The sequence below is a fragment of the Niastella populi genome (assembly GCF_002078015.1).
Lineage (GTDB): Bacteria > Bacteroidota > Bacteroidia > Chitinophagales > Chitinophagaceae > Niastella > Niastella populi.
In genome coordinates this window covers 1-57,671 of the sequence record NZ_LWBP01000100.1, presented here as the reverse complement: position 1 = coordinate 57,671, position 57,671 = coordinate 1, and the positions used below count along the sequence as shown (strand labels likewise).

44 protein-coding genes and 1 pseudogene (1 of these 45 running past the window's edge) are annotated in these 57,671 nt (G+C 45.9%); 36 read left to right on the top strand and 9 right to left on the bottom strand.

Features of this window, described 5'->3' with window-relative positions:
• From A4R26_RS10265 to A4R26_RS10250, 4 genes are all read left to right on the top strand, one after another.
• Positions 1-587, top strand: partial view of a glycoside hydrolase family 88/105 protein gene (locus A4R26_RS10265; protein ID WP_081163693.1) — the 3' portion only. 760 nt of this gene lie to the left of the window's left edge; the window shows 587 of its 1,347 coding nt (coding positions 761-1,347); the start codon falls outside the window, past its left edge; it ends in the stop codon at positions 585-587.
• Between the two features lie 162 nt (positions 588-749).
• Complete coding sequence (locus A4R26_RS10260; protein WP_081163692.1) at positions 750-2,081, top strand: rhamnogalacturonan acetylesterase; 1,332 nt, start codon at positions 750-752, stop codon at positions 2,079-2,081.
• Between the two features lie 463 nt (positions 2,082-2,544).
• Positions 2,545-5,337, top strand: a complete 2,793-nt coding sequence (locus A4R26_RS10255; protein WP_081163691.1) for a family 78 glycoside hydrolase catalytic domain — start codon at positions 2,545-2,547, stop codon at positions 5,335-5,337.
• Positions 5,338-5,549: 212 nt separating this feature from the next.
• Positions 5,550-6,119: a toxin-antitoxin system YwqK family antitoxin gene (locus tag A4R26_RS10250; protein WP_133054617.1), complete on the top strand. Its 570-nt coding sequence runs from the start codon at positions 5,550-5,552 to the stop codon at positions 6,117-6,119.
• 52 nt (positions 6,120-6,171) lie between these two features.
• Here A4R26_RS10250 and A4R26_RS10245 read toward each other — a convergent pair whose 3' ends face one another.
• Positions 6,172-6,837 carry a metal-dependent transcriptional regulator gene (locus A4R26_RS10245; protein ID WP_081163689.1) on the bottom strand — a complete coding sequence of 222 codons (666 nt, stop codon included), beginning with the start codon at positions 6,835-6,837 and terminating at the stop codon, positions 6,172-6,174.
• A gap of 127 nt (positions 6,838-6,964) precedes the next feature.
• Between A4R26_RS10245 and A4R26_RS10240 the strand changes: the two genes are divergently transcribed.
• The 11 genes and pseudogenes from A4R26_RS10240 (at position 6,965) to A4R26_RS10190 (ending at position 21,712) form a co-directional block, all read left to right on the top strand.
• Entirely contained in the window at positions 6,965-9,265 is a 2,301-nt protein-coding gene (locus A4R26_RS10240; RefSeq protein WP_278248415.1) for a TonB-dependent receptor, read from the top strand.
• A gap of 5 nt (positions 9,266-9,270) precedes the next feature.
• Positions 9,271-10,281, top strand: a complete 1,011-nt coding sequence (gene yiaK, locus A4R26_RS10235; RefSeq protein ID WP_081163687.1) for a 3-dehydro-L-gulonate 2-dehydrogenase — start codon at positions 9,271-9,273, stop codon at positions 10,279-10,281.
• 15 nt (positions 10,282-10,296) lie between these two features.
• Positions 10,297-10,575, top strand: a complete 279-nt coding sequence (locus A4R26_RS10230; RefSeq protein ID WP_081163686.1) for a hypothetical protein — start codon at positions 10,297-10,299, stop codon at positions 10,573-10,575.
• Between the two features lie 280 nt (positions 10,576-10,855).
• A complete protein-coding gene (locus A4R26_RS10225) occupies positions 10,856-11,302 on the top strand; it encodes a hypothetical protein (RefSeq protein ID WP_081163685.1) in 447 nt (148 codons plus the stop codon).
• Between the two features lie 44 nt (positions 11,303-11,346).
• The gene (locus A4R26_RS10220; protein WP_081163684.1) at positions 11,347-11,652 is read left to right on the top strand and encodes a hypothetical protein; all 306 of its coding nucleotides are present in this window, start codon (positions 11,347-11,349) and stop codon (positions 11,650-11,652) included.
• 174 nt (positions 11,653-11,826) lie between these two features.
• Positions 11,827-12,759 (top strand): glycoside hydrolase family 43 protein, encoded by a 933-nt coding sequence (locus A4R26_RS10215; RefSeq protein ID WP_081163683.1) that lies wholly within the window; start codon positions 11,827-11,829, stop codon positions 12,757-12,759.
• A 170-nt stretch (positions 12,760-12,929) separates the two neighbouring features.
• Positions 12,930-14,642, top strand: a pseudogene (locus A4R26_RS10210) (GH39 family glycosyl hydrolase).
• A gap of 115 nt (positions 14,643-14,757) precedes the next feature.
• On the top strand, positions 14,758-16,659 hold the full coding sequence (locus tag A4R26_RS10205; RefSeq protein ID WP_081163682.1) for a rhamnogalacturonan lyase: 1,902 nt from the start codon (positions 14,758-14,760) through the stop codon (positions 16,657-16,659).
• Between the two features lies 1 nt (position 16,660).
• Complete coding sequence (locus A4R26_RS10200; RefSeq protein WP_242674877.1) at positions 16,661-17,458, top strand: rhamnogalacturonan acetylesterase; 798 nt, start codon at positions 16,661-16,663, stop codon at positions 17,456-17,458.
• Complete coding sequence (locus tag A4R26_RS10195; RefSeq protein ID WP_242674876.1) at positions 17,458-20,427, top strand: exo-beta-1,4-galactosidase; 2,970 nt, start codon at positions 17,458-17,460, stop codon at positions 20,425-20,427. Before A4R26_RS10200 ends, A4R26_RS10195 begins: the two co-directional genes overlap by 1 nt.
• 169 nt (positions 20,428-20,596) lie before the next feature.
• Positions 20,597-21,712 carry a glycoside hydrolase family 88/105 protein gene (locus A4R26_RS10190; protein WP_242674875.1) on the top strand — a complete coding sequence of 372 codons (1,116 nt, stop codon included), beginning with the start codon at positions 20,597-20,599 and terminating at the stop codon, positions 21,710-21,712.
• Between the two features lie 113 nt (positions 21,713-21,825).
• Here A4R26_RS10190 and A4R26_RS10185 read toward each other — a convergent pair whose 3' ends face one another.
• The 4 genes from A4R26_RS10185 to A4R26_RS10170 form a co-directional block, all read right to left on the bottom strand.
• Entirely contained in the window at positions 21,826-23,574 is a 1,749-nt protein-coding gene (locus A4R26_RS10185; protein ID WP_081163679.1) for a sodium:solute symporter family transporter, read from the bottom strand.
• Positions 23,575-23,722: 148 nt separating this feature from the next.
• Positions 23,723-25,222, bottom strand: coding sequence for an L-arabinose isomerase (gene araA, locus A4R26_RS10180; protein ID WP_081163678.1), 1,500 nt, complete (start codon positions 25,220-25,222; stop codon positions 23,723-23,725).
• A 117-nt stretch (positions 25,223-25,339) separates the two neighbouring features.
• Positions 25,340-26,038 (bottom strand): L-ribulose-5-phosphate 4-epimerase, encoded by a 699-nt coding sequence (locus tag A4R26_RS10175; RefSeq protein ID WP_081163677.1) that lies wholly within the window; start codon positions 26,036-26,038, stop codon positions 25,340-25,342.
• A gap of 65 nt (positions 26,039-26,103) precedes the next feature.
• Positions 26,104-27,807, bottom strand: a complete 1,704-nt coding sequence (locus A4R26_RS10170; protein WP_081163676.1) for a ribulokinase — start codon at positions 27,805-27,807, stop codon at positions 26,104-26,106.
• A 637-nt stretch (positions 27,808-28,444) separates the two neighbouring features.
• Between A4R26_RS10170 and A4R26_RS10165 the strand changes: the two genes are divergently transcribed.
• From A4R26_RS10165 to A4R26_RS10155, 3 genes are all read left to right on the top strand, one after another.
• Positions 28,445-29,446 carry a sensor histidine kinase gene (locus A4R26_RS10165; RefSeq protein WP_081163675.1) on the top strand — a complete coding sequence of 334 codons (1,002 nt, stop codon included), beginning with the start codon at positions 28,445-28,447 and terminating at the stop codon, positions 29,444-29,446.
• On the top strand, positions 29,439-30,155 hold the full coding sequence (locus A4R26_RS10160; RefSeq protein ID WP_081163674.1) for a LytR/AlgR family response regulator transcription factor: 717 nt from the start codon (positions 29,439-29,441) through the stop codon (positions 30,153-30,155). The genes A4R26_RS10165 and A4R26_RS10160 overlap by 8 nt, the downstream gene beginning before the upstream one ends.
• 135 nt (positions 30,156-30,290) lie before the next feature.
• Positions 30,291-32,699: a TonB-dependent receptor gene (locus A4R26_RS10155; protein ID WP_081163673.1), complete on the top strand. Its 2,409-nt coding sequence runs from the start codon at positions 30,291-30,293 to the stop codon at positions 32,697-32,699.
• A 418-nt stretch (positions 32,700-33,117) separates the two neighbouring features.
• On the opposite strand, the gene A4R26_RS10150 is transcribed toward A4R26_RS10155, so the two are convergent.
• The 4 genes from A4R26_RS10150 to A4R26_RS34865 all read right to left on the bottom strand — a co-directional run bounded on the left by A4R26_RS10150 (position 33,118) and on the right by A4R26_RS34865 (position 36,152).
• Positions 33,118-34,425: a sugar MFS transporter gene (locus A4R26_RS10150; protein ID WP_081163672.1), complete on the bottom strand. Its 1,308-nt coding sequence runs from the start codon at positions 34,423-34,425 to the stop codon at positions 33,118-33,120.
• A 2-nt stretch (positions 34,426-34,427) separates the two neighbouring features.
• Positions 34,428-35,486: a phosphotransferase enzyme family protein gene (locus A4R26_RS10145; protein WP_081163671.1), complete on the bottom strand. Its 1,059-nt coding sequence runs from the start codon at positions 35,484-35,486 to the stop codon at positions 34,428-34,430.
• Positions 35,487-35,712: 226 nt separating this feature from the next.
• Complete coding sequence (locus tag A4R26_RS10140; protein WP_081163670.1) at positions 35,713-36,000, bottom strand: hypothetical protein; 288 nt, start codon at positions 35,998-36,000, stop codon at positions 35,713-35,715.
• Positions 35,982-36,152 carry a hypothetical protein gene (locus A4R26_RS34865; protein WP_165760221.1) on the bottom strand — a complete coding sequence of 57 codons (171 nt, stop codon included), beginning with the start codon at positions 36,150-36,152 and terminating at the stop codon, positions 35,982-35,984. Before A4R26_RS34865 ends, A4R26_RS10140 begins: the two co-directional genes overlap by 19 nt.
• Before the next feature lie 683 nt (positions 36,153-36,835).
• Between A4R26_RS34865 and A4R26_RS10135 the strand changes: the two genes are divergently transcribed.
• The 18 genes from A4R26_RS10135 (at position 36,836) to A4R26_RS10045 (ending at position 56,657) form a co-directional block, all read left to right on the top strand.
• Positions 36,836-37,279: a MaoC family dehydratase gene (locus A4R26_RS10135; protein WP_081163669.1), complete on the top strand. Its 444-nt coding sequence runs from the start codon at positions 36,836-36,838 to the stop codon at positions 37,277-37,279.
• Between the two features lie 6 nt (positions 37,280-37,285).
• Positions 37,286-38,452 carry an ABC transporter substrate-binding protein gene (locus A4R26_RS10130; protein WP_081163668.1) on the top strand — a complete coding sequence of 389 codons (1,167 nt, stop codon included), beginning with the start codon at positions 37,286-37,288 and terminating at the stop codon, positions 38,450-38,452.
• Entirely contained in the window at positions 38,449-39,597 is a 1,149-nt protein-coding gene (locus A4R26_RS10125) for a CaiB/BaiF CoA transferase family protein (protein ID WP_081163667.1), read from the top strand. Before A4R26_RS10130 ends, A4R26_RS10125 begins: the two co-directional genes overlap by 4 nt.
• A gap of 168 nt (positions 39,598-39,765) precedes the next feature.
• Positions 39,766-40,938, top strand: coding sequence for a CaiB/BaiF CoA transferase family protein (locus A4R26_RS10120; RefSeq protein WP_081163666.1), 1,173 nt, complete (start codon positions 39,766-39,768; stop codon positions 40,936-40,938).
• A gap of 155 nt (positions 40,939-41,093) precedes the next feature.
• Positions 41,094-41,939 (top strand): amidohydrolase family protein, encoded by an 846-nt coding sequence (locus A4R26_RS10115; RefSeq protein ID WP_081163665.1) that lies wholly within the window; start codon positions 41,094-41,096, stop codon positions 41,937-41,939.
• A 154-nt stretch (positions 41,940-42,093) separates the two neighbouring features.
• Positions 42,094-43,131 carry an L-rhamnose/proton symporter RhaT gene (locus A4R26_RS10110; RefSeq protein WP_081163664.1) on the top strand — a complete coding sequence of 346 codons (1,038 nt, stop codon included), beginning with the start codon at positions 42,094-42,096 and terminating at the stop codon, positions 43,129-43,131.
• A 133-nt stretch (positions 43,132-43,264) separates the two neighbouring features.
• Positions 43,265-44,326, top strand: coding sequence for a Gfo/Idh/MocA family protein (locus A4R26_RS10105; RefSeq protein WP_081163663.1), 1,062 nt, complete (start codon positions 43,265-43,267; stop codon positions 44,324-44,326).
• Between the two features lie 86 nt (positions 44,327-44,412).
• Positions 44,413-47,163, top strand: coding sequence for an alpha-d-galacturonidase (locus A4R26_RS10100; RefSeq protein WP_081163662.1), 2,751 nt, complete (start codon positions 44,413-44,415; stop codon positions 47,161-47,163).
• Between the two features lie 412 nt (positions 47,164-47,575).
• Complete coding sequence (locus A4R26_RS10095; protein WP_165760220.1) at positions 47,576-50,596, top strand: SusC/RagA family TonB-linked outer membrane protein; 3,021 nt, start codon at positions 47,576-47,578, stop codon at positions 50,594-50,596.
• A 32-nt stretch (positions 50,597-50,628) separates the two neighbouring features.
• Positions 50,629-52,419, top strand: a complete 1,791-nt coding sequence (locus A4R26_RS10090) for a RagB/SusD family nutrient uptake outer membrane protein (protein WP_081163660.1) — start codon at positions 50,629-50,631, stop codon at positions 52,417-52,419.
• A gap of 293 nt (positions 52,420-52,712) precedes the next feature.
• Positions 52,713-53,084: a hypothetical protein gene (locus A4R26_RS10080; protein ID WP_081163658.1), complete on the top strand. Its 372-nt coding sequence runs from the start codon at positions 52,713-52,715 to the stop codon at positions 53,082-53,084.
• Entirely contained in the window at positions 53,048-53,470 is a 423-nt protein-coding gene (locus A4R26_RS10075) for an RHS repeat-associated core domain-containing protein (RefSeq protein ID WP_081163657.1), read from the top strand. Before A4R26_RS10080 ends, A4R26_RS10075 begins: the two co-directional genes overlap by 37 nt.
• The gene (locus A4R26_RS10070; RefSeq protein WP_165760219.1) at positions 53,448-54,065 is read left to right on the top strand and encodes a M35 family metallo-endopeptidase; all 618 of its coding nucleotides are present in this window, start codon (positions 53,448-53,450) and stop codon (positions 54,063-54,065) included. The genes A4R26_RS10075 and A4R26_RS10070 overlap by 23 nt, the downstream gene beginning before the upstream one ends.
• Before the next feature lie 40 nt (positions 54,066-54,105).
• A complete protein-coding gene (locus A4R26_RS10065) occupies positions 54,106-54,759 on the top strand; it encodes a hypothetical protein (RefSeq protein ID WP_081163655.1) in 654 nt (217 codons plus the stop codon).
• A 15-nt stretch (positions 54,760-54,774) separates the two neighbouring features.
• Positions 54,775-55,209, top strand: coding sequence for a hypothetical protein (locus tag A4R26_RS10060; RefSeq protein WP_081163654.1), 435 nt, complete (start codon positions 54,775-54,777; stop codon positions 55,207-55,209).
• Positions 55,194-55,646 (top strand): DUF6263 family protein, encoded by a 453-nt coding sequence (locus A4R26_RS10055; RefSeq protein ID WP_081163653.1) that lies wholly within the window; start codon positions 55,194-55,196, stop codon positions 55,644-55,646. Before A4R26_RS10060 ends, A4R26_RS10055 begins: the two co-directional genes overlap by 16 nt.
• A gap of 224 nt (positions 55,647-55,870) precedes the next feature.
• Positions 55,871-56,170, top strand: a complete 300-nt coding sequence (locus tag A4R26_RS10050; protein ID WP_081163652.1) for a hypothetical protein — start codon at positions 55,871-55,873, stop codon at positions 56,168-56,170.
• Positions 56,171-56,180: 10 nt separating this feature from the next.
• Positions 56,181-56,657: a hypothetical protein gene (locus A4R26_RS10045; protein WP_081163651.1), complete on the top strand. Its 477-nt coding sequence runs from the start codon at positions 56,181-56,183 to the stop codon at positions 56,655-56,657.
• Positions 56,658-57,671: the final 1,014 nt, after the last annotated feature.

The window sequence follows — 57,671 nt, the reverse complement described above, 5'->3', positions numbered from 1 at the left end:
TTTCGCAACGCATGTTCGATAAAGAAAAAGGATTGTACATGCATGGCTGGGTACAGGATATGGATCCGCATCCTATGTTTTACTGGGGCCGCGCCAATGGCTGGGCGCTTATGGCCATGGTAGAATTGCTGGATGTGTTACCGGAGAACCATGCCGGCCGGGCATTTGTGTTACAGCAGTTGCAGGCGCATGCAAAGGGGCTGGCAGCGCATCAGTCGGGCACCGGTTTCTGGCATCAGTTGCTGAACCGCACCGATAGCTACCTCGAAACCTCGGCTACCGCTATTTATGCCTATTGCCTTGCGCATGCCTGTAACAAAGGCTGGCTCGATGCAAAAGCATATGCACCGATGGCCATGCTGGCCTGGAATGCAGTAACAACAAAAATAAATGCCACAGGGCAGGTAGAAGGGGTTTGTGTGGGAACCGGGATGGCATTCGATCCGGCGTTCTATTATTATCGCCCGGTTAACGTTTATGCCGCCCATGGGTATGGACCGGTTTTGCTGGCAGGGGCCGAAATGTTGCGTCTTGTCAAAAACGATCCCTTTAAGATAAATGACAGTTCATTACAGTATTACAAATAATGAGTTATTCAGTTCATGAGTTATTGAGTTCTGAAATTTATGAACTCACAATAAATAACGAGTTTGAACAACTGAACAACTGAACAACTGAACAACTGAATAACTGAATAACTGAATAACTGAACAACTGACTGAATAACTGAACAACTAACAAGGTCGCCAATGAAATTACGCACTCTCACTGCTTTGTTAAGTATAGTCATATTCACAAGCCAGGCACAACAAACTTCGTGGAAATTCGACTTCGGTACCCAGGCAGTCGCCAAAGGTTATACGGTAGTTACACCCGCCACAAAATTCAGTTATGAAACCGGTTATGGTTTCGATTTTGGGGCCGACGTACAGGCAATTGACAGAGGTGGTAATGAACCATCCGGCGATTTTATTACCGGCAAAAAGCCTTTTTATTTTTCGGTAAAACTGCCCGATGGGAATTATGATGTAAAAATATTGCTGGGCGATCCCAAAGGTACCTCTGCAACAACCGTACGTGCCGAATGCCGGCGCCTGATGCTGGAAAATATTATTACCAGAAACGGCCTGCAGGTTACCAAATCCTTTACTGTACATGTGAAAGACAGTATGATCAGGGATGCGCAACAAAACACCATCAGCCGGGTGAAATTGAAACCGCGTGAAGCGGAATACCTGCATTGGGATAACCTGCTTACACTGGAGTTCAACGATTCATTACCTAAGGTTTGTGCGGTAGAAATAACGCCGAATATAAAAGCGCCCACCATTTTTTTAGCGGGTAACTCAACGGTGGTTGATCAAAGCCGTGAGCCCTGGGCCGCGTGGGGACAAATGATCCCGCGTTTTTTTCAGCCGGGCGTTGTAGCTGTTGCCAATTATGCCGAATCGGGCGAAACCATGAAGGCGTTTAAAGGCGAGCGCCGGTTGGAAAAAATATGGAGCCTCGCAAAACCCGGTGATTATTTGTTTATAGAATTTACGCATAATGATCAGAAGCCCGGCGGCAATCATCTCGATCCGTTCACGACCTATAAACAAACGATAAAAGAATGGATAGAAGAGGCCCGTAAAAAAGGCATGACGCCGGTGCTGGTAACCTCCATGCATCGCCGCAATTTCGATTCAACCGGTCATATCATCAATACACTGGCCGAATATCCTGAAGCCATGCGCCAGACCGCCGCCGAAGAGAAAGTGGCGTTGATCGATCTCAATACCATGAGCAAAGCATTATATGAAGCGTGGGGGCCGGAAAGATCGCTCAAAGCATTTGTGCATTACCCGGCCAATACATTTCCGGGGCAGGACAAAGCCCTGGCCGATAACACACATTTTAGTCCGTATGGCGCTTATCAACTGGCAAAATGTGTGGCCAGGGGCATTGTGAATACAGGGCTGCCGCTTGCATATGCATTGTACAGGAATATTTCCTTCGATCCGGGCAGACCCGATCCGGTGGAAAGATTCTATTGGCCGCAGAGCGGGTTTGTGGGAACGTTGAAACCGGATGGAAACTAGAAATGAAATACAGGATGTTGAACATCGGATATCCAATGTAAAATGTAGAAGTGGAATACAGGGAAATGAGAAACGAAAAATTAAGAATTAGGAATGAAAAAGAGAAAAGCGTAAATGTAGAATGTTGAAGGAATTGTATCTAATTCGTCGTTGGGCGTTCTGCGGTTCGATCTTCGATATTTTCCGCTTTGTTGCCTCGATGCCTTGTTGCCTCGATGCCTTGTTGCCTTTTTGCCCATTTGCCGTTTCCCGATTTTATTACTATTTTGGCCCGCCCGGTGTTGATGACAGTCGGCACTATCACATTCCTTTGATATTATTACTATGTCTGTATTCGTATTTTTACGTTTACTGTTTTTGTTACAATATAATAATGGATAACTATTGACGTTTTCCAACTGGATATTTTGTTCAGGAGATCAGTCCGTTAAAATAAAACCCGTTCAATATCTTATAAGGCAATATGAAAAAACGTACACTCATCGCCTCCTTCCTGGTACTGACTGGCATTGTTCCCGTTTTCGCACAAACACCACGACCCGTTGTGGTTAATCCCCGTGTTGAAAACTTAACCAATCCGGCCGGTATTGAAACAATGCAGCCGCGCTTAAGCTGGCAGATAACAAGCACGGGCCGTGCTGTTATGCAAACCAAATATCGCATCCTGGTAGCCGACGATCTGTCGAAGCTTAACCTCGCTACCGGTAATATTTGGGATACCAAGGAAGTGGCCAGCGAACAATCGCTTTGGATCCCTTATGCCGGAAAACCCCTGCAGGCCGGGCAAACCTATTACTGGAAAGTACAGGTTTGGGACAACCAGGGCCAAATGTCTGAATGGAGCAGCGACACCGCTAAATTTACAATTGGTTTAATGCAACCTGCCGACTGGAGCAATGCGCAGTGGATCGGTTATGATGAACTGGACGCAGCCAAACGTATTGTGCCCGGTATTCATGCGCCCGGCAGCAGCAAAGAGCATAAAAACACAGTAAGCGGAAATCACGTATTGCCTTTACTGCGGAAAAACTTCGCCATCAGCAAACCGGTTAAAAGAGCAACCGCCTTTATTACCGGTTTGGGTCAGTATGAACTGCATATCAATGGTACTAAGGTGGGCGATCAGTTTATGGCGCCCGGCTGGACCAACTACGATAAACGTGTTTTGTACAACGTGCTCGATGTTACCAGTCAGCTTACCAACGGCAACAACGCCATTGGCGTAATGCTGGGAAATGGTTTCTATAACGTTCCCAACGAGCGTTATCGCAAAACCCTGCTGGCATACGGCAATCCTAAAATGATCATGAAACTGTTGGTTGAATATACCGATGGTACTAAATCGGAAGTGATCACCGATAACAGCTGGAAAACGGCGCCCGGCCCCATTACCTTTTCGAGCATCTATGCCGGTGAAGAATACAACGCTACCCTTGAACAGGATGGCTGGGATAAAGCATCTTTCAACGACGGTGCCTGGAAAACGGCTGTTGTTGTGAAAGCGCCCGGCGGTAAACTGGTTGCCGAAACCGGTACACCCGTGAAAGTGATGGCTACCTTCGCTGCACAAAAAACCGAGAAGAACAGTGATACTACGGTACTTGTCGATTTTGGCCAGAACGCAAGCGGTATCATCAGAATAACCTTACGTGGTGAAAAAGGACAGGTGGTAAGAATATTCCCTGGCGAATTGCTGAACGAGGAAAAACGCGTTAACCAGAAAAACAGCGGCAAACCTTACCTCTACTCTTATACGCTGAAAGGTACCGGTGAGGAAGTATGGGAACCCCGCTTCTCTTATTATGGTTTCCGGTATGCTGAAGTTTCGAACGCCGCGCCCGATACCATTAAAGGGAAAAAACTAAAGGCGGTTATCACCGATATCAAAATGTTGCATACCCGCAATTCGGCACAACAAATAGGTAAGTTCGAAAGCAGGGAAGACCTGATGAACGAAACCTATGCGCTGATCGACTGGGCCATTCGCAGCAATATGCAAAGTGTTTTAACCGATTGTCCGCACCGCGAAAAACTGGGCTGGCTCGAGCAAACCTATCTGATGGGTGAGTCGATCCATTTCAACTACGATATTTACAGCCTTTACAAAAAGATAGTGGCCGATATGATGGCCGATCAAACGGCTAATGGCCTGGTGCCTACTATCGCTCCGGAATATGTTTTATTCGATGAATTGTTCCGCGACTCACCGGAGTGGGGTAGCGCTGCCGTAATTCTCCCCTGGCTCATGTACCAGTGGTATGGCGACAAAACCATTATGCAGGACGCATGGCCGATGATGACGAAATATGTTAGCTACCTGAAGTCAAAAGCCAACGGACATATTCTGTCGCATGGCCTGGGCGACTGGTACGATCTGGGACCTAACCCGCCCGGCGTTGCTCAATTGACACCAAAAGAACTTACCGCCACAGCCATTTATTATTACGATCTCGACCTGTTATCGAAAATGGCGAAACTGATGGGCAAAACTGCTGAAGTAAGCCAGTACGCAACATGGGCTGCCGATGTAAAGAAAGCCTTCAACGCTAAGTTCTACGATGCAGCAACAAAAAAATATGCAACCGGCAGCCAGACCGCTATGGCAATGCCGCTGGCAGTGGGGCTGGTTGAAGAAGCCAACAAGGCAGGCGTGCTCGACCAGTTAAAAACCGATATCATTACCAACGAAAGCGCACTTACAGCCGGTGATATAGGTTTCCACTTCCTGGTTGATGGGTTAACGAAGAACGGGGCGGCCCAAATGGTATACGATATGAACAGCGACGACAAGGTGCCCGGTTATGGTTACCAACTGAAAAAAGGCGCAACGGCTTTGACCGAATCATGGCAGGCGCTGGATACAAAATCGAACAACCACCTGATGTTGGGTCACCTGATGCAATGGTTCTTCGATGGCGTAGGTGGGTTAAAACAGGAAGATTCTTCTGTAGCCTATAAGAACCTGATCCTGGCTCCGGAGCCGGTTCTGGGCCTCGATAAAGGAAACGTATCCTTCAATTCACCATACGGAAGGGTGTATTGTGAGTGGGACCACCAGTATTCATTCCGCGTATTTACCTTCCATATTCCGGTAAATACAACTGCAACGGTTTATCTGCCAACTCCGCCGAATAAAACCATTATGGAAAGCAATTCATTGCTTGCAATGCGCAGGGAGATAAAATCGCTGGGCTATCAGAATGGCCGGCAGGTATTTAAACTCGGTTCGGGTAAATATAAATTCATTATACGCTAAACGCCAAAACGCTTAAGGCTTAACGCGGAACGATAAACTCCGGATTTCAGGTTTTTCGAAATTTATCGGTCAGCACGAATTTCGGGGTTAGTGTTCAGCGTTCTGCAAAAAAAACATCCCGGCAAAGCCGGGATGTTTTTTTTTTACGTTTATTTCATATATACATAAAAGATGTGCAATATTTTCGCGTTATTGTTAATTGAACGTACGCCATGAAACCAGATAGATTGAAAATAACCACCAGAAGTTTGCTTTTACTGTTTACCCTTTTTCAAAGTTATGTGCACGGCCAGGCCCAGGAACTGCAGTATACCTGCCACAAAAAGTCTGTTTGTAAAGAGCGGCTCGTACAGGTAAAAAGGTTTTCATTATCCAATTCAGATACTACCTTCAGGTCGAATGACAATGGTATTTGTTACGTTACCAAACTGGGGACCTATTTTCTACTTTCCTCCGAAATAGATACAGGGGTTGAACCGCCAAAAGTTGAATTCAAATCCTTTGCCGATTACCGGGATACGGTTCAGTCATGGGCTATGTTTCCCGTGCTGATAACCGGGTATGGCGATGATCTGGAACCTGGTGACTGGTTGTATTGTGATAACCGGTGTGAAGGCAATAAAGCGGATTATTACAAGAACGGCCAAAAACGGGTAGAAGGAACTTTTAAAAAGGGAAAACCGGTAGGTCATGTAAAATGGTACGATATGAACGGTAAGGTAATAAACGTAGAGCAGTACGATAAAAACGGTAAAAAGATAAGGAGTGTACGGCTGAATTAATTTATTTTGTAATAATTTATTAGTACATGTTGATGGCCTTCGGCAACTACCCTCAGGCCGGCCTTACCAGCAGTTTGTCACACACCTTGTTGCTCAGCATTTCTGCTTTTCTGCCCCCATAACTTACGGTCATACTGTCGTCGAACGGCTCAATGGATCTTACCTTTATTTTGGAGCCAAGCGATAACTCGCGGCTGTTAAGGAATTTCAGCAGGTCATCTGAAGAATGGCTCACAGCCATAAACGTCACCGTATCACCCTCCCTGCAGTCGCTTAATTTAATATACCTGATATACTGTTCTGCTTCAATTTTCCCGGTTTTATCGGGAATGGGGGAGCCATGCGGGTCAACCTTGGGGAAGCCCAGCAGTTCATCCATTTTCTCAAAAAATGCGGGCGATTGTATATGTTCTATCTGCTCGGCAATGTCATGAACTTCTTCCCAGCCAAACCCCATTTTCTCAACCAGGTACATTTCGGTTAACCGGTGTTTCCTGATGATCAGGGCCGCCTGTTTTTTCCCCTTATCGGTGAGTTTGAGCGGTTTATAACTTTCATAAATAACCAGCCCTTTTTCGGCCAGCCTTTTCATCATGCTGTTCACAGTAGGCATTTTGATTTCGAGCTGTTTACTTAGCTCGTTCACACTGGCTTCCCCCTTATTGCTGATTATATTCCAAAGCGCTTTCAGGTAGTTTTCCTCTGTCTGTGAGATCATAAGGCAAATTAAATGAATTTATTAGTCAACAATGGCAATCGCATTGACGAAATAATTTTGTTAGACCAATCTAACATATTACTTTTGTAATGCCGAATCATAGTTTTAGCCTTATAAAATGAAATTAATGTCAAGATCTACTATAGTCTTTTTACCTGTTTTTTTAATACTTACCTGTTTCTCGGTTTCAGCCCAAACCGGGGCTATAACCGGGTCGATCTCCGGTTCAAATGGCGGTCATTTAGGGGCTGCTACCATTACCATTCCCAAATTACAAAAAGGAGCCGCCTCTGACAGCACCGGCAAATTCAGGCTGGAGCAGGTGCCATACGGCAACTGGGAAATGGAGGTAAGTTTTCTTGGTTACCGGCCTTATAAAAAAAATGTCATTGTCGATAAAAATGAAATTATACACGATGTTGTATTGACCCGGGCTATTGACAATTCACTGAATGAAGTGGTGGTTTCAGGAACGATGAAAGAAATGTCGAAGCTCGAAAGCCCTGTTCCGGTAGAAGTATATACTGCGCGCTTTTTTAAATCCAACCCCGTTCCTTCGTTTTTCGATGCCTTACAAACGGTTAACGGTGTACGCCCGCAACTGAACTGTAATATCTGTAATACCGGCGATATTCATATAAACGGCCTGGAAGGCCCGTACACCATGGTACTTATTGATGGTATGCCCATTGTAAGCGGGTTATCATCGGTGTACGGTTTGAGCGGAATTCCGCAGGCGCTGGTTGAGCGGATTGAAATTGTAAAAGGGCCTGCATCAACCTTATATGGCAGCGAAGCCGTTGGCGGGTTGATCAATATCATTACCAAAAAACCGGGCAGCGCTCCGCTTGTTTCTGCAGATGTGTTTGGTACTACCTGGGGTGAAGTAAATGCCGATCTGGCTATAAAAACAAATGTAGGCAACAAGGCGCTCGCATTATGGGGCGTCAATTATTTCAATTATCAGAACAGGGTCGATAACAATAACGATAATTTTACTGACGTAACCTTACAGAACCGGGTGTCGGTTTTTAATAAATGGAATTTTGAAAGAAAGGAGAACCGGGAGTTCTCGCTGGCGGGCCGTTATATTTATGAAGACCGCTGGGGCGGGGAAATGAACTGGGCGAGAAAATACCGCGGCGGCGATGAAGTGTATGGCGAAAGCATTTATACAAACCGGTGGGAACTGTTTGGTACCTACCAGTTACCAGTAAAGGAAAAGATCATGTTCCAGTTAAGCGCCAATGGGCATGATCAGAATAGCGTTTATGGCAATACGTCGTATATGGCCGATCAGTATATTGGTTTTGGCCAGCTCACCTGGTTTAAAACCGCGGGCCGTCATGACCTGTTGACCGGTTTAACCTATCGCTACACTTACTATGATGACAACACGCCGGCTACGGCAGATGCCGTCGATATCGATAAGAACAAACCTGCCAATACCAATTTGCCGGGCTTATTCGTACAGGACGAAATCGCATTGAATGCACAGAATAAATTGTTGCTGGGATTGCGTTACGATCACAGCTCCATTCATGGCAGCATTGTAACGCCCCGTATAAACTATAAATGGAATTCAGCCAACAAGAACAATATTCTGCGGGTAAGCGCGGGTAACGGTTACCGGGTGGCCAATGTATTTACCGAAGACCATGCGGCATTGACCGGGGCAAGAGAGGTTGTTTTTATAAATGACCTGAAACCCGAAACCTCCTGGAATGGCAACATCAACTTCGTAAAGAAATTATATGCAGGCAACACGTTTATCGGGCTCGATGCAACGGCTTTCTATACGTATTTCACGAACAAGATCATTGCCAACTACGATACCGATCCCAACAAGATCATCTATGACAACCTGAACGGGCATGCGGTATCACAGGGCATTTCCCTGAACATAGATGTTTTATTTCCGGCAGGGTTGAAGATCCTGGCCGGCGCTACCGCCATGGATGTGTACCGGAAAGAAGGCGGCCGGAAAATACAACAGTTGTTTACCGAGAAATTCACCGGTGTTTGGAATATCGGTTATACGTTCAGGAGCATTGGCCTCACGATCGATTATACCGGCAACCTGTATGGCCCTATGCGCCTGCCATTGCTGAGCGAAGCAGATCCGCGTAAAGACTGGTCGCCCTGGTGGAGCCTGCAGAACATACAGGTAACGAAAAAGCTGGGCCATGGTTTTGAAGTGTATGCGGGAATCAAGAACCTGCTGAACTGGACGCCAAACAAGGGCAACCCCTTCATTATTGCAAGAGCCAACGACCCGTTCGACAAAAATGTACAGTTTGATGCCAGCGGACAGGCAATGGTAACGCCCGGTAACCCATATGGTCTTACCTTTGACCCTTCTTATGTTTACGGTCCCAACCAGGGCATAAGAGGTTTTATCGGAGCGCGTTATCAACTATTCAAATAATGTGAATGACGAACCCAACCATTACTGTACCTGCAGCCGATATGCTGCAACGCTTCAATACTATTTTACTAAAGCAGGGATTTACACCCGAAAAGGCCATGCAATGCGCCGAAGTGTTCACTAACAACAGCGTCGATGGCGTTTATACGCATGGGGTGAACCGGTTTCCACGTTTTATTGAATATATACAGCAAGGGCACATAAATGTACAGGCAGAACCTGTATTAAAACATCACTGGGGTGGGGTGCAGCAATGGAACGGCAACCTCGGGCCCGGCCCGCTCAATGCCATACACGCCACCAACAGCGCCATGCAACTGGCGCAACAACATGGCATCGGCTGCGTGGCCATGTCGAACACCAATCACTGGATGCGTGGCGGTACGTATGGCTGGCAGGCTGCCAAAGCGGGGTTTGTATTTATTGGGTTTACGAACACCACCGGCCTGATGCCCACCTGGGGCGCAGTTGATAATAAGCTGGGGAATAACCCGCTTGTAATTGCGCTGCCATATGAACAGGAAGCCATTGTGCTCGATATGGCCATGTCGCAATATTCGTTTGGCGCGCTTGAGCTGGCGGCAATGAAGAACGAGCAGCTGCCGGTTTATGGTGGTTTTGACGGTAATGGCCAACTCACAACCGATCCATCTGCCATTCGCAAATCGCGGCGGCCATTGCCCATTGGTTACTGGAAAGGAGCAGGCTTATCGTTGTTGCTCGATATTCTCGCTGCCGTATTATCGGGCGGTTTATCGGTACACGAAATATCAAAACAACCAACCGAAATGGCGGTATCGCAGGTGTTCATTGCCATTGATGTAAAAAAGCTGGGCAATCATTCAGCGGTGGCGCAAGTGGTGAATAATATCATTTCCGATTATCATCAGTCGAAACCCGATAAAGGGAAATCAATTACCTATCCCGGCGAAAGGGTAATGAAAACCCGCCAGCGCAATCTCGCCAATGGTATTCCCGTTGTAAAGGAGGTTTGGGAAAAAGTTCTTGGTTTATAATATAGAACAATTATTATGACAAAACATTGGCTTTATTATATTTCTCCCTGTATACTGGCCTCAGTTATTTGTTTGCTGGGCATAATCGTTGGCTTAGCCGGTTTGCACAGCTCAGGCGGTTGGAGCTTCATCGCAGTGCTCATGTTTGCTCCGGCATTACCGGTACTGTTGATCGCTGATTGGCTGGTTAAAACATTTACAAAAGGCAGGGTCCTTTACATCTGGATCATAGAATTGATCCTGATCGTCATTGGTATGTTTTTCTTCCCCCAGTATCGCGCCGGAGTATGCTAACCGCGCCAGCTTTATGGCGTTTTTGACGTTTCGTGTTTCGCTTGCTGCGTTCTGCGTTAAACCTGTCTAAGAAATGCGTTCTCACTTGAATAACTCCAGATAGTTCGAAATTCGGGAGTTAGCTTTCAGCGTTCTGCGTTAAGCCTTCAGCCTGATGCCTTCAGCTTTCTGCCATCAGCGTTCAAACAAGTTTTCCCCATTCTTATGATCAGGAACAATATTTGGTTTTAGATAAAACGAAGGATGGTGTGATATTATTCTAAAACCTAATTTGTTAGCTATGAAACCTTACCAGTTTCTACCGTTGCTATTAAGCGTTTTGTTTGCCTGCAACAGGAGTGATAAAAAAAAGTCGCCCCTGCCAATACAAGCCCCGCCAACCATCGCAAGCCTTAACAATATTCCCGGTGCAGAATCATTCGACAGCTTCAATTCCCAATTTCATTCCGACTCCGGCTTTCAGCTTTCAAGAATACCCTTCCCCATAGATGGACAATGTGTGAACGATCTCGAAAACACCCGCTGGTCAAAAAAGAACTGGGAATTTTTAAAGACACCTGTCGCGCTCGATCCCGATACATCGGAATGTAAACACAGTCTTACCATGACCGATTCCATGGTCACCGAAAAGTTCTGGATCGATCAAAGCGGTTTTAAAGTAGAGCGCCGCTTCAAACTGAAAGATGGCAAGTGGTTCCTGGTATATTACGACGACATCAACATGTAGACCTTAGTTAACCATTATTATAAACCATTCACACAACCTTTCCCATGAAAAAAAACTGGCCTTATTTTGTAGTAGCGTCATTACTCAACACCTTACTGGTTACCGGGGCAATTATTGAATTCAAATTACGCGGTATTGCCGCACCCGGGTGGCCTGTAGGTAATGGGCTGCCAGCCTGGAACGAAATAAACCCGTTTCAGCTGGCAGGCGCTATGTTCGTTCTTAGCTTCCTGTTGATCGTAACTATTGCCGGTATTAAAAACCTGGTTGGCGGCATTGCAGCAAAACTGCATTTGTTCAATGAAGGCCTGGCAGGTAATCAATTGGCAATTGGCCCGCCCGAAGCGTAAATCCAGGCGGGAACAACAGGCTATAGACAAAAGCGGCCCCGGGAACTACAAACTATGACCTATGAACTGTGAACTGTGAACTGGAACTGGAACTGGAACTGTGAACCGGTTACTGTATAATTGACACTTGATATTCGTCATTTGTGTTATATTGCGGCTAAACGATGTTCCATAATGAAAGCAGCAACCTGGTTACTTCTCCTCCTGGCCCACATCTCCATCGCCGTCGCACAAAAGAACAAACCTGTTTACCTCTTTTCTTACTTTAAAGGCAATGGTGAAGATGGCCTGCACCTGGCTTACAGTACCGATGGATTTAAATGGCAGGCATTGAAAAATGACAGTTCTTTTTTAACGCCTACAGCCGGTAAAGACAAGCTGATGCGCGACCCGTGTATCATTCGCGGAGCCGATGGCCGGTTTCATATGGTATGGACGGTAAGCTGGAACGAGCGCACCATTGGGTATGCTTCTTCAAAAGACCTCATCAACTGGAGTGAACAACAGGCTATACCTGTAATGGAACATGAACCCGCATCACTCAATTGCTGGGCGCCGGAGATCTTTTATGATGCCGGCACAAAACAATACATGATCTATTGGGCCACCACCATTCCCGGCCGCTTTCCCCAAGGCGATTCCGCCGGCGACAACAAGTACAACCACCGCATGTACTATGTAACCACCAAAGATTTTAAAACATTCAGCAAGGCCGCTATTTTATACGATCAGGGTTTTAACGTGATCGATGCCACCATTCAGAAGAACGGGAAGGATTTTGTGATGTTCCTGAAAGATGAAACCCGCTATCCGCCGCAAAAGAACCTGCGCATTGCAACCAGCAAAAATTGTACGAACGGCTATTCTGCGCCCTCTGCGCCTATTACCGGTAACTATTGGGCCGAAGGGCCAACCGTTTTAAAACAGGGCAGTCAATGGATCGTATATTTCGATAAGTACACCCGGCACCAGTATGGGGCCATTACCTCTACCGACCTGGTTAACTGGACAGACGTATCTGAAAAACTCGAAATGCCAAAGGGAATCAGGCATGGGACGGTTGTTGAAATAACAGGCAAAGAGTTGAAGAAGCTGCTAAGTAATTAGGAAAGGCGAAAGGTGAAAGATTTTGAGCCGCCCCAAGTTCCTATATTATGCTGTATTATCGCGAGCCATTGACCATTGACCATTGACCATTCACCATTCACGGCGCAGGACACAACAGGACAGTAGCCTTTTACTTTCCCCTTATTTTACAAGCCTTAACGATTGCGTAGATGATCAAACGGTTGAATTTATTGAAATTTGCCATACCTGCCTGTATCGCCTGTAATGCATTTTCTGCTGCCAACAGCCAGTCATTGGCCGAAACTCAGGATAAAGCGCTTGTTCAGGTAAACTACGAAAAAGAAACCGGTGACATGAAACCCGTATGGGCCTGGTTCGGTTATGATGAACCGAATTATACCTATATGAAAGACGGGAAGAAATTATTGTCCGAGCTGGCAGCATTGAGCCCGGTACCGGTTTACGTACGCGTACATAATTTGTTGACTTCCGGCGATGCCACGGCCGCCCTGAAATGGGGTTCTACCAATGCCTATACCGAAGACGCCGGCGGCAACCCAATTTATAACTGGACGATCACCGACAGCATCTTTGATACCTACATACAAAGAGGCATGAAACCAATGGCACAAATTGGTTTTATGCCCGAAACATTATCAACCAATCCCAAACCATACAAACACGATTGGCAGCCGGGGCAACCTTACAGCAGGATCTTTACCGGCTGGTCGTATCCGCCTGCTGATCATAAAAAATGGGCGACGCTTATTTACGAATGGGTAAAACATTGCGTAAGCCGGTATGGACAAAAAGAAGTAGAAAGCTGGTATTGGGAATTATGGAATGAACCAAACAGCAGCTATTTTCATGGGAATGTAAAAGCGTATTGTAAACTGTACGATTTTACCGCTGATGCCGTAAAACGCGCTTTGCCCAATGCGCGTATCGGCGGACCGCATGTTACCGGCCCTTCCGGTAAAGGCGCTGCAGAATTCCTGAAAACATTTTTGAAACATTGCATCAGCGATACCAATGCCGTGAGCGGCACCATCGGTGCGCCGCTTGATTTTATTGCTTTTCATGCCAAAGGAGCGCCGCGGGTTGTGAACGGGCATGTGCGTATGGGCATCAGCAACCAACTGCGTGATATCTCAAGCGGTTTCGAGATCGTGGCTTCGTTCAATGAATTACGTCATTTACCCATTGTGATCGGCGAGTCGGACCCTGAAGGGTGTGCCGCCTGCGGCATGGCTACCAATCCCGAGAATGCTATCGCAACGGTACCATGTATTCTTCCTATACCGCCGCTTCTTTTGCCCGCAAATATTTACTGGCCGACCATTTCAATGTAAACCTGCTGGGCGCTGGTTTCCTGGTCGTTCGAATTCGAGAACCAGCCCTGGTTCTATGGTTTTCGCGATCTGGCCACCAATGGCGTTGATAAACCCGTATTGAACGTGTTCAGGATGTTTGGAATGATGAGCGGAAAAAGAGTGGCCGTAAAAAGCGATCGCATGTACCCTTTATTCACCATCCGCGATTCGGGCGTTCGTAATTCAACAACTGATATTGGCGCTATTGCAGCCAGGGATACGAACACCGCAACAGTTATGGTATGGAATTATCACGACGACGATACAACCGGTGCGCCGGCCAATGTACAATTACAATGCAGTGGTTTACCCGCGCAGGAGTTGACGATAAAACAGTACCGCATCGATGAAACGCATAGTAACTCATATGAGGCATGGAAGAAAATGGGCTCGCCGCAGCAGCCTTCGGCAGCACAGATAGCGCAACTTGAAAAAGAAGGACAGTTGAAGCAGGTCGATTCTTCTAAAATAAGGCCAAATAGTGGTTTATTGCTGCTGAACATGCAACTCCCACGGCAGGGGATCGTCTTTATAAAGATAGGTTGGTAATATGTTGATCGGGCTGTAAGGGTATTACACTTCTCAATCGTTTTGTATCTGTTACCAGGTATGGGTTTCCGGTTCACGGGCAACTGGTAACCGGGAACAAAAAATAAACTGCCATATGAATTGCTGCCATAAAATTCTTTTGTGCCTCGTTGCGCTGATCCTGCCTGTTACGATGCTTGCACAACGCAAAATGGAATACCTCAACAGGGGGGTAGTTGCCATGCCCGATGGAAAAGGGAACATATTTGTAAGCTGGCGGTTGCTGGCCACTGACCCTGAAAATATTTCCTTTCATGTATACCGCTCCGTCAACGGTGGCAAAGAAAAAAAGCTGGCCGACTTCATCAAAGATGTTACCTCCTGGGTAGATAAAGGCGCCGATCCCACTCACTCACATGCCTACCGCGTAGCGGCTGTAATAAATGGTAAAGAAGTAAAAGAAATTTCACCGCCATACACGGTAAAACCTGCGGCGCCCGGTTATATTTCGATCCCATTGAAAACACCGGCCGGTTATGCTCCCAATGATGCCAGCGTAGGCGATCTGGATGGCGATGGCGCCTATGACATCATCCTGCATCAAACCGGTAAGGGACATGACAATTCACACAGTGGTATAACCGATCCGCCCATCTTTCAGGCCTATACGCTGAACGGTGAATTCTTATGGCAGATCAACCTGGGTAAGAACATTCGGGAAGGCGCGCATTACACGCAGTTTATGGTATATGACCTCGACGGCGATGGCCGGGCAGAGATTGCCATGAAAACAGCCGATGGTACTGTTGACGGCCAGGGTAAAGTAATAGGCGATTCAACAAAGAATTATGTGAACAGTTCAGGCCGTATACTCGAAGGCCCCGAATACCTCACAGTATTCGATGGTAAAACCGGCGCCGCTTTGTATACAACCGATTATGTACCGGCACGCGGCCGGGTCGATGGTTGGGGCGGTTCTGGCGGAAATGGCCGCAACGATAATTATGGCAACCGCGTCGACCGCTTTCTGGCTTGCGTAGCCTATCTCGATGGTGTACATCCCAGCCTCGTAATGTGCCGGGGTTATTATGGGCGCAGTGTACTCGCTGCATGGGATTATAAAGACAAAAAACTTACCCGGCGCTGGGTATTCGATACTGAAAATGGTTATCCTGATTATGCGGGACAGGGCAATCATAATTTAACGGTAGCTGATGTGGATGGCGATGGCAAAGACGAGATCGTATACGGTCAAATGACCGTCGATGACGACGGCAAAGGATTGTATACAACCGGTATCGGCCATGCCGATGCACTGCATGTATCTGACCTCGATCCCGAACGGCCCGGTATGGAAGTATTCGGTACACAGGAACGGTTTGGCGATGCGGGCGCTAATTTCCGCGATGCCAAAACCGGTGAAGTGATCTGGAAAAAGCCATCCATTGCGGCAGGTGACGATGGCGAAGGACCCGGCCGCGCCTGCGCCCTGGATATCGATCCCCGTTATAAAGGCTACGAATGCTGGGTTGGCGGCGCCGGCATAACCGGTCTGTTCGATTGTAAAGGAAATAGAATAGCCGAAAAAACGCCGGCCTGTAACATGGGTATTTACTGGGATGGCGATGTACTGAGCGAGATCCTGAACGGTTCCTTTGTAGGTAAATGGGATTACATAAACAGCGTTACCGCCAAACTCATGGATGCAAAGGATTTTAATTGCGTACATAACAATGGCAGCAAATCAAATCCCTGCCTCTCTGCCGATATCCTTGGCGACTGGCGCGAAGAACTGATCTATCGCACCCGCGATAACCAGGAGCTGCGCATTTTTACAACTACTATTCCAACCACACATAAGTTTTGTACCCTCATGCATGACCCGCAATACCGGCTCAGTATTGCATGGCAGAATGTGGCCTATAACCAGCCGCCGCATACGGGTTTTTATCTGGGCGAAGGAATGAAGAAACCGCCATTGCCGCAGATCAGCATCATTGAACCACCACGTAAAAACGACAATGCAAAAAATAAATAACATGATCCATAACAATAAACGCAGGCTGCTTCAGGTATTGATGGCGATCGGCGCTTTCATACTTGTATCGTCATTTGTACTGATGCAGGCAAACCGGCCCACTTTGTATATCATCGGTGACTCTACAGTAAAGAATGGCAGCGGTAAAGGCGAAGGTCAGATGTGGGGCTGGGGAAGTTTTATGGCCGACCGTTTCGATACCACCCGTATTGCCGTGCAGAATCATGCTATTGGCGGCAGAAGCAGCCGTACATTTATTACAGAAGGCCGTTGGAACCGCATTCTGGAAACGCTGAAGCCCGGCGATTTTGTGATTATGCAGTTTGGGCATAACGATAGCGGCCCGCTCGACGATACGGCCCGCGCAAGAGGAACTATAAGGGGCATAGGAACCGATAGTATCGCTATTTATAACCCCATTCGTAAAGTGAATGAAGTTGTACATACATACGGTTGGTATATGCGTAAATACATCGATGATGCCAAAGCAAAAGGCGCTACTGCTATTGTATGTTCGCCCGTACCCCGTAATATTTTTAAAAATGGCAAAACAGAACGCGCCAATAACAGTTATGGTAAATGGGCCGAAGATGTTGCCAAAGCGGGCAACGCTTTCTTTATTCCATTGAACGACCTCATTGCCGATCAGTACGATGCATTGGGCGCCGATTCAGTAAAACATTTCTTCCCCGGCGATCATACCCATCCCAACAAAAACGGTTCTTCCCTCAATGCCGATATGGTGGTGAAGGGAATAAAAGCACTCAATAAATGCAAGCTTAAAAAATATTTGAAGTAATGCAGATGATTAAAAATACAATGGGTGGTTCGCTTTTTAAGAAGCAGCTCGCCCTGGTCAATGAAAGTGAGCAGCCCTTTGGTGTACGGCCCGCTCTGCTGCTTTCCCTGATCTTATGCTGTGCTTTTACGATCAGTTCCCGCGCCCAGTCTCTCTCTCTGGCCGGCGACTGGCAGTTTCAGATCGATCGCAATGATGCCGGCATACAGGAAAGCTGGTTCAATAAAAAACTGTCAGACAATATCAAACTTCCCGGCTCCATGCTTACCAATGGAAAAGGCGATGAAGTGACAATTAAAACAAAATGGACAGGCAGTATTTATGATAGCAGTTGGTTCTTCAATCCCCGCATGGAAAAGTACCGGCAGCCCGGCAACCTTAAATTCCCTTTCTGGCTTACACCCGGAAAATATTATGTAGGCCCTGCCTGGTATCAGAAAGAAGTGACCATTCCTGCCAGCTTTGCGGGCAAACAGGTTGAATTGTTCCTTGAAAGATGCCATACCGAAACCATGGTTTGGGTAGATGGCAAGGAAGCGGGTATGCAGAACAGCCTGGTAGCGCCGCACGTATACGATCTTACCGCTTCATTGACACCGGGCAAACATGTGATCACTATTCGCATCGATAACCGGATAAAAGCGATCAATGTTGGTCCCGATTCGCATAGCCTTACCGATCATACGCAGGGCAACTGGAATGGTGTTATCGGAAGAATAGCACTGGATGCAAAACCACGGGTGTTTATTCAGAATGTGCAGGTGTACCCCGATGTGGCCAAAAAGCAGGCACTTGTAGTAGTAACTGTAAAGGGAACTGTTGGTGGCGACTGTAAGCTAACGCTTGCTGCCAGCGCTTTTAATAGTAAAACGCCTCACCGGGTGCCTGCGGTCAATGAATCATTTCCATTGGTTGATTCGGTTGCCACGCAGCAGCTCACCCTGCCAATGACCGGTAAGGTACAGTTGTGGGACGAATTCAATCCAACTTTGTATAAATTACTGGTAACACTACAGGCGCCCAATGGCCAGAAACAGCAAAAGGAAGTAACGTTTGGCATGCGGTCGTTCAAAATTGTGGGCACCGGTTTCACTATCAACGACCGCCCGGTTTTTTTACGTGGTACGGTAAATAATTGCGAGTTTCCATTAACCGGTTTTCCGCCCATGGATGAAGCCGGTTGGGAGCAACAGTTCAAAACAGCCAAAGCGCATGGGTTGAACCATATGCGTTTTCACAGCTGGTGCCCGCCCGAAGCGGCATTTAAGGCTGCCGATAAAACCGGGTTCTACCTGCAACCCGAAGGGCCGGGCTGGGTAAACCATGGCACCTCGTTAGGCGATGGCCGGCCGGTTGACAGGTATATGTATGAAGAAACCAACCGCATGGCCGACTGGTATGGGAATTACGCTTCGTTTTGTATGGAAGCGCCCGGTGGCAATGAACCCGCCGGCAGAAACCAGGTCAAATTCCTCACTGAGTTTATTCATTACTGGCAGGCGAAAGATAAACGGCGCGTATATACGGGTGCGTCAGTAGGCAATAGCTGGCCGCTGGTGCCGGAAAATGAGTATATGGTAAAGGCAGGCGCCCGTGGTTTGAGCTGGGTAAATGCAGCGCCTGAAAGCAATTCCGACTACCGCGAAACGGTTCAGAAGTTCAATGTGCCCTATGTGGTGCATGAAATGGGCCAGTGGTGCGTGTTCCCCGATTTTAATGAGATACCACGATTTAATGGTGTATATAAAGAAAAGAATTTCGAATTGTTCCGTGAAGTGTTGGCCGAACATGGCATGGCAGATAAAGAACGATCGTTTTTGATGGCCAGTGGTAAATTGCAGGCCTTGTGTTATAAGAATGAAATAGAAAAAGCCCTGCGTACGCCGGGGCTCGCAGGTTTTCAGCTATTGGGTTTGCAGGATTTTCCCGGGCAGGGCACCGCTCTCGTGGGTATGTTGAATGCCTTATGGCAGAACAAACCTTATGTAACGCCGAAAGAAATAAAACGCTATTGTAATGCCGTGGTGCCACTTACCCGTATGCCCAAATTTGTTTACAGCAATGATGAAAAACTTACGGCGCAGGTTGAGCTGTATAATTACGGTAGCGGTAGCTTAAAGAACGCCGTCATCAACTGGATGATAAAAGACAGCACCGGTAAGGAACTGGCCGGCGGCGCTTTCGATAAAAAAGATTATGGTATAGGCAATTGTTTGCCGGTTGGCTCTGTTGAGTTCGATCTTTCGAAAATAACTGAACCCATGCAACTGAACCTCGATATTTCCGTTGCCGGCACTTCTTATGGAAATGACTGGAATGTATGGGTGTTTCCAAATGTAAGGGCAGACCATGCTTTAAAAAGCGATATATACTTTTGTGATACGCTCGATGAGAAAGCCATTTCGGTATTTAAGAACGGCGGCACGGTGTTTTTGCAGGCAGCCGGTAAGATCGTAAAAGGAAAAGAAGTTGTAAATTACTTTACGCCCGTTTTCTGGAATACCAGTTGGTTTAAGATGCGTCCGCCCCATACCCTCGGCATCTATTGCAATCCCAACCATCCGGCCTTTGCAGCGTTCCCGGCCACTTACCACAGTGATCTGCAGTGGTGGGATGTGGTGAATAAAGCGCAGGTAATGCATCTCGAAGATTTCCCCCGGGGATTTCAGCCGGTTTTACAACCCATCGATACCTGGTTCTTAAATCGTAAGCTTGCTTTGTTGCTGGAAGCCAGAGTAGGGAGGGGTAAATTGTTATTGTGCAGTGTCGACATGAAGAATCTTGAGAACAGGCCGGCTGCATCACAATTACTGTATAGCCTGACGAAGTATGTAAATTCACCGGCATTCAATCCAACTACATCCGTAGATCTGAAAACGGTGCAGGCATTATTCAGTGAGCCTTCCCGCGAAACCTGGGATGGACATACGAAGGACAGCCCGGATGAACTGAAACCGAAATTGAATTAAAGACCTGAAAGGTCCATCATAACGGCTCGACCTGTCAGGCTGATGTATTAAACCCCGCTTAGGCGGGGAGCACGCATGCTTAATATATCTGTAAGTTCAAAAAATGCACCTTACAGGTCTTTGCCTAATAATTTAGTAACCCGCTAATCAGGTAATTATGTTGAATAGAATGAAGTTTTTGCTAGCTGGTGCATTGTTGATGACCGCTTCGCTGCAGGCGCAAAAAGCCCCTGCCAAAAAAAACGTATTGAAGGTAATGCGTTTAACCAACCAGTACTTTATGAACAAGTGGCCCGACCCCGGTAAAAGCATTGTAACGAACCGCGAGCGACCCAGCAATATCTGGACCCGCGCCGTTTACTATGAAGGTTTGATGGCCCTGTATGCTATCGATAAAAAGAAACAGTACCTCAATTATGCCATCGACTGGGGCGCCAAACACAAATGGGGGTTGCGCGACGGTATTCAAACCCGTAATGCCGATAACCAGTGCTGCGGTCAAACCTACATCGACCTGTACCTGATGGATAAAAAAGAGGAACGCATCAAAGACATAAAAGCGTCTATCGACCTCATGAAAGGCACGGAGAAAGTCGACGACTGGAACTGGATAGATGCCCTGCAGATGGCCATGCCCGTGTTTGTGCGTCTCGGAGTGATCTATAACGATACCAGCTATTTCAGCCGCATGTATGAAATGTATGCGTTCACTAAATACAAACATGGCGGTAATGGCTTGTATAATCAGGCCGAAAAGCTGTGGTGGCGCGATAAGGATTTTGTTCCGCCGTATAAAGAACCCAATGGCGCTAACTGTTACTGGAGCCGCGGTAATGGCTGGGTAGTGGCCGCACTGGTGCGCACCCTGCAAATGCTGCCAAAGTCTGATCCCCATTATAATGAATACCTGCAGGACTATAAAGACATGCTGAAGGCCCTGTTGCCGTTGCAACGTGAAGATGGCTTCTGGAATGTAAGCCTTGCCGATCCTACAAATTATGGTGGTAAGGAATTAACCGGTACCGCGCTGTTTGTGTATGGGATGGCCTGGGGCATCAACAACAACATCATCGACAAAGCAACCTACCGGCCCGTTATGCTGAAAGCCTGGGACGCCATGATGAAAGATTGTATTCACCCCGATGGCATGCTGGGTTATGTGCAGGGAACCGGTAAAGAGCCCAAAGACGGCCAGCCGGTAACGTATGACAAGATCCCCGATTTTGAAGACTACGGCCTCGGTTGTTTTTTACTGGCGGGAAGCGAGATGTATAAGTTGAAGTAGAGTTGACGGGTTGACTGGTTGACGAGTTGACAAGAAGTTGCCGTTTCACGATAACAAAAAATCCCTCCCGATAAACCGGAAGGGATTTTTTTTATTTATTACCGTTGTAACAACTACCAGAACTTAACATACAACGCCGCCAGTAACATTAATGTAACTACAATTAATGCAACGGTGCGTGGGTCGAGTTTCAGTAAGCTTTTATCATTTACGAATGCTTTTGGATTTACTTTAGGTCCGGCCATGCTGAGGGCAACCATTACTGCCACTGTAATAACGAACGACCAGCCCATGTTGATAAGGAAGGGTATCTCGGTTACAGCAACAACAGCGCCTTTTTCCATTTTTTCGTAAGTATAGGCGGTGTACATCAGGGTTTCTTTACCGAAAATATCAACAGCATAGTTGTTGAAGAAGATAGCCAGTACAAAACCCAGTACCACCCCAACAATAGCCGCTGTACCTGTTGTACGTTTCCAGAACATACCTAAGAGGAACATGGCAAATACGCCCGGACTAATAAAACCGGTGTATTTCTGAATGAAAGTGAATCCGCCTTCGCCACCGATACCGAGCAGGTCGTTCCAGGTAAAGAGAATGGCGAGGATCATGGCGGCAACTACCGTATAACGGCCAATGATCACCAGGCCTTTTTCATCGGTTTCCTTACCAAAGTATTTTTTATAAATATCGAGTGTGAAGATGGTAGAGATACTGTTTGCTTTACCTGCCAGTGATGCAACAATGGCAGCTGTAAGCGCAGCGATCGACAAACCTTTTAAACCCGATGGCAAAAAGCCCAGAACGGCAGAATAAGCGCCGTCTTTTACGCCATTAAAGCCAGGCAGGGCATTGTGTTTGTGCAATACATAAGCTGCGATACCAGGCAACATTACGATCACGGGCATCATTAACTTCAACAAACCGGCGAAGATGAGACCGGTGCGGGCGGTTTTCAGATCGGCGCCGAGGGCACGTTGCGTAATGTACTGGTTGCAACCCCAGTAATTGAGGTTCACGATCCACTGACCGGCAAAATACATGGCGATACCGGGTAACACTACATACTTTTGAATATCGAGGTTATGGGGATCATTGATGGTTGCTGAATTGGACTCCGGTTTTGGCAGGATCATTTTAAAATGTTCCGGCGAATCGGTCATCAGCGCTTTGAAACCGGCGAGGGCGCTTTTACCCAAACCGAACTGCTCACTTACCACGGTCAATGCCAGGTAAGTAGTGGCCAAACCACCTACGATCAGAACGGCTACCTGAATTACGTCGGTATAACCGATCACCTTCATACCACCCAGCGTTATCACAAGCGCAAAAACCGCCAGTCCGATCATAATAATATGCAGGATATTCTGAAACTCCGGCGTGCCGGCGGTAGCGTCGCCCACCAGACCGGTGATAGCGGTTGCGCCGAGGTAAAGAATAGAAGTGAGGTTTACGAGGATGTACAGGAATAACCAGAAAATGGCCATGATCAATGCCACGGTATCGTTGTAGCGCGTTTTCAGGAACTGCGGCATAGTGTAAATGTGGTTCTTCAAATACACCGGCATAAACCAAACGGCGATGATGATAAGGGCTATCGCCGCGATCCATTCATAAGCGGCTACCGCGGTACCTACAAAAAAACCTTCCCCACTCATCCCAATGAACTGCTCTGCCGATATATTGGAGGCGATCAGCGAGGCGCCAATGGCCCACCAGGTCAGTGACCCTTCGGCCAGGAAGAATGCCTTCGAATCATGTTCCTGCGTCTTTCTTTTTCTGTAAACATAGTAACCATAGCTGGCCACCAGTATAAAATAGAGTACGAAAATGATGTAGTCAATTGACGAAAGCGTGTTCATAGCGGGCTGCAAAAGTTTTTTAGTCGTGAATGTTGGTTGTTATTTAGAGGCTTTTTAAGCTTTTAAAGCCTTTTAAGCTGTTATTTGCGAAAACTTCACCCAAAAGGTGAAGTTTTCGCAAATGAGGCTGCAATATGTGGAATTATTTTTAAATCGAATGACGATAATACAAATCATTCCATCTTAATTGATTCTTAATGTCGTACAGATTGCTGTTTTTGCCGATCAATAAGTACTCGATGCCAGCCATCTCGGCAAAATCTTCCATATGCTCGGCGGTCAGGTTCTGGCTGTAGCCGGTATGGTGTGCGCCGCCTGCCAGGATCCACGCCGCGCAACCTGTTTTCATATCTGGGTAAGGTTTCCACAATACACGCGCTACCGGTAATTTCGGCAGGCTTTCAATTGGGTCAACTGCTACCACTTCGTTTACGATAAGGCGGAAACGGTTACCCATATCGACTATAGAGGCGTTAAGGGCCGGTCCCGAACCTGCATTGAACACCAGGCGAACGGGGTCTGCTTTGCCACCGATGCCCAGCGGGTGAACTTCAACCGTTGGTTTGTCATTGGCGATCGACGGACAGATCTCCAGCATATGTGAGCCCAGCACCAGTTGGTTATTGGGGTCGAAATGATAGGTATAGTCTTCCATGAATGAGTTACCGCCTTTTAAACCGGTTGCCATTACTTTCATGGCGCGCACGAGGGCTGAAGTTTTCCAGTCGCCTTCGCCGCCAAAACCGTATCCTTCCGCCATCAGGCGCTGAGAAGCGATACCGGGTAACTGCACCATGCCGTGCAGATCTTCAAAAGTGTCGGTATAACCTTTGAAATTGCCTGCTTTCAAAAAGTTGCGCATGCCGATCTCGATCTTTGCGGCCTCGCGCAGCTCTTTATGGCGATCGCCGCCTTTGCGCAGGGGCGCCTGTACGGTGTATATCTCTTCATATTCGGCTACGGTTTGGCCAATGGCGCTGTCGCTTACATCATTGATCACTTTTACCAGATCGCCGATGCCATAACCGTTAACGGAATAGCCGAATTTCAATTCTGCTTCTACTTTATCGCCTTCGGTAACCGCTACCTGGCGCATGTTATCGCCAAAGCGGCAGAAACGGGCGTTTTGCCAGTCGTTCCAGCCGGCTGCAGCGCGCATCCAAACGCTTACGCTGTTCACCACCTGGCTTTCCTGCCAGTGGCCTACAACCACTTTTCTGTTCATGCGCATCCGGCTTACCATAAAACCGAACTCGCGGTCGCCATGGGCGCTTTGGTTCAGGTTCATGAAGTCCATATCGATGCTGCTCCACGGAATATCGCGGTTAAACTGGGTGTGCAGGTGTAACAAAGGTTTTTGCAACACTTTCAACCCGCCGATCCACATTTTGGCAGGGGAGAAGGTATGCATCCAGGCCATGATACCGATACAGGTAGGGGTAGTGTTGGCTTCAACGCAAACCTGGTAAATTTCTTCAGGCGACTTTACTACGGGTTTGAATACAACCCGAACCGGAATGGCAGGGTCTTTATCAATTGACCGCGCAATCTGTGTTGAGTGTTCGGCTACCTGTTTCAGGGTTTCTTCGCCATACAGGTGTTGGCTTCCTGTTACAAACCAGACTTCCAGTTTTTTCAAATCTTCCATAACTAATTTGATAATGTGATAATTTGATATTGTGATAATGAAATACAGGCAGCTTTCAATTTTTCATTCTGTATTTCACTTCGTCATTCAACATTCGAAATTCAATATTCGTTATTTCTACTGCCCATAATAGGCGTCTTTCCCATGTTTCCTTTGCCAGTGCTTGTCGATAAGCGCGTCTTTTAACCGGGGCGCTTTCGGGTTTATCTGCTCGGTGAGGTAAGCCATGCGGGCAACCTCTTCAAGTACTGCGGCGTTATATACGGCTTTGTCGCCATTTTTGCCCCAGGCAAACGGGGCGTGATTGCCTACCAACACCATTTCCACTTCCTCGTACGACAGTTTTCTTTCCTTAAAACAATTGATGATCTGGTAACCGGTCTCAAATTCATAGTTCCCTTTTATCATGTCATCGCTCATCGGCGGTGCGCAGGGAATGTCTACGGTATTATGGTCGGCATGCGTTGTGCCAAAGATGGGAATGTCGCGTTGCGCCTGTGCCCACGCGGTAGCATAGGTGCTGTGCGTATGCACAATGGCGCCTATCTTTTCCCACTCAGCATATAAAACGGCATGTGTTTTCGTATCGCTTGAAGGACGCAGATCGCCGCTGATGATTTTGCCATCGAAATCAACGATGACCATTTTTGCAGGGGTCAGGTCCCTGTAGGGAACGCCGCTGGGTTTAATAGCAAAAACACCGAGGTTCCTGTCGGCGACACTTACATTACCAAAGGTGAATAATACCAGGTTCAGTTCCGGTAGTTGCATGTTGGCCTTGTAACAGGCTTCTTGTATGTGTTGATACTTGCTCATGATATAAAAAAGTTGCCGGTTGCCGGTTTCCGGGTAACCGGGACCTGGTAACTGGCAACAGGCTATTAATTTGACAATGCCGATTCTTTAGATTTTACTTTCACCGTATTCTCTACGAATCCACCCAGGTTATGATATTTTTTATAACGCGCCTGGTAAAGGGCCACTTTCGATTTGTCGGGATAGTAAGTGGCGTCGAAGCCCTGGCCCATGGCATTCATGGCATCTTCCACTTTATTGTAGATGCCGGCAGCGGTAGCGGCAAACATAGCGGCGCCAAGGGCGCAGGTTTGTTCTGACTTATGAATGCGGATTGGCATGTTCATAACGTCGGCCATCATTTGCATAATGAACGGCGATTTTTTTGCCACGCCGCCGAGGCCGATCAATCCTTTTACCGGAACGCCTTCATCATTGAAGCGGTCTACAATGGCTTTGGCGCCAAAACAGGTAGCTTCTACAATTGCCCTGAAGATCCGGGGGGCATCGCTGCCAAGGTTCAGGCCAGTGATGGCGCCTTTCAACTCCTGGCTGGCGTCGGGTGTTCGGCGGCCATTGAACCAGTCAACCGCCAGTTCGCTGTGCTCATCGATCACGATCGATGCAGCCTGTTTGCTGAGTTCAGGGATCAGTTTGTCGGCTGTTTCCTGAATAAGCGCTTTGGCTGTTTCGGAATTAACGAGAGATGATTGTCCCAGTACATGTTGCAAAGGCCAGGTAAGCACCTGTTTGAACCAGGCATAGGCATCGCCAAATGCACTTTGTCCGGCTTCCAGTCCCATCATGCCGGGGATCACAGAGCCGGGCACCTGTCCGCAAATACCTTTTACCAGTTTGCCTTCAACTTCGTTCAGCGGAGCCACCAGCATATCGCAGGTAGAAGTTCCCATTACCTTACTGAGGTGGTAGGGTTCAATTTGTCCGCCAACCGCGCCCATATGGGCGTCAAAAGCGCCAACTCCGATAATTACGTCGGTAGAAAGGCCCAGTTTTTCGGCCCATTCTTTACTAAGGGTGCCGGCAGCCTGGTCGGCTGTATATGTTTTTGTGAAAAGCCGTTTGGTAAATCCGGTCAACAACGGATCAAGATCGGTAAAGAATTGTTCAGGGGGCAAACCGCCGAATTCCGCAGCCCACAGGGCTTTGTGACCGGCAGCGCATACGCCGCGTTTCATGGCAGAAACAGCTTTACCGCCTGTAAGTACGAAGGGGATCCAGTCGCAATGTTCAACCCATGAATGACAGGCCCCGCGTACCTCGCTGTCTTCACGCAAAATGTGTAACAGCTTGGCCCAGAACCATTCTGAAGAATAAATGCCCCCTACATATTGCAGGTAGTTGACGTCATACTTCTCAGCATGGGCGTTTATTTCAGCCGCTTCGGGAACAGACGTATGGTCTTTCCAAAGCACGAACATGGCATTGGGATTCTTTTCAAAACGAGGCAACAGGGCGAGGGGAGTACCGGTTTCGTCTACTGCTACCGGTGTAGATCCGGTAGTGTCAATTGAAATGGCCCTGATATTGGCCGTTACTGAAGGGCCCGCCTGCACCAGGCAACGGGTAATGGTTTGTTCCAGGCCTTCCAGGTAGTCGAGCGGATGCTGTCTGAACTGGTTAACGCCGGGATCGCAATACAAACCGTCTTTCCAGCGGGGATAATAAAATACTGCAGAAGCTACTTCCTGCCCATTGGCAGCGTTGGCGATGATCGACCGCACTGAATCTGTGCCATAGTCAACACCTATTACATAATTTTCTTTTTTCATATCGACAACTAAAACAAGTAAGTTTTTTTATGAAGACCCGATTGGGACGATGACCGCAGATCTGATACAAAGATACAGCCTGAACCGCCCATACATCCTGTTTCGTGTCAAAATAACATTTAAACTATGAATCCACAAAAATTACTTCTGCTGCCGGTTGCAGCATATCAGGGTAAACCCGTAAATGGCGGTAGGGGAAGCTAACGATTTTAGCGGCACCGGTAAGTTGGGCGTTTATAAGGGGCGGGCAAAGGTAAGGGGGAAGGCATGGAAAAAGGCTAAAAGATGAGATAAATCATTAAAAGTGAGTTGACAAGCCGGTTGTTCAGTTATTCAGTTATTCAGTTTTTAAGTTGTAAGTTCATCAGCTGGAGTCGTCAATCGGTTTTTGAGAGCAGTGGGTACGGTTGCCTTGCAAATGGAGGAGCCCCGGGCTGATGAACTTTCGGAACATTGGAATTTAATCAGTCGTCCCGTATAAAGGAACTAAAAACTAAGAACTCAGAACTGAATAACTCTACCTTGGGAAAGGAGTGTATCTGCTAAAAAGGATGTTTTATCGCCGGAAAAAGCCCGGTTATCATTCACGTCTGTCTGGTAATGTTAAAAAAATTACATTCGTGCTTTCAATTGAAATATGTCTCGGAGAAAACTGGTTTACATATTACTGCATGTATTATTTACCACATTGATCATACTGGTTCCCATCTTTGTTATGCCGCTCAAAGATGCGAAAACGCCCAATTACCTGCAATGGCATACCATCATATTCACCGCATTGCAAACCGCCGGTTTCTATTTTAGCGCCTATGTATTGTATCCCCGGTTATTGTTGAAAAAGCGGTTAGCGGCTTACATCCTGGCTATCCTGGGCACAGGCTTTTTGTTTTCGCTCATCACCGGTTGTTTCATGGTGGTGGCAGGGGAACTGCCTTTGTATGCGATCTTTGCAGGTATTGTGGTTAAGATCTTTATCGGGTTGTTTGTAATGGGAACCGCTACCAGTTACCGGTTTATCATCGATGTAATGCAAAACGACCGGCTGCAAAAAGAAACCCTTACCATGGAGCTTTCTTTTTTGCGCTCACAGGTGAGCCCGCACTTCATGTTCAATGCGCTCAACAGCATGGTGTCGCTGGCGCGGAAAAAATCTGACCTGCTCGAGCCTGCCCTGTTAAAGATGTCGAACCTGATGCATTATATGCTGTATGATTCAGATGACGAAAAAGTGAGTCTGAACAAGGAGGTAGAATACATTCGTAGTTATATCGATCTGCAAACGATGCGTTTTGGCGATTCGGTGAAGATCCTGTTCATGGTGCAGCCCGGAAATTATTCTCATATCATTGAACCAATGTTACTGATACCACTGATCGAAAATGCGTTTAAGCATGGGGTAAATGTGGCCGATGAACCGGAGATCAATATAGAGCTGGCAGTAGCGGAAAAGGAGGTGTCGTTAACGGTTTCCAATAAAACCATTCCCTATAAGGCCCAGGTGGCCGATAAAACAAAAGGCATTGGCTTAACCAATCTTGAACGGCGGTTAAAAATATTGTATCCGGGTAAACACCAGTTGGCGGCCCAAAGGAAAGACAACTGGTTTCATGCCTGTCTTAAAATCGTAACGCATGATTAAATGCCTGGCTGTCGATGATGAAGCCTTATCGCTCGATCTGCTGGAAGATAACATCAAACGCATTCCCTTCCTGCACCTGGTGCAGCGTTGCAGGAACGCGTACGAGGCCATGGATGTATTGCGCCGCGAACAGATCGATCTTATCTTTCTCGATATCCAAATGCCGGGTGTTACCGGCACCCAGTTCCTGCAGTCGTTAACCTATAAACCGGTTGTGATCTTTATCACGGCGTTCAAAAAATATGCATTGGAAGGCTTTGAGCTCGATGTACTCGATTACCTGGTAAAGCCGGTTACCTTCGAACGTTTTCTGCGGGCCGTGAACAAGGCGGCTGACTTCTGTACTCTCAAGAAACAGGGCCTCCCTTCAGCGGCTGTACAGCCTACCAATGATTATTTCTTTGTAAATGTCGAATACAGCCTCGTAAAAATAGCAGTACAGGAGATCACGCATATGGAATCTATTAGGGATTATATGAAGATCTATCTGCTCAAAAACGACAAACCCGTCATTACCAAACTGGCCATGAAATCCCTGGCCGATAAACTGCCTCCGACCCGTTTTGTGCGCGTGCACAAATCCTTTATGGTTTCCATTGACAAGATCACGTTCATTCGTAAGAACCGGGTTTACATCGGTGAACATGTTATACCCGTAAGTGATTTTTATAAGGAAGAGTTGCATAGGGCGATCAGTCATAAATTATAGTCAACCAGTTAACTCGTCAACTCAAGTCATCTACACAAATGGCTGTGATGTCGAAGTATTACCTTTAGTCGCCTATTACGCTTTTTGTATCAGTCCTGTGAATGCATTTTTGCGGCATAAAGAAACCACCAACATATGCTATTTACAGGTTCTTCCCACTTTAACAAACCAATTGGGTTATACATCGCCTGGCTCATGATCGGTTCATTCAACGCCTTCGGCGTACAGGCGCAACAAATTTCACAAACCGTAAAAGGTACCATCATTGACAAAGCCTCCGAAAAACCGCTGGCCGGTGTTAGTGTAACGGTTGCCGGGCTGTCGATGGGTGTCACCACCGATGCTGCCGGTAACTATACGCTGGAGAATGTGCCGGTTGGCCGCCAGCGCATTTCGTTCTCTTCCATTGGTTATAAACCGGTTTCCATTCCTGAAGTGCTGGTAACCATCGGCAAGCAGGTAATACTGGATGTATCGCTCGAAGAATCGATCCGTACCCTCAATGAAGTAAGTGTTACGGCGCCAAAAGCGAGAAAGGGAATGGCCCTGAACGAATTTGCGGGCAGCAGCGCCCGGTCGTTCAGTATGGATGAAGTAACCAGGTATGCAGGCGGACGAAACGACCCGGCCCGGCTGGCCAGCAGTTTCGCCGGCGTATCATCTACCAACGATTCGCGCAACGATATCGTTGTACGGGGTAATTCTCCCACGGCGGTATTATGGCGTATGGAAGGCGTGCCCATTCCCAATCCCAATCACTTTTCAACGCTTGGTACCACCGGCGGTCCGGTAAGTGCGCTAAACACCAATGCATTGAAGAACTCCGATTTTTATACCGGCGCTTTCCCTGCCGAATATGGCAATGCCAGTGGCGCGGTGTTCGATCTTTCCTTACGTTCAGGTAATAAAGATAAGGTGGAGAAGACCCTGCAGCTGAATATGTTTAGTGGCCTTGAAGCAATGATAGAAGGGCCGCTGAGCAAAAAGAAGAACGGTTCCTCGTTCCTGATAGGTTACCGGTATTCCTTTGCCCAACTGGGTCAGCAAATTGGGTTGCAATTTGGTACCGATGCCGTTCCCAGGTACCAGGACCTGATTTTCAATATCAATTTCGCCAATTCAAAGCTCGGTAAGTTCGGCATTTTTGGTATGGGCGGTATCAGCAATATAGATTTCATCGGCGCCGATCTCGACTCTGCCGATATGTTCGCCGAAACGGATGAGGATACGTATTTCAAATCACGTATAGGTGTTGTTGGTATAAAACATACTATCGATGTAGGCCGCAATTCCTACATCCGTTCAGTGCTGTCGTATTCGTATACCAGTAACCAGGGCGATGGCTATAAATATTACGATTCATTACCCGAACGTGAGTACGTTACCAGCCAGAAAACGGAAAATACTGGCCTGCGGTTTTCAACCTATATCAATTCAAAATTAAATGCCCGGTTTACTGTGCGGGGTGGATTTTTAGCAGAGCAGAATGGGCTCGATACGTACCTCGAAACCCGCGAGAGCCGCCCCGGCTGGCAGATCATGCGCGATTATGACGGCAGTTCATGGCTGCTGCAGCCTTATGTACAGGGTAAATACCGTTTTACCGGGAAATTATCGCTCAATGCAGGCGTACATGGCATGTTCTACACCTTCAACGATGCATCGGCCGTTGAGCCGCGGGCATCATTGAGCTATGCACCCGACAATACAAAGACCATTACATTGAGTTATGGCTTGCATAGCCAGTTACAGCCTGCCCCTGTGTACCTGTACCAGGAAAAAATGCCGAATGGTGTATTTGATCAAAGCAACCGCGACCTGGGTTTTACCAAAGCACACCATTACATTCTCGGGTACGACTGGGCGTTTGCCAAAGACTGGCGACTGAAAGCCGAAGCCTATTATCAACGCATATTCGATGCGCCGGTTGAGAAGATTTTAAGCGGGTTCTCTATCCTGAACAGCGGCGCCGATTTCACTTTTCCTGAAAAAGCCGGATTGGTTAATAATGGCACCGGTTCAAACCAGGGCGTGGAGTTGACAATAGAAAAGTTTTTCAGCAAAGGATATTACCTTCTTACTACCGCTTCATTGTTCAATTCAAAATATAAGGGCAGCGATGGTATAGAACGCAATTCCACTTTCAATAATCGCAACGTTTTGAATATGCTGGCCGGTAAAGAATTTAAAATGGGCAACAGCGGCCGCAACGTATTTACGGTAGATATCAAAATGACCTACTCCGGCGGCCGGTATTATACGCCGGTTGACCTGGCAGCCTCTGAACTTGCCAGGCGCGAGCAGCTAGATGAACGCTTTTACAACGCAGAGCAGTTTCCCGATTATTTCCGCCTCGATACCCGGTTTGGTTTTCGCCTTAACAGCAGCAAACGCCGCTTATCGCAAACCATTTACCTCGATCTGCAGAACGTGACCAACCGCGATAATGTGTTCGTTCAACGGTATAGCGAAGTGCAAAAACGGGTGGGAACCGTTTACCAGGTAGGGTTCTTTCCCGATATAATGTATAAGGTCCAATGGTAGGGAGACGCTGAACACTGAACGCAGTCTCTGTCTGCCGGCCGATAATGCACAACAAGACCTGCAAATAATAAGTATATGTTTTTAAATCTTCTGGCTTACATCCTCCTCGATCTTTTTGATGTATTCGGTATTTTGGAATGGGTGGATGATTATCTGATATCTATTGACCCTTATTACCGGGATACATATGATTAGGCCGGAAATGAAAAGGCTTTGTTAACCAGTTAACCCCCAACTTCATCGGGGTTAACTGGTCAACTTTCTATGAATTTTTTGAATTGTAAGGATCATAAAAATCAAAATGCCCCTGATAACATCGGGGCATTTTTGATTTGACTATTATCTTATTTTTCTGAGCGTTTATCTTCGACCGGCCTTATGGCTTTGTATTTCATAATCACATTAGCAAATTATCACATTAGCTAATTTTCCTGTGCCCTTTTATTGCATAATACAGGATGTACAAATAGCAGGGCAGCATGCAAATAAAGAAGGCCTGGTGATTGGGAATGTTCAGCCCGTCTTCTTTTTTAAGCGATGCATAGATCAAAGGAACGACAGCGCCGCCGGCAATACCCATTACCAGCAGGGCCGAACCGGTTTTTGTAAATTTGCCCAGCTTGTCGATGGCCAGCGGCCAGATGGCAGGCCACATCAGCGAATTGGCCAGTCCCAGCAAAGCGATAAAGGAGATTGCCGTGTATCCTTCTGTGAAATAAACCGCAATGGAAAATACAATACCCAGGATGGCCGAGGCTTTCAAAGCGGTTTGTTGTGAAAGATATTTAGGTATGGTGAATATGCCCACCACGTATCCTACCAGCATAGCGGCAAGTGTGAACGATGTAAAGTTTTTTGTTTCGCTAAGCGGCATGCCCATCGATTTGCCATAAATGCCAATGGCGTCACCGGCCATTACTTCAACTCCCACATATAAAAAGATGCACAGCGCGCCCAATAACAGGTGCGGGAATTGAAAGATGCTGGTTTTGCTGTTCGCGGTACCCGATAAAGCGGTTGTTTCTTTTTCTTCTTCAATACGCGGCTCGGGCAATGGCGATTTATATAAGGCAAACGCCAGTATGGCCAGCACCACAGCGAGAATAATATAAGGCGGGATCACTTTGGCCGACAGTTCATTCAGTAACTGTTCTTTCTCTGCAATATTTTTAGTGGTATTTACTTTTTCTTCCAGCTCTCTGGCATTGCTCAGCAATACGGCGCTTAAGATCAATGGGCTTATAATGCCGGCCACTTTATTGCAAATGCCCATGATGCTGATGCGTTTTGCAGCGCTTTCAATGGGCCCAATGATACTGATGTATGGGTTGGAAGCTGTTTGCAGTAACGCCAGCCCGGTTCCCTGTATAAACAAACCGGTTAAGAACAATCCGAAACTTCTTTGTTGCGCGGCCGGAATAAAGATGAGTGAACCGATTGCCATAACCAGTAAACCCAACGACATTCCCGTTTTAAAACCGGTGCGTTTCAGGATCACCGAAGAAGGTATGGCAAGAAAAAAATAGGCCATGTAAAAGGCGGTGGTCACCAGGAAGGCCTGTACATCGCTTTCCAGCTGGCAAACCAGTTGCAGGAACTGGATCAGGCTTCCGTTCAGCCAGGTAATAAAACCAAAAATAAAGAACAAAAAGCCGATGATGAAAATGGCTGTTGTGTTGGTTTTCTGTGCTGGAATAAGATCGTCCAGCATGTTAGCAGTAGTCATGTTTAAATTGTTGAAATGATTTGATTGAACGATCGCTCTTTCTCATTATACTGTTGTAACAAAATAGCCTGGTTTTGGGCGCGTATCAGGTTATGCCCATCGTAGCGGGCGCCGTAATATACGTCGTCATTTAAATGATCGGTCAAAAAACGCAAAGCCTGCATATAGATCATAAACTGGCCGGCGTACACAAAATGTTGTTTTTCTACCGGGGTCAGTTCATTGCTCAGTTCGCCAAGATATCCCTGCGCAATGGCGGTGAAGAATGCTTCGCGCACCTGTATTTGCAAAAAGTCTTTTTCTTCCTCGCTAACCGGCGATAGGTAGGTACGCATCATATCGCCTACATCGCTGATAAAATAACCCGGCATAACCGTGTCGAGGTCGATAACGCAAAGGCCTTTCTTTTGCGGGTCGAAAAGCACATTGCTGATCTTTGTGTCATGGTGAATGACGCGCACCCTGAACCCGGGGTCTTTTTTGACCTGCTCATAGGTTTCAACCAGGTGGCGTTGCTGCTGTAAATAGTCAATGAGTACTGAGGCGTCCCGGATCCGTAATTTGTTGCCGTTGGCCAATGCACCGGTGAACTGCCGGTAACGCAATGAAAGATCGTGAAATTGTGGTATGGTGATCTTTAGCAGGCTGGTATCAAAACCACTCAACAGGCGGGTAAAGCGGGCAAACTGCCGCGCTGCTTCAAATGCCTGTTCCGGGCTATGCACCATATCGACCGAATGCGAACGGGCAATGAAGGGGAATAGCCGGAAATACCGTTTTTTGTCATCCACGTATAAATAAGTGCCGTTACTATCGGGCAGCGCGCCGGCAAAAAGGTAATTGGGACTATGTTTTTGCAAATAGGCGCCAAGATTGCCGATGTTAAGGGCAATATCTTCAGGCTGTTTAAAAACAGCGGTATTTATCTGCTGCAGAATATAGCGGGGCTGCCCGTCGTCGGTGCTGATCTTCCAGGTATGGTTGATCAGTCCGCTCCCAAAAGGTTGTACAGTATATTGGGCAGGAGTAAGGCCAAAATGGGTTAAAATATTATTGAACATGTATCATCGGTTGAATCTTGAACAGGCAAGCCGCATCGTGCTCAAACTTACAGCGTTGGCGCCAAAAATCAACACGCAAACGGTTGTGCCATTTTAATACAGCTTAAAGCTAAAGGCCTGAAGCCGAAAGCGAATACAGGGGTTTTCGCTATTCCGTCTTTGGCTTTTGCTTTCTGCTTTTAGCATTGGGCTTTCAGCTGTATTTTGCTTGTGTGGAAGAAAAATATTACCAATGTATCAGTTTGGAAGGAATGAATTCGCAAATAACCAATTCGGTTGCTGATTCAATAAAAACTATTGTGTTTTTCTTTTTATAAGGTGTGCATTTGTAGCCTAAACTTTCACATTCGGGCTCCCTGCAAATGGGATGGGATTTTTTATTGTCTGCAAGGTTTAGGAAATGATCATAAACCTTGTCAACAAACTTATCGGCAGTTGCAATTAACCCCTTGGATTCAATATACCACGCAATGTCAGCTACCGATTGTTTTACTACTACTTTTCTGCGGCCCATTTCCTGATCAGTTTTTTACTATGGGCACGTGCTTCCTCAATAGCTAATACTTTTTCAGGTTTTGTTTTCAGGGCTGCTTTCTTTTGCAAAGCCTGATAATCTTTCTCCGGAACCAACACATATTTCTTCTTATCTGTCACAATTTCTGTCATAATTGCCTGTTTATAAGCTAAATTTAATAAAAAATCCCATACTTCTGTACCGGCTGGCCTTCTTCCCCTCGCTGCCTCTATGCCTCGTTGCCTCGTTGCCTTTTCTTGCCTGCATTTTAGTAATATATGAAGGGCCTGTAACTTAAATCCCTTTACCCTGTTACATGAGGCATATTATTATTTAGTAAAATATTCCATCATTTCAGTTAAACTAGACATTGACGCCCCTGGCTAAAATGTGTAGCTTTCCACTTTAAAGCGTTCAGTGTTGGTTATTTAGCAAAAGCAGCAAGGACGAGGCGTGCCACGTTGAGCCTGCATTGTTTTTATATCTATAAACGACGACAAAGGCCAGTTAACAATTACCTGAAGCTCTCAAAAGCGACTGTCTCAACTGACGTGGCACGTCTTTCCATCAACTCCGAATGTATTAAAAAAGATAGTTCTTGACAGGCTTTCAATGTAAACTGGTTAAAAACCGCAGCCTGGCAAATGGTTACGATTGAAAATAGTTGCGCGTATGAAAAAAATGTATTCATTTTCTTCATCTGTCCCGCCAACCGGCGGGAGCTTACCAGCCGATTCATTCTGCCTGAACTATATAATTATACTGGCTTAAAGGCCGTTATCATTTTCAATTAAGTTAACCAACCAACAATTTTCAGATAATTTTTACATCCTGTATGGGTATTACTAAATATTTTGAAGAATTTGAACTGAATGAGAAAAGGTCAACCGGCGGACGTACAGTTACCGAAACCGATATCGTTATTCATGCTGGCCAGTCAGGCGACTTCTTCCCGCATCATATGGATGAGGAATGGTGCAAGACCCAACCATTCAAAAAACGCATTGCCCACGGCACCCTCATTTTTACTATAGCTGTAGGCCTGACAGCCCATGTCATTAACGAAGTGGCCATGACCTACGGATATGATCGCCTGCGTTTCATTAAACCTGTTTTCATTGGCGATACCATCAGGGCCACTGTCACTATTTCAAATATTAAAGAACATAAAAAGCCGGGATTTGGCCTGGTTACCGAACTGGTAGAAGTGTTTAATCAGCATGGAGAAGTAGTGATGATCTGTGAACACGTATTGTTGGTACATAAAAAAGAAAGCTAGGAGTATATGTCTGAAATTGTTTTAAATGGAATTACCTGGGGACACAGCAGAGGCATTACGCCCCTGCTGGCAGCCGCACAACGCTATTCAGAACTGAACCCAAAGGTTACCATTAATTGGAAGAAAAGAACCTTACAGGAGTTTGCCGATTTCCCGCTCGAAAAACTGGTGAATGATTACGATCTGCTGATCATCGACCATCCCTGGGTGGGTTGCGCCGCTGCTACAAACAGCGTATTGCCGTTAGATGAATATTTACCCGCCGCCTACCTGCAAAATCAATCAGGTAATTCGGTAGGCGAATCGCATATAAGCTATTTTTACGACAATCACCAGTGGGCGCTGGCCATCGATGCGGCAACGCCTGCGGCAAGTTACCGGGCTGATCTGTTTCAGCAGAACGGGGCCAAAGTGCCCGATACCTGGGAAGAACTGATCGAACTGGCAAAAAAAGGAAAAGTTGCCATTCCTTCCATTCCCATCGATAGCCTCATGAACTTTTATATGTTCTGCCTGGCGCTGGGCGAAGAACCCTTCCAAAGCAAAGAACAGGTAGTAAGTAAAGAAATTGGGGTACAGGCCTTGCAGACTATGCGCGACCTGTATTCGTTAATAGATAAGAAATTGTTCTCGTGCAATCCGATCGCCGTGGCCGAGCTCATGAGCAGCACCAACGATTACTGGTATTGCCCGTTTGCATATTGTTATTCAAACTATCCCCGCACCGGGTATGCGAAATACCCGCTTACTTATGCCAACCTGGTTCATTTTGGCAAAAAGCGGTTACGCAGCACCATTGGCGGAACGGGTTTGGCGGTTTCGTCGTTTACGAAACATAAAAAAGAAGCGGTTGATTTTACCGCCTGGGTTTGCAGTGAAGAATGCCAGAGCACTTTTTATGTACAACATGGCGGGCAGCCGGGGCACCTCGCGGCGTGGACGAACAACATGGCCAATTTGCTTACCAACAGTTTTTTTCATACGGTATTACCGGTAATGAAAAGCGGTTACATGCGTCCACGTTATAATGGGTACCTTCATTTTCAGGACCATGCCGGCGACCCGGTTCAACAATATTTATTACAGGGCGGAAATCCTGCATCGGTATTAAAAGAAATAGATCGTATTTATCATCATAGCCTTAAAGGCGAAAAAATGAGCTTGTCAATATGAGTCGATTGCCTTTACAGGGATTGCTTGTGCTGGAATTCAGTCAGTATTTATCTGGCCCGTCTGCCGGGTTGCGCCTGGCCGATCTCGGGGCCCGTGTCATTAAGGTAGAACGCCCCGGCACAGGTGACGCCGGCCGCCGTTTATCGATCAAAGACCTGTGGACCGACGACAGCTCCATGTTGTTTCATACCATCAACCGCAATAAAGAAAGTTATACTGCCGATCTCAAGCATCCCGATGACCTGGCGCTGGTAAAAAAACTGATCGAAAAAGCAGATGTGCTTACGCATAATTTCCGGCCCGGAGTTATGGAAAAGGTAGGGCTGGGGTATTCCGAAGTAATAAAGATCAATCCCCGTATTATATATGGTGCGGTAAGCGGTTATGGCAAAGAAGGCCCCTGGAAGAATCGGCCTGGCCAGGACCTGCTGCTGCAGTCGATGAGCGGACTGGCTTACACCACAGGTAACGCCAAAGACAATCCCATGCCATTTGGTTTGGCCATTGCCGATAACCTGTGCGGTTCGCAGCTGGTACAGGGTATTTTGAGTGCATTGATAAGAAGACAAAAGACCGGCGCCGGCGCATTGATAGAAGTGAGCCTGCTCGAGTCGCTGCTCGATTTTCAGTTTGAATTATTGACCACCTATCATAGCAGCGGAAAATTGCCCAAACGCAGCAAAGTGAATAACGGGCATCCGTTATTACATGCGCCGTATGGTATTTATTCCACAGCCGACGGTCACATTGCCATTGCAATGGTCGACATAAAGCAACTGGCAAAAGCTATCGGTTGTAATGAGCTGATGGCCTACGATCAAAAAGTTGCTTTCAGTTTGCGCGATGAAATAAAGTCGGTGCTGGCCAAACACCTGTTAACACAGCAATCGGCATACTGGTTACAGAAGCTGCATGCCAAAGACCTGTGGGCCATGGAAGTGCTCGATTGGGAACGGCTTACAAAACTGGAAGCGTACAAGGTTTTGCAAATGGAGCAAACGATCACAACTTCAAAGGGAAAAGAAGTTACCACAACCCGGTGCCCTATACGCATCAACGGGGAGCGGATCTTCTCGCCAAAACCTGCGCCGCAGTTGGGAGAACATACGGAGGCAATAAAGAAAGAACTGATTGGAAAGTTGTGAATCTACGGGAAGGTGTGCCACGTTTTCCTGGTAACGTCGAAAGAAAGGTGTGCCACGTTTTCCCGGTAGCGTCGAAAGCAAACGTGGCACACCTTAAGTTACACTGATCGGTATTCAGGGACCGGCAACCGGCAACTGACTCATTGTTCACAAATCTTTTAACAGAGAATGAAACCCTTACAAGATATTATCGTAGTTGATTTCAGCCAGTTTTTATCTGGCCCTTCTGCCGGTTTGCGTCTGGCCGATATGGGCGCGCAGGTAATAAAGATAGAGCGTACAGGTGTAGGCGATATCTGCCGCCAGTTGTATGTATCGAACGTGATGATAGAAGGGGAGTCAACTATTTTTCATGCCATCAACCGCAACAAGCAAAGCTATGCTGCCGACCTGAAAAATGAGGAAGACCTCGAAAAGGTAAAACAGATCATTGCCCGCGCAGATGTGCTCATGCACAATTTCCGGCCTGGCGTAATGGAAAGGCTGGGGCTCGGCTATGAAACCGTAAAATCGATCAATCCGCAGATCATATATGCCGAAGTAAGCGGGTATGGCAATGAAGGCCCGTGGAAAGACCTGCCCGGCCAGGACCTGTTGTTGCAGGCCGTATCGGGGTTGACCTGGTTAAGCAGCAACCGCAGCGATAATCCAACGCCCATGGGTGTGGCCGTGGTAGATATTCTGGCCGGAACCCATATTGCGCAGGGTATTCTCGCAGCATTGTTCCAACGCACCATAACCAATGAAGGCAGCCTGGTACAGGTAAGCATGCTCGAATCGATCCTCGATTTTCAGTTTGAAGTGCTCACCTGTTTTTATAACGATGGCCGCGAACTTCCCGTGCGCAGTGAGATCAATAATGGTCACGCATATTTATCGGCCCCGTATGGCATTTACAAAACCGCCGATGGGTACCTGGCGCTGGCCATGGGAAACATAACCCAGCTGGCAACCCTGTTGCAATGCGATGCATTGCAGCAATTCACGAATACGGCAGAATGGTTTGTGAAGCGTGATGAAATAAAGACAATTCTGGCCAGTCATTTACTGGGCCGCAATACCGACGCCTGGCTGGCTGTGCTGGAACCGGCGGATATCTGGTGTGCAAAGGTGTTGGATTACGATACCCTGGTACAGGAGAACGGTTACCAGATGCTAAACATGGAACTGAAAGTAAAGACCAGCAATGGGTTGTCAATAACCACCACAAGGTGCCCGATTAGGATAGATGGCGAAATATATACGTCGAACATCGGGGCGCCATTGCTGGGTGAACATAACGAACAAATAGAAGAGCAGTTTGGACTAAAAAAACAGCCGATATCGGATTATGAAGTGTAAACAGGTGTGGTGAGCCACATTTCCCGGCAGCGTCGAAAAGAAATGTGGCACAGCTCGACTGGCGGGGAATGGTGAAAATTGTTTATTTGAAATTTTTACCATGTAACTTGCGGTCACCTTCAACATAATTCATAAGCCGATATAAACCGATTGCTATGGAAGTCATCGATACCCATGTTCACATATGGAATTTCGCAAAAGCAGAATATGAATGGTTAAAGAATGATACCTCTGTTCTTAACCGGAATTACGATATTGAAGAATTGCAGGCCGAACAGCAGGATACCGCTATAACAGGCGGGGTGCTGGTACAGGCAGCGAATAATTTCGAAGATACCAATTGGATGTTACAGGTTGCTGGTGCAACCGGCTTTATAAAAGGGGTTGTAGGCTGGATGCCTTTAAAAGACCCTTCGTTCACGGCTACCGCCCTCAAAGAATACCTGGGAAATCCTTATTTCAAAGGAGTGCGCCATTTGATCCACGACGAACCGGATCCGCAATGGTTGTTACAACCCACAGTAACGCAAAGCCTTTCTGTGCTGGCCGCTTATGATGTGCCGTATGATGTGGTGGGCGTAACCCCGCAACACCTGATAACGGCGCTGGAAGTAGCGCACAAAGTTCCCGAGTTGCGGCTGATGCTCGATCATATGAACCAGCCGCCCATCGCTTCAGGCGACAGGTTTGGCGAATGGGGGCAGCTGATGAAAGCGGTTGCTTCGCACAAAAACTTTTACGTTAAGATCTCGGGGCTGGGCACCTGTTCAAAAAAAGGCGATGCCTGGACGGAAGAAGATATTCAACCATATCTTGAATTTGTGTTGGAGCATTTTGGAGAGAACCGCTGTGTTTGCGGCGGCGACTGGCCGGTTTCACTGCTGGCGGGTGGGTATAAGCAAACCTGGCAGAAGTATTTAAAAGCGTTATCGAATATACTCACCGACGCAGCAATGCAAAAAGTGGTAAATAGCAATGCGGTAGCTTTTTATAATCTGTAGTGAGGGAGTTGACAGGGTAATAGAGTTGATAGAGTTGACAAGGTTGATAAAGGTGATAAATACAAGGAAAATTGAGCTATGAAATAGTCTCCCTCCCCCTACCGGGGAAGGGGGAAGGGGGGGCCGATTCACGAAAAACGAATTGCATTAATAAATGGAAGTAATAACCGGAGTAATATATCATTCAGTAGGAGCCTCCTGCGCTGCCATGTGTTATACCCCGCAGAAAAAAGTGGCGCGGTGGTCGTGGCAAACGTATTGGCTGGCCCAGGCAGCAGTTTGTTGGTTGTTATTACCCCTGGTGGTCGCATGGTTAACCATTCCCCAAATAGGCAGGGTACTGCAGGAAGCGCCTGCCGATGCAATGATAAAGACGTTCATTTACGGAGTGGCTTACGGAATTGGCGGAACCGCATTCGGCATGGCCATCAGGTACGTAGGTTTTTCGTTGACCTATGCCATCGCAGTAGGGATCTCGTGTGTGCTGGGCACCCTGTTGCCGCCGCTGGTGCATGGGCAACTGACCTCATTGTTTAGTCAGAATGGCGCCGGCTGGATAATCGCCGGTATAACGATAGGCGCATTGGGCATTGCCTGTTGCGGTGTGGCCGGAAGGTTTAAGGAAAATGATCTGAAGATCAGCGAAACGCTGGGAAGTTCGTTTTCACTGGCCAAAGGATTGCCGCTTTGTTTTCTGGCCGGCGTATTGTCGGCCGTGTATGGGTTCTCCATCGATCAGGGCGAACCTATAGCCAAAATAGCGGAGGATTACGGCGCGGGAAATTTCAGGATCAATATTGTTTACATTTTTTCAAATACCGGAGCTTTTATATCTACCCTTATATATTGCATTTACCTGCATCGTAAAGAGAGAACGTTTGGCGAGTACCGGCAAACCGGGCCAAACAACCGCTTACTGGTTAATTTTGTCATGGCTGTGCTTACCGGCTGTTTGTGGTATTCACAGTTCTTCTTTTACGGGCTGGGGCATGTACGCATGGGGAAATACCAATATAGCAGTTGGGCAATACATATGATCATGCTGGTATTGTTCAGCTCGGTGGCTGGTTTGTTGCTGAAGGAATGGGCGAAATGCCGCCAGAAAACGATTGCTACGCTTGTGCTGGCCCTGGTTATCCTGGTAATAGCGGTGCTTGCCTTAACATATGGAAATTATCTGGGCAGTTTATAGTTTTTTGTTTATAGTTTCTGGTTGCCTGCAACCCGGGAAGCCTGAGTTTAATCTTTAGGTTAAACGTGAACAACTATAAACCATAAACTACAAACCATAAACTGCTACTTTTGTCACTTTGTACAATTAATAAGTGAAAGAACAATTATCATATAAGGCACCCATAATTATCATTGGCGCAGGGGGTATTGTAAACGATGCCCATTTGCCGGCTTATCAACTGGCCGGTTTCAATGTGGCCGGTATTTACGATGTCGATAAAGAAAAGGCGAAAGCCCTGGCGCTGAAATTCAATATCCCTATGGTATTCGAAACCATGGAAGATGTTGTGCGGCTGAAGGTAGAGCCCGTGGTGTATGATGTGGCCGTGCCCGGTTCCGCCATCATCCAAGTGCTCGATCATTTGCCCGCCGGTTCGGCAGTGCTTATACAAAAGCCAATGGGCACTAACTACCAGGAGGCAAAAGCCATACTGAAATTTGCCCACGATAAACAACTGGTAGCAGCAATCAATTTCCAGTTACGTTATGCTCCATTTATTAAAGCGGCAAGAAAGCTCATACAACAGGGGGCATTGGGACAGGTTTGCGATATGGAGATCAATGTGAACGTATACACACCCTGGCATTTATGGACCTTCCTGTTCGAATCGCCCCGTGTAGAAATATTATACCACAGTATACATTATATCGACCTCGTAAGGTCGTTCCTCGGTAACCCGGGCGGCTTATATGCCAAAACGGTAAAACACCCCGAAATGAGCCAGCTGGCTTCCGTACGCAGCAATATCATCATGGATTATGGCGATACGGTACGGGCAAACATAATAACCAATCACTGTCACAAATTCGGTCTGGCGCACCAGCACTCGTATATAAAATTCGAGGGAACGCAGGGCGCCATAAAAATTAATATGGGCTTGTTGATGAACTACCCGCATGGGGTAGCTGATCAGTTTCAATATATAACGCTGACCGGTAAAGAACCGGGCGAATGGAAAACGCTGGAAATAGAAGGAAGCTGGTTCCCGCATGCCTTTATCGGCAGTATGGAACAGGTGATGCACGCTGCCGCCGGCAATATTCCAAAGCCCGATAATTCGGTCGATGATTGCATTTATACCATGGCTTGCGTGGAAGCGGCCTATCTGTCGAGCGAAAGGGGCGGAGTGAAGCTTAATGAGATAATTAGCTAATATGCTAATGTGCTAATGGAAATGCAGAAAACGTATTTCCATAATAAAAATAACTAAACAGTAATATCATAAATCACACATATCTAATGAAAGGCTTTCTTGTATTGGTTGTAAGTGTTTTGATCCTGAACACAGTTTGGGCTTCCGATAAACCCGTGGATAAGAATGTTACTATCGTCACTGCAAATAATTCTTCCCGTATAAAGTATGGAGCAGAAAAGCTTACAGCTGCCTTACGCACGGCTGGTTACAAAGTAACGGTGGCAACAGAACTGAAAACCGCCGCTGCCGGTATCACTATTGTGGCCGGTAATTATAGCGATGCGCTGGTAAAAAAAGCGGTAGCAGGCTACAAACTGCAACCCGACACAACAGGCAGGGAAGGCTTTTCGATAAAAGGCAATGACAAAGCAGTTATCATTGCCGGTACCGATGCCTCCGGTACTTTATATGGCTGTATGGAACTGGCCGAACAGGTGGCCGGTCATAAAGCGATCCCCGCCGGTTTATCCCTCACCGATAAACCCGAAATGGTTTTGCGCGGAACCTGTATTGGCGTACAGAAACCGTATTATTTACCGGGCAGAACGGTATATGAATATCCTTATACGCCTGAAACCTTTCCCTGGTTATATGATAAAGCCCTTTGGATCCAATACCTCGACTCACTGGTGGTGAACCGCATGAACTCATTGTACCTGTGGAACGGGCACCCTTTTGCCTCGCTGGTGCGCACCAATGAGTATCCATATGCGGTAGAAGTAGATGATGCCACTTTTAAAAAGAACGAAGAACTGTTCTCATTCCTAACCCGGGAAGCAGACCGCCGCGGTATCTGGGTAATACAGATGTTCTATAATATTATTGTGTCGAAGCCATTTGCCGAAAAACATAACATCAAAACGCAGGACCGTAACCGGCCCATCATTCCGCTGATCGCAGATTACACCCGCAAATCGATAGCCGCATTTGTGGCCAAGTATCCTAATGTGGGGTTAATGGTTGCACTGGGCGAAGCAATGGAAGGGGTAGGGCAGGACGATGTTGACTGGTTCTGCAAAACCATTATACCCGGTGTGCAGGATGGGTTGAAGATCTTAGGTAAAAAAGATGAGCCGCCGATCGTTTTGCGCGCGCACGATACCGATGCGCCGCGCGTAATGAAAGAAGCGTTGCCGCTATATAAGAACCTTTATACCGAAGCAAAGTTCAATGGCGAAGCGCTTACAACCTATGAGCCGCGCGGTCAATGGGCCGAACTGCACCGCACACTGAGCCGCATAGGAACTGTACAAATAGAAAATGTGCACATCCTCGCCAACCTCGAGCCGTTCCGTTATGGTTCGCCCGACTTTATACAAAAAAGCGTAAAAGCCATGCACTCTATTATGGAGGCAAACGGCCTGCACCTGTATCCGCAACATTCGTATTGGGACTGGCCATATGCAGCCGACAAAACAACACCCCGTTTGCTTGAGATAGAACGCGACTGGATCTGGTACCGTACATGGGCACGTTATGCCTGGAAAAGCAATCGCGACCGTAAAGGTGAAATAGACTATTGGTCAGGCAGCCTCGCTGCGAAGTTTGGCTGCACACCAACGCAGGCAAAACATATTGTAGATGCTTATGAACATTCCGGTGAAATTTCGCCCAAAATATTAAGAAGGTATGGTATTACCGATGGCAACCGGCAAACGATGACGCTGGGCATGTTGATGACCCAGTTGATAGATCCCAAACGTTTCGGTTTGTTCACCCTGATGTATGACAGCGAAAGCCCGTTGGGAGAAATGATCATCGACTATGCAGCGAAGGAAGCGAATGGAATACCACATATCGGTGAAACGCCGGTGCAAATAGCCGATGAAATTATTGTACATGGAGCCGATGCGGTAGCAGCCATTGAAAGGGCAGCGCCATATATAAAAAGTAATCGCGAAGAGTTCAACCGCCTGAAGAATGATATGTATTGTTACCAGTCGATGGCGCAGTACTATGCCTGGAAGGCAAGGGCCGCCATACAGGTGTTGAAATATAAATATTCGAATAAGATAGCCGACCTGGAGCAGGCGGTGCCGTTACTGGAGAAGAGCGTGGCGCATTTTGCCGACCTGGCAGGCCGTACCGATACCACGTACCTGTATGCCAACAGTATGCAAACGGCGCAACGGAAGATCCCTGTAGTTGGCAGGTATGCGAAGAATAAGACCTGGGTAGAATTGCTGCCCATTTACCAGAACGAGCTGGAGAATTTCAAAAAGCACATTCAGGTGCTGAAGCAGCAGCAGGGGGCAGGACATGGTATTGCTTCTATGAAGCCGTTGAAGAATGCACCGGTTGAAATACTTACAGAGAATATAAAAAGGTATACCGTACAAAAGAATGCCCAGGTATGGCCCGATGTTACGGTGGTGATCAATGAAGTACCCGCTTTACTCACCGGTTTGCAGGGTATACATTACAGCCAGAGCCGCCAGATAGTGGAAGGAACTTCACTGACATTTAAAACGGCGCAACCGGTAAAAGTACTGGTAGGATACTTCGCGGAAAAGAACAGCGCCTACTTACCCGAGCCAACTTTGGAGATCGATGCAAGCGCCAATGATTATGGCCAGGCCGAAACAAAAGTGGCCAATGCCATAGCAATAGATGGATTCCCTGCAATAAACATACATGCATTTACGTTTCAAGCCGGGACACATACACTTACGTTAGCAAAAGGTTCCTGCTTATTATTAGGCTTTATAAATGAAAATGATCCATTGCCGACAGTAGATGCCGGTTTAGGCGTTACAGAAAACGCCGGTGCGTTGGACTGGTTATTTGAAAAATAACGACGATTGCAGCCAATGTTCACTGAAATGGATTATTGTATAGAATAATCATTGCCATATAGTAAAAAAATATGAAGTGACTAGGTCGTAACCTTATGGTTATACGTAGACATGAATTATATATCAATGGAATACACTTAATATTTCAGAAGAATAGGATTGCCTGTATGAAATAGTAAGATGTTCCATCTTTTTAAGAAAAAATGACATTGTTTCACCCGGCCGCTGGCCGTTTCTTGTGATCTATTATGCAATATCCAGAAAAACCACATCCACCCCATCTCTTTACGCGTAGCTATGCACGTAGGTCCTTGGTTAATATTTGCTCCTCTCAATTGTTAAAACATAAATCTTAAACAACTGTTGTATGATTGGAAAACCGTCGTCCTTGAAATGCCTGATGGCGTTTTTTATGCTACTTAACTGCACGTACCTGATCGCGCAGGAAAGGGTTGTTACAGGGAAGATCAAAGACCCGTCGGGTAATCCGTTGCCCGGGGTCAATGTGAACGTGTGGGGCACACGAATAAGTGTCACCGCCGATGTAACAGGAACTTTCCGCCTCCCGGTTCCCTCTGAAAATTCCGTTCTTGTATTCAGCTTTGTAGGCTTTTTACAAAAGGAGCAAAGAGTGGGGAACGATTCAACATTTAACATTAGCATGACCTACGACAATGCCGACCTCGACCAGGTGGTAGTGGTAGGTTATGGTACTTCAAAAAGAAGAGACCTTACCGGTTCCGTGTATTCGGTAAAACCTGGTATGGTAACTGCAACGCCTGTAATGAATGCTGCAGAAGCATTGCAGGGTAGAATTCCCGGTTTAGATATTACCCGTAGCAGTGGCGCACCCGGAAGCGGTGTAAACATACAATTGCGCGGTAACAGAACATTAAGTGGTGTTACTGATAAAGGTTCTGTTCCAGGATCATCCAGTGAGCCTCTGGTTATCATTGATGGTTTTCAGGGTGGAAGCCTTTCTGATCTGAATCCCAACGATATTGAGTCGGTGGAAGTATTGAAAGATGCATCGTCTACGGCCATATATGGTTGGATGGGCGCCAATGGTGTTATCATCGTAACCACCAAAAGAGGTAAAGACCGGCCTAAGGTTTCTTATAATGGCTTTTATGGTTTCAACACTGTAAGTTATCCCAAAGCGCGTATTGGCCAGCAATTTTTAGATTTTAGAAAGCACGCTTATCATGGTAACAACCAGGTTGCTGAAACCAATGAGGATGTGTTACCCAATGATGCTGAAAGGGCTTACTATCAAAATAACCAGTGGATTGACTGGCTGGATGTAGCCACCCGCAACGGTATTGAACAAAGCCATACGGCTTCTATTCAATCCGGAGGAGATAAAACAAAAGTATTTTTTTCTACCGGTGTTTATAGGGAAGAGGGCGTATTGCGTGGTACTGATAATACCCGTTATAATGCGCGTCTGAACTATGATCAGCGTATCAGTAATATGTTCAAGGCCGGGTTTATGACTCAGTTGACCTATCAGAACTGGAACCGCCGCACCGACCCAATGTCACAGGTTACAGTAGTTTCTCCGTTGGGGCAGGTTTACGATGCGTCGGGAAATATAAGACCATTCCCGGGCATACCAGTGGATACTATTTATAATCCTAAAAATAAAAATCTCCTTAGTCCTATTGTTGACGAGCGTTCAGGATCCTATAAAGACAATACTGGCAGAGGTAATATAATTGCCAACGCTTTTCTTGAAGTTACACCGATAACCGGTTTAAGTATCAAAAGTAATTTCGGAACAACACTTACTTACAGCAGAAGGGGACAATATTATGACTCTCTTACTATCGAAGCTTATAATGATGGAGTAGGCGCTACCGCAAGAGTAACTAATGAGTTTACCCGTTTTTATAGCTGGGATAATGTGGTTACTTATAACAAGAGGATAGCCGACCATAATTTTACGCTTACAGGGCTTACCAGCTTTACCCGGTCAGATTGGGACCAAAGCATTGCAGGTGGTGTTAGGCTGAACCTGCTTACCAATGAATTTTATAACCTGAATGGTACACAAACAACTACCCGTACCACTGAGTCTGATTTTACGAAAACGACGTCTTTCTCATATGCTGGTCGTTTGAATTATACTTTTAAAGGTAAGTACCTGTTACAGGCTACATTGCGTGCTGACGGTGTTTCCCGTTTGTCAAAAGATAACAAATGGGATTATTTCCCTTCTGCAGGTTTGGGTTGGAATATTCACCAGGAAAATTTCATGCGAGATGCCTGGTTTGTAAACAATTTAAAGATTCGCGCTACTTATGGTGTGGCAGGTAACGCTTCTGTGCAGCCGTATGGTACACAAAGTGTGCTGAGTATGGGGAACGCTATCATTGGTGCTACCGCATCGCCGATTGCCAACTTTAACCTGCTTGCTGGTAACCTCGGTCTCGGTTGGGAAAAATCGGCCACTGCCAACCTCGGCCTTGATTTTGCCTTATTCAAAAGCCGCATATTTGGTACCGTTGATGTATATAAGACGAAAACTACTGATATCCTTTACAAACGCCCATTACCTACCTCATCAGGATTTTCTGAAATGTGGCAGAACGTGGGTGAATCAGAGAACGAGGGTATTGAGGTTGCATTGTCAACTGTTAACGTGAACAACCGCGACTTCAAATGGACGAGCACCGTTACGTTTACAGCGGCCCGCGAAAAAATTACCCGACTGATCACTGACAAGGATATCCTTAATGGTGAAAAAGGGTCATTAATGATTGGCCATCCTGTAAAGTCATGGTATGGTTATACCAAGTTAGGTATCTGGCAAACAGATGAAAATAAAGACCTGCAACAAAAGTTTGGTAACTATGTATACCAGCCTGGTGATATTAAAGTAAAAGATGTTAATGATAATAATTTAATTGAACCGGTTCTTGACCAAAGTTTCCAGGGTGCTGATGTGCCAAAATGGTTTGGCGGTTTTCAGAATACCTTTAGCTACAAAGGCCTGGAATTGAGCGTGTATATGGTTGCCCGTTATGGTCAGATCATCAACGCCGAATTCATGGCTGGTAGGTTTAATGTAGACGGTACAGGTAATGGTATTGCAGCCTTTGACTACTGGACAAAAGATAACCCAACCAACGATTTTCCTCAACCCCGTAATAATGCCAATTATTCCAATGCCGGATATACTGGTTATTATTCAATGAACTTTATCGATGGCTCTTTTGTAAAATTGAAAACAGTAACGCTTGCTTATTCTCTTCCTTCACATGTCAGCAGAAAAGTGTTTTCTGAAAGAATTCGTCTGTATGTAACAGGTAATAATGTATTCACCAAGACAAAAAACAAGTACCTGAAGAATTATGATCCGGAAAGAGGTGGTTCTGAAAATTCACCAATAACACGCCAGTTTGTGTTTGGTGCAAACATCGATTTCTAATAGTTCTCAACTCTTAAAATCATTATTACAAAATGAAAAAGCTTAGAAATTTATCATACGCGGCAGCAGTTCTTCTTGTTACTTCTGCAACTTCCTGTAAAAAACAACTGGAAGAATATAACCCGCACAGCGGTACGGCTGAGAATTTATGGAATAACCCTGAAGGCTTTAAAAGCCTTGTGAATTCCGCTTATCAGGAGTTACACTTCTTGTATGGCCAGGAAGACGGTTTCTTTTTATTGGAAACAGGCAGCGATCTTTGGTATTCTGCCGGCAGATCAGGTTATGCGAGACAGATAGTGTATTATGAGGCATTGCAACCCGGGCAAGGCCAGACAACAAAAGCCTGGACCTCGTTTTACAAATCGATCAACCTTTGTAATGCAGGTATAAACCGTATCGACGACGCCAATTTTACAAATGAAACGGAAAAAAATAATCGCCTTGGTGAGTTACGCTTTTTAAGGGCTTTGTATAATTTCCATCTTGTAGAACAATTTGGCGGTGTAATGCTGAAAACAAAGGAAAGCGCCGATGGTGTTGACTTGTATGCAAAACGCAATACGCCAGAGGAGTTTTACGATGTGATCATTAGTGATCTTGAATTTGCCAAAAATAACCTGCCCGTTTCATGGCCTGCAGCTGAATACAGCAGGGCTACCAAAAAAGCGGCGATGGGCATGTTGGCAAAAGCATATCTTACAAGGGCATATTACTCAACAGGAGCTGATGCACAGTCCTGGTTCACTAAAGCAAAAGACGCTGCCGTTGAGCTTATCAATAACAGAACAGCGCTGGGTACCGACTTGTTTCAGACCTTTAAAGAGGTAGGCGCATCTGTCAATGCTTCTACAGCAGCCAGAGCAACAAACAAAGAAGCGCTCTTTGTGCTTGCGTATAGCCAGGAGAACAGTGCCCTGAATGCACTAACCGGCGCAAATGGTAACCGGATATTCAAATGGGCTATGACAAAATATAGAGACAGGCCGGGGATGGAGAATGCATATGTAAATGCTTATGGCGTTGATAACGAACAACGCGTAATGCCCACCTGGCATCTGCTCGATCTGTTTGATGAAACTAAGGATGTTCGTTATAGCGCAAGTTTCCAGGAAACATGGTTTGCCAATAAGGTACATACATGGACTGCACAGCACAACCCTGTTGCGAATTATGGGAAGGATGCCAGTGTTATTGGAAAAACAATTAACATAGGCGATACCGCAATGAGATGTAAAAAAGGGGATTTGGGTTATGATGGTAAGGTAGTGCCCTGGATGGCTGTAGGCAGCAGTGACCTGTATATAAATCCGGTACATGGTCAGGGCGCAGCAATTGATCCAGGCAAGGTGATCACTAACTATTTCCCTTCACTGATAAAGTTCATGAATCCTAACCGCACCTGGACTGGTACTACTGACTTTGCTGATGCTATGATCATGCGTTTGGCCGAAGTGTATCTGATTGCTGCAGAAGCATACGTGGGTCTGGGTGATCCGGCTGGTGCAGTTCCCTACGTAAACAGGATCAGGGAAAGAGCTGCATTGACCCCCGGAGCTTTGGATGTTACTGCCGCTGATATTAATATCGAATTCATCCTCGATGAGCGGGCAAGAGAGTTCGCCGGTGAATTATTGCGCTGGTACGATCTGAAGCGTGTATTCCACGATCAGTCTAAATGGGTTGAGTATATTAAAAAATGGAATCCTGATCAGACTTTAATAGAGCCGTATCATTGGTTACGTCCGGTTCCTACAGCTGAATTGAATACCTTACTGAATCCAAAAGAGTTCGGCCAGAACCCAGGTTACCTGCAACCTTAATTACTATCGATTTATAAATAGTTACTTATCCTCTGGAAATGTGTAATCCGTAACCGGGAGCCTAAAGGCTTCCGGGGCAGGATGAAAGTAACGAACAACCCGTAACAACACATATCTTGATTTAGCAACCTTTAAGTCATGGAAGAAAAAGATCCTCCCGATATTTCGGGAGGATTTTTGCGTTTGGGGGTGTTTGTTGTAGTTACCCTTTGCAGACTTATACAAACGGTTTTTTAATTGCGGTTCGACCGGCATCAGATGGAACAAACAGGCCGAGGGCTTTTTTAACTGCCTTGTTCTTTGATGAACGATTTAATTTTATTGAAGCGGTTGATGGTGGTGTAATGCAGCAACAGGTGGAAGCTTCAGTCGGAAGTGCCGGATTGTCATTAGGCTTTGGCATCAAAGCGCCCAAAAATGGGTATGTATATGTTTATGTAAGTAATGAAAGCGACCAGGATGTTTATTTCGATAACCTGAAAGCGGGTTTAATAAGGGGTAATATTATAGAAGAAAATCATTATTATGCATACGGATTAAGAATAGCTGCTATCAGTAGCCGGAAACCGGGTCATGTGAATGAAGGAATGGTGAAGAAAGATCGCCAGTACCAGGGGCTTTCAGTGAAATGGACGACGATATTGGGTGGAATGATTTTGCCTTGAGAAGTTATGATCCGCAAATAGGCCGGTGGGCGCAGCAGGATCCTTATGAAGAATTTGCTTCCCCTTATGTCGGTATGGGCAATGATCCGGCAAATAATATTGACCCCAATGGCGGAAGCATTTTTACCGGTTTAACGCTGGCTGGAAGGCTGGCTGTGACAACGATCACGGGTGCCTTTGTTGGTGGGGTAGTTGGCATGGCTACTGGCGATGACACCTGGACATCAATGGGAACCGGGGCCGGGCTTGGATTATTGTCAGGATTGGGGGGAATTGGTAAATTGGCGGCAAGTGTGGTCATTCAGGGGGCCAATCAGTTATCGAAGGTGTTTAATAGTAGTTCAAAAAGCTGCTCCGGTAGGTATGGCAAGTGGAGGCGGTGTTAATATCCCCCAACCTCCCAAACCGCCAAATCATTACTGGAATGACTGGTGGAAGGATTTCTCAAATGACTATTTTACAGATCCCGGTAAGTTGGCAACAATTAAAAATGCGTTACAAAATGCTTATAATTTGTTAGCAATAAGGTTGCTTGAACTTCAAACATGGAATCCGGCACACAAGGCGTATTTCAAAAGACATTTTGGTCGTGACGATAACGCCGCAAAAAAAATAATCGAAAAACGGGTTAAAAAAGAAATGAGCATCATTAAACGCTGGTTACAAAATGATAATTATAAAAAGCAAATTTTTGAGGGTAAGAAATCGGGCTGGGCGCACGTGTATAAAACTGATCTGGGTTTCGACGTCTTTTTGGATGCAAAGTTCTGGAATTCGCCGCAGATGGGCCCGGATAGTCAGGCCGGAGCGATTATTCATGAACTGTCCCATTTTCAAAACGTAGGAAATACTACAGATTTTGATAAATATGGGAACAAAGTTTATGGGATCCCGAGAGTCCGGAGGTTAATTAGTAGCGATGCCAATCAGGCTTTACGCCATGCAGACGCTTTTGAATATTACATCGAAGGATCTTTTTAAATTATTTGATTTACATTTATTCGTATTATAAGTTATTGATATGAACAGACTACTATTAATATTGAGCATAATCATTTTTGTAAAATGTGGGTCTGATGACAATTCAAAACAGGAAACCGTTAAACAAGATGAGGGAAAAGAACCTTCCAACGCAATAATAAAACCGGCTCCTTTTATTTATTTACAATTAAAAGTGCAACCTTTTTCTGTAGATTCTATAATGGTAAAAACCGTAATAACCAATAACTGGAATAATAAGCTGGCAATTTATAAACCATTACTGCCTTTTGACTCTGCCAAATTAGAGTTGTTTAGTATTATGGAAAAGAAAAGCTACGACAGGTTGGACTTTGCAGGTCAGCCAGACCAGGAAAATTATTTAAACTACGAAGACGGTCCAACAGATTTAATCGTTCCAAATTTAGATACAGCCAACTTCATTTTTTTACAACCGGGAAAAACATTGGAGATTAAATCTAACATTGCGCATAAATATGACTTCAAGAAATATCTAAAAAAAAGACTTCATGAATTCAAATTGGTGTATTATAGGGAATGGCCATATGTGGTAGATGGAAAACAGGTTACAGAAATGGACTCTACTGATCATCAGGCAAAGCCTGTTTATTTTGTTGCATCCTTACCGGAAAATGACGATCCTGATTCCATGAGAGTTGATTTTAGAATTCCATAAAGAAATGAACGTATTATGAGTTTACGAAGGTCATCATTATTTTCTGTCAGTTGCGTGTTTCTAATTCTTTCCTGTGGAACCAATTCAAAAAAAGATAAAAACGCACACTTACAGAAAGGAAATAACCAGCAGCAAATCGTTAGTGATACTAATGGCGATGGTTCTTACAGATCGAAAATAAGTTTCTCGCCAGGTGCCAGGTATGAATATACAATCGCTAACGAATCGGAAACCGAACTTGAAGTGAATGGCAAAGAAGTAAATGTGCTGCATAAATCCGATGTTGCTGTTACTTATGATATTCAAAAGGACAGTGCAGGCAATTATTTATTGAAAATGCACTATGATAATATACACCTGTATTCCAAAACAACTGACAAGGAAACCGAATTCGATGCGGCCAATCCGGCTGCTACACTCGACCCACTGAGAAAATGCTGGGCTATTTAAAGGTGGCCAGTATTTCAGCTACGGTTTCACCAACCGGCAGGGTGGTCGAAATAAATGGTTACAAAGAACTTGGTGAAAAAATACTGAGTGGTTTTAAGGATGAAACAAGCCGCAGTATGGCTGCTACCCAATGGGAAAAAGTGATAGGCGATGGTATGATAAGGAAAAGTATCGAACAGTTGTTCACTGTTCTGCCTGAATCTGCAAAAAACTTTGGTGACACCTGGACAAAAAGCACAAAGCAAAAAGGTGAGATTGATATGAATGTGACTTCCAGCTTTAAATTGAAAGATATAGAAGATGGAGTTGCCACCATTGAGTCTGAAGGTGAATTGACCAGTGAAAAAGGACAATCCAATATGATGGGATATTCGATTACCAGTGACATGAAGGTGACCAGGAAAGCGAATACCAGGTGGAAACGAATACTGGCATAGTACTTAAAAATAATACCAGTTCTACTCTGAAAGGGTCCCTTCAAATGATGGGTAAGGAAATACCGGTAACTATAAAGACAAAGCTTGCAATGAATGGAAAGAAGGTGAAATAACGCTATTGAACACTGCACACAAAAGACAGCCTCTGCATTTCGCGGATATTTGGTTGAGTTAATCAGGATAAACACCAGCCATATTTTTAATTCATTGAGAAAAACGAAGCTATGGATGCAGCATTTGTAGTGTATTTACCTGTTGAAGCAGAACTGGAAGGTTTTCCATTCAAGGTTCCTATGGAGTTGGCAATAGTTACAGGTGCTTACGTATATGGAGCGGCGGGTGCTCATATGAATCCGGCTGCCACCGGTTCTTCTAATACTACATTTGGTGCTACTGACAGAGGAGGGCAGTTGATGATAAATTATTGGTATCCAGGAGCCCCCACTGGCGCATCGACCCCTGCGAAGTCAAGAAGCGTTAATGGAGCTGCATGGGCAAGATGGTATTTGAATTTAGGTAACTAAAACAAATAGAATGAAACTCTCTCTTATTATTTCAATAATTCAGTTATTAGTTGGTTGTGGTAGTCCTGATAAATCAAATAGTTCTGCAGATAGTAGTAATTTTAAAGCTACATCTGTTATATCAAGTAAAGACACCGTCTCAGACTCTTCAAAGAAAGAACTCTCTGATAAAACAATTACGATTACTGTTTCTTACGCTGCAATAGAATGTGGTTGCCCACAATGGTTTGAAACAAAACTTAAAGATGTAAAATTCTTAGAAGGTGTTGAACGGTTCTATTTAGAGCCTGTAAGAAAAGATTTAGTAAATGCGAATGATTTATGGGATGGGGAACATCTTCCGCTTACCGTAAAAGTAACAGGAAGACTTTCGATAGGAAAAGAAATACCAATAACTTATAATACTAAAGGAGCTCCCGAAAAAGCCCGGATTTTTTGGTATGATAAGATAACAGTAGTATCTTCTTATAATAGTATTAGCAAGTAAAATTTGTAATGCTATTCGATAACTAAAAGCCGTAGCGCCTGCTGCGGCTCTATTTATAAAGCCAATTGCTTCTGCAAATCGGCTTTGAATATTAACGCATCGGGAAACTCTTTAACGAGCTTCTTTTTTATCGTCAGTGAGTTTTTCTATTTTACGGACTTGCGACAGCAGTTCTTTATCAGAAATCGCATCGGCACAAAAACGAAAATTTCAGTAAATGAAAGACGCTACTAAATTTATCCTTGTATATTCGGTGGTATCTATTTTGATACTGGTGCTATCTCAAATAGCATTTCATCCTCTAAGTGCTGAAATATTTTCTTATGCAATATGGTTGAATGTTTTTTATGCAGCAATAGGTTCTGTTACATTTTTATTATTTGGCCTTTTATCACGTAAGTATACGCTATCGCTTAAAGTAAGGATTATATGTTATGCCATATTGTGCCTGTTTGTTTTGAATAGCATCCCATTATTAAGTGAGAAGAAGTTTCTGACATTCGATGCGGTTAAGGGTTTGCTATATCAAAAAACTGAATTTATTGATATAGGTATACATATAATAGCGATAACAAGTTTTGTAGTATCTTCTATAGTTGTTTTTAGGAAATGTAGGGTTGCACAGTCTTGAAAATGTAAAAGTCCGGCGCTGCCGGGCTTTTTGCATTTTCAAGAGGCATAAGCCTTTTTAGCTTTATGGCTTCTGAGAAACGCATCCATCAGCGCAAATAGTTGTATGCCCGGATTTTTTTCTTTCAATTGAAAAATAAAAAACCTATTTTGGAGACTGTTAGAGTTCATTGAACAGCATTATAAAATAGCTTCCCGAAAATCTGTGGAAGCTATAAAATGGGGACGATGATTACTACCCATTTGGGTTAACGATGGCGGGAATAAGCAGCAAAGCATTGAACTTCGGAGCGCCTGAGAATAAATTTAAGTGCAACGGTAAAGAGCAACGGAATAAAGAGTTTAGTGATGGCAGTGGATTAGAGTGGTATGATTATGGGGCAA

Excerpts from the sequence above, each read along its gene's own strand:
- A4R26_RS10190 (WP_242674875.1), top strand. The coding sequence starts at position 20,597 with ATGAAGTTTTTGCTAGCTGGTGCATTGTTGATGACCGCTTCGCTGCAG.
- A4R26_RS10045 (WP_081163651.1), top strand. The coding sequence starts at position 56,181 with ATGAAACTCTCTCTTATTATTTCAATAATTCAGTTATTAGTTGGTTGT.
- A4R26_RS10075 (WP_081163657.1), top strand. The coding sequence starts at position 53,048 with ATGGACGACGATATTGGGTGGAATGATTTTGCCTTGAGAAGTTATGAT.
- A4R26_RS10240 (WP_278248415.1), top strand. The coding sequence starts at position 6,965 with ATGTCAAGATCTACTATAGTCTTTTTACCTGTTTTTTTAATACTTACC.
- A4R26_RS10205 (WP_081163682.1), top strand. The coding sequence starts at position 14,758 with ATGAATTGCTGCCATAAAATTCTTTTGTGCCTCGTTGCGCTGATCCTG.
- A4R26_RS10200 (WP_242674877.1), top strand. The coding sequence starts at position 16,661 with ATGATCCATAACAATAAACGCAGGCTGCTTCAGGTATTGATGGCGATC.
- A4R26_RS10155 (WP_081163673.1), top strand. The coding sequence starts at position 30,291 with ATGCTATTTACAGGTTCTTCCCACTTTAACAAACCAATTGGGTTATAC.
- A4R26_RS10255 (WP_081163691.1), top strand. The coding sequence starts at position 2,545 with ATGAAAAAACGTACACTCATCGCCTCCTTCCTGGTACTGACTGGCATT.
- A4R26_RS10160 (WP_081163674.1), top strand. The coding sequence starts at position 29,439 with ATGATTAAATGCCTGGCTGTCGATGATGAAGCCTTATCGCTCGATCTG.
- A4R26_RS10050 (WP_081163652.1), top strand. The coding sequence starts at position 55,871 with ATGGATGCAGCATTTGTAGTGTATTTACCTGTTGAAGCAGAACTGGAA.
- A4R26_RS10175 (WP_081163677.1), bottom strand. The coding sequence starts at position 26,038 with ATGAGCAAGTATCAACACATACAAGAAGCCTGTTACAAGGCCAACATG.
- A4R26_RS10260 (WP_081163692.1), top strand. The coding sequence starts at position 750 with ATGAAATTACGCACTCTCACTGCTTTGTTAAGTATAGTCATATTCACA.
- A4R26_RS10225 (WP_081163685.1), top strand. The coding sequence starts at position 10,856 with ATGAAACCTTACCAGTTTCTACCGTTGCTATTAAGCGTTTTGTTTGCC.
- A4R26_RS10140 (WP_081163670.1), bottom strand. The coding sequence starts at position 36,000 with ATGGGCCGCAGAAAAGTAGTAGTAAAACAATCGGTAGCTGACATTGCG.
- A4R26_RS10130 (WP_081163668.1), top strand. The coding sequence starts at position 37,286 with ATGTCTGAAATTGTTTTAAATGGAATTACCTGGGGACACAGCAGAGGC.
- A4R26_RS10100 (WP_081163662.1), top strand. The coding sequence starts at position 44,413 with ATGAAAGGCTTTCTTGTATTGGTTGTAAGTGTTTTGATCCTGAACACA.
- A4R26_RS10110 (WP_081163664.1), top strand. The coding sequence starts at position 42,094 with ATGGAAGTAATAACCGGAGTAATATATCATTCAGTAGGAGCCTCCTGC.
- A4R26_RS10165 (WP_081163675.1), top strand. The coding sequence starts at position 28,445 with ATGTCTCGGAGAAAACTGGTTTACATATTACTGCATGTATTATTTACC.
- A4R26_RS10145 (WP_081163671.1), bottom strand. The coding sequence starts at position 35,486 with ATGTTCAATAATATTTTAACCCATTTTGGCCTTACTCCTGCCCAATAT.
- araA (WP_081163678.1), bottom strand. The coding sequence starts at position 25,222 with ATGGAAGATTTGAAAAAACTGGAAGTCTGGTTTGTAACAGGAAGCCAA.
- A4R26_RS10250 (WP_133054617.1), top strand. The coding sequence starts at position 5,550 with ATGAAACCAGATAGATTGAAAATAACCACCAGAAGTTTGCTTTTACTG.
- A4R26_RS10230 (WP_081163686.1), top strand. The coding sequence starts at position 10,297 with ATGACAAAACATTGGCTTTATTATATTTCTCCCTGTATACTGGCCTCA.
- A4R26_RS10135 (WP_081163669.1), top strand. The coding sequence starts at position 36,836 with ATGGGTATTACTAAATATTTTGAAGAATTTGAACTGAATGAGAAAAGG.
- A4R26_RS10055 (WP_081163653.1), top strand. The coding sequence starts at position 55,194 with ATGCTGGGCTATTTAAAGGTGGCCAGTATTTCAGCTACGGTTTCACCA.
- A4R26_RS34865 (WP_165760221.1), bottom strand. The coding sequence starts at position 36,152 with ATGACAGAAATTGTGACAGATAAGAAGAAATATGTGTTGGTTCCGGAG.
- A4R26_RS10120 (WP_081163666.1), top strand. The coding sequence starts at position 39,766 with ATGAAACCCTTACAAGATATTATCGTAGTTGATTTCAGCCAGTTTTTA.
- A4R26_RS10115 (WP_081163665.1), top strand. The coding sequence starts at position 41,094 with ATGGAAGTCATCGATACCCATGTTCACATATGGAATTTCGCAAAAGCA.
- A4R26_RS10195 (WP_242674876.1), top strand. The coding sequence starts at position 17,458 with ATGCAGATGATTAAAAATACAATGGGTGGTTCGCTTTTTAAGAAGCAG.
- A4R26_RS10185 (WP_081163679.1), bottom strand. The coding sequence starts at position 23,574 with ATGAACACGCTTTCGTCAATTGACTACATCATTTTCGTACTCTATTTT.
- A4R26_RS10095 (WP_165760220.1), top strand. The coding sequence starts at position 47,576 with ATGCTACTTAACTGCACGTACCTGATCGCGCAGGAAAGGGTTGTTACA.
- A4R26_RS10215 (WP_081163683.1), top strand. The coding sequence starts at position 11,827 with ATGAAAGCAGCAACCTGGTTACTTCTCCTCCTGGCCCACATCTCCATC.
- A4R26_RS10150 (WP_081163672.1), bottom strand. The coding sequence starts at position 34,425 with ATGACTACTGCTAACATGCTGGACGATCTTATTCCAGCACAGAAAACC.
- A4R26_RS10090 (WP_081163660.1), top strand. The coding sequence starts at position 50,629 with ATGAAAAAGCTTAGAAATTTATCATACGCGGCAGCAGTTCTTCTTGTT.
- A4R26_RS10125 (WP_081163667.1), top strand. The coding sequence starts at position 38,449 with ATGAGTCGATTGCCTTTACAGGGATTGCTTGTGCTGGAATTCAGTCAG.
- A4R26_RS10170 (WP_081163676.1), bottom strand. The coding sequence starts at position 27,807 with ATGAAAAAAGAAAATTATGTAATAGGTGTTGACTATGGCACAGATTCA.
- A4R26_RS10220 (WP_081163684.1), top strand. The coding sequence starts at position 11,347 with ATGAAAAAAAACTGGCCTTATTTTGTAGTAGCGTCATTACTCAACACC.
- A4R26_RS10245 (WP_081163689.1), bottom strand. The coding sequence starts at position 6,837 with ATGATCTCACAGACAGAGGAAAACTACCTGAAAGCGCTTTGGAATATA.
- yiaK (WP_081163687.1), top strand. The coding sequence starts at position 9,271 with ATGACGAACCCAACCATTACTGTACCTGCAGCCGATATGCTGCAACGC.
- A4R26_RS10060 (WP_081163654.1), top strand. The coding sequence starts at position 54,775 with ATGAGTTTACGAAGGTCATCATTATTTTCTGTCAGTTGCGTGTTTCTA.
- A4R26_RS10070 (WP_165760219.1), top strand. The coding sequence starts at position 53,448 with ATGGCAAGTGGAGGCGGTGTTAATATCCCCCAACCTCCCAAACCGCCA.
- A4R26_RS10065 (WP_081163655.1), top strand. The coding sequence starts at position 54,106 with ATGAACAGACTACTATTAATATTGAGCATAATCATTTTTGTAAAATGT.